The organism is Kitasatospora sp. SC0581 (genome assembly GCF_048159585.1).
Lineage (GTDB): Bacteria > Actinomycetota > Actinomycetes > Streptomycetales > Streptomycetaceae > Kitasatospora.
The window spans coordinates 1-57,522 of the sequence record NZ_JBLRWA010000040.1; the positions used below are offsets into that span (position 1 = coordinate 1).

Consider the following 57,522-nt stretch of genomic DNA (forward strand, 5'->3'; position numbering starts at 1 on the left):
GAGAGTAGGACGCCGCCGAACAATTCTTCAGAAGAACCCCCATCCGGGTCCCGGATGGGGGTTCTTCGCATTTCCGGGCCGATGTCGGACACCACCGCACCCCGACCCCTCCGGAGCCCTCCCGAACGACCCCCGCCAAGTGGCTGGTCCACCGTCAATATGCCGCTAAAACCGCCTGATCAGCGCACTGATCAGCGGAAAATCGCGTCGCACGCCGTAGTCTCGAAGGCAGGGGGAACAGGTGTCCGGGGGTGTTCTCCGGGCCGGGTCGGATCAAGAATGGTGCTCATGGGACGAGGCAGGCTGCGCATCTACCTCGGGGCGGCCCCCGGGGTCGGCAAGACGTACGCCATGCTCGCCGAGGCGCACCGGCGGCAGGAGCGGGGCACGGACGTGGTGGTCGCGTTCGTGGAGGACCACGGCCGCCGGCGGACCGCGGACATGGTCGCGGGGCTGGAGGTCGTGCTGCGGCAGCAGGTGGTGCACCGCGGTGCCCGGTTCTCCGAGATGGACCTGGACGCCGTCCTGGCGCGCCGCCCGCAGGTGGCCCTGGTGGACGAGCTGGCCCACACCAACGTCCCCGGCTGCCGCAACGAGAAGCGCTGGCAGGACGTCGAGGAGCTGCTGGCGGCCGGGATCGACGTGATCTCCACCGTCAACGTGCAGCACCTGGAGTCGCTGGGCGACGCCGTCGAGGGCATCACCGGGGTGCGCCAGCGCGAGGCCGTCCCGGACGAGGTGGTCCGGCGGGCGGACCAGATCGAGCTGGTGGACATGTCCCCGCAGGCGCTGCGGCGCCGGCTGGCGCACGGCAACGTGTACGCGCCGGAGAAGATCGACGCCGCCCTCGCCAACTACTTCCGCCCGGGCAACCTGACCGCGCTGCGCGAGCTGGCGCTGCTGTGGACCGCGGACCGGGTGGACGAGTACCTCCAGAAGTACCGGGCCGAGCAGGGCATCGAGGGCACCTGGCAGGCCCGGGAGCGGATCGTGGTGGGCCTGACCGGCGGGCCCGAGGGGGCGACGCTGATCCGCCGGGCGGCCCGGATCGCCGCCAGGGTCTCCGGCGGCGAGCTGCTCGCCGTGCACATCTCCCGCTCGGACGGGCTGGTGGGCTCCGGCTCGCCGCAGACGCTGATCGAGCAGCGCGCGCTGGTGGAGAGCCTCGGCGGCTCCTTCCACGCCGTCCTCGGCGACGACCCGGCCGGCGGGCTGCTGGACTTCGCCCGGGGCGTGAACGCCACCCAGATCGTGCTGGGCACCAGCCGGCGGCCCGGCTGGCAGTACCTGTACGGGCCGGGCGTCGGCACCATCGTGACCCGGGAGGCCGGGGACATCGACGTCCACATGGTCACCCACGAGCACGCCGGGCACGGGCGGCGCGGCAAGATACCGGTCCGCCGGATCACCGACCTGGGCCGTACCCGGACGGTCGGCGGCTGGCTGATCGGACTGGTCGGGCCGCCGCTGCTGGCGATCGTGCTGACCGCGATCGGCGGGCTGGGGCTCTCCACCGACATGCTGCTGTTCCTGTCGCTGACGGTGTGCGCGGCGCTGGTGGGCGGGCTGCTGCCGGCGATCGGCTCGGCGCTGGTCGCCTCCTCCGTCCTGAACTACTACTTCACCCCGCCGCTGCACACCTTCACCATCAACGAGCCGCAGAACATCATGGCGGTGGCGATATTCACCATCGTCGGCATATCGGTGGCGTCGGTGGTGGACCTCGCGGCCCGGCGCACCCAGCAGGCCGCCCGCAGCCAGACCGAGGCGCAGACGCTCAGTGCGCTGGCCGGCACAGTGCTGCGCGGCGCGCCCAACGGCGACGGGGTGCTGACCGCGCTGATGGAGCAGGTCCGGGAGACCTTCGGGCAGGAGAGCGCCGCGCTGCTGGAACGGCCGGACCCGCTCTCCGCCTGGGCGCCGGTGGCCACCGCCGGCCCGCGCCCGCCGGAGCGGCCGGAGGAGGCCGACGTGGACGTCCCGGTCGGCGACAGCCTGGCGCTGGTGCTGCGCGGCCGGGTGCTGCCCGGGGCGGACCGGCGCCTGCTCGGCGCGTTCGCCGCCCAGGCCGCCGTGGTGCTGGAACGCCGCCGGCTGGCCCGGGAGGCCGCCGAGGCCCGCCGGGAGGCCGAGGGCAACCGGATCCGGACGGCTCTGCTGGCCGCCGTCTCGCACGACCTGCGCACCCCGTTGGCGGGCATCAAGGCCTCGGTGAGCTCGCTGCGCTCGGCCGACGTCGACTGGGCCCCGGAGGACGAGGCCGAGCTGCTGGCCGGCATCGAGGCCGGGGCCGACCGGCTGGACCACCTGATCAACAACCTGCTCGACATGAGCCGCCTGCAGACCGGGACCGTCACCCCGCTGATCCAGGAGACCGACCTGGACGAGGTGGTGCCGTTCGCGCTCGGCGGGGTGCCGCTGGAGTCCGTCCGGCTGGAGGTCCCGGAGACGCTGCCGATGGTCCGGGCCGACGGCGGGCTGCTGGAGCGCTCGCTGGCCAACCTGGTGGAGAACGCCGTCAAGTACAGCCCGGACGGGGTCAGGGTGCTGGTCAAGGCCGACGAGCTGCGGCAGCCGGGGCGGCCGGCCCGGGTCGAGCTGCGGATCGTGGACCGCGGCCCGGGGGTGCCCGAGGACGCCAAGGAGCGGATCTTCGCTCCGTTCCAGCGCTACGGGGACGCGCCGCGCGGCGCCGGGGTGGGCCTCGGACTCGCGGTGGCGCGCGGCTTCGTCGAGGCGATGGACGGTACCGTCACCGCCGAGGACACCCCGGGCGGCGGACTCACCATGGTCGTCAGCCTGCCCGTGGTCGAACGGCCGCCCGAACCGGGGGAGCGGGGCGGCGAGGGTGGCGGCCCGCTCCCGGACCTGATCACCTGAGAACCGGCGGCGCACCGGCCGGGCCGTCGCTCCTCCGGGGGCCGGCGCGCCTCCCGGGCCGTACGCCGCACAGCACGTCGCACGTCGCACCGAACGTCGTAGAGCAGTCCCCAGTCCGTAAGTCAGACAGCCCTGAAAGGCGGAGCCCGTAAATGACCCGGGTCCTCGTCGTGGACGACGAACCGCAGATCGTCCGCGCGCTGGTGATCAACCTCAAGGCCCGCAAGTACGAGGTGGACGCGGCCCATGACGGCGCGAGCGCCCTGGAGCTGGCCGCGGCCCGCCATCCGGACGTGGTCGTCCTCGACCTGGGCCTGCCCGACATGGACGGGGTCGAGGTGATCCGCGGCCTGCGCGGCTGGACCCGGGTGCCGATCATCGTGCTGTCGGCCCGGCACGCCTCGGACGAGAAGGTCGAGGCGCTGGACGCGGGCGCCGACGACTACGTCACCAAGCCGTTCGGCATGGACGAGCTGCTCGCCCGGATGCGGGCCGCCGTGCGGCGGGCCGAGCCGGTGGCCGGGGAGGCCGACTCGCTGGTCGTCACCGAGTCCTTCACCGTCGACCTCGCGGCCAAGAAGGTCAACCGGGACGGCGCCGACGTACGCCTCACGCCGACCGAGTGGCACCTGCTGGAGGTACTGGTCCGCAACGCCGGGCGGCTGGTCAGCCAGACCCAGCTGCTCCAGGAGGTCTGGGGCCCGGCCTACCGCACCGAGACCAACTACCTGCGGGTCTACCTCGCCCAGCTCCGCCGCAAGCTGGAGCGCGACCCCTCGCACCCGCGCCACTTCATCACCGAACCGGGCATGGGGTACCGCTTCGAGAGCTGACCGCGACCGCCCCCGGCGGTCGCGCGGCCTGCCGCCGGGGGGCCGGAACCCGGTACCCTTCCGACATGAGTGGTGACAACAGCAGCGGCCCGCCGCAGGGGCGGTTCCGCCGCATGCTCAGCCGGCTGACCTCCTCGGCCGAGGAACTGGACGCCGAGGAGCTGCGTCAGGAGATCGCCGCGGAGTCCGGCTGCACGCCGATCGCCGGCTGCGGGGACCGCGAGCTGGTCACCGTCGCGGGCACGCTGCGCACGGTGACGCTCCGCCCGAGGGCGGGGGTGCCCGCCCTGGAGGCCGAACTCTTCGACGGTACCGAGGCGCTGGACGTGGTCTGGCTCGGCCGCCGCTCGATCGCCGGGATAGAGCCCGGCCGCCGGCTGGTCGCCAGCGGCCGGATCAGTCACGCACGCGGGCGCCGCGTGCTGTTCAACCCCCGCTATGAGCTGCGTCCGGTCGGACACGGGAGCGAATGAGCGTGAGCAACCAGCCCGGCGGCGAGGCCGCCGCCCAGCTCGACCTGGCGGTCGACCCCGCGGACGCGGAGGCCGCCCGCAGGGCCGCCTCCAAGGAGGCGGCCGACACCGTGCTCCAGGCCTTCGGCGGCGTGCGCGGCATGATCGACATGACGCTGCCCGGCCTGGTCTTCATCGTCACCTACAACCTGACCCACCAGGTCAGCACCTCGGCCTGGGCCGCGCTGGGCCTGAGCGCCCTGTTCGTGGTGGCCCGGCTGGCGAAGCGGCAGACCATCCAGCACGCCTTCAGCGGGGTGTTCGGGGTCGCGCTCGGCGCCTGGATCTCGATGAAGAGCGGCAAGGCCGAGGACTTCTACCTGCCCGGCCTGCTCTGGAACGTCGGCTACTGCGTCGCCCTGGCGACCTCCGCCCTGGCGCGCTGGCCGATGATCGGGGTGATGCTCGGCCCGATCACCGGCGAGATGTTCACCTGGCGCAAGGAGAACCCGGGCCGGCTGGCCGCCTACACCAAGGCGACCTGGGCCTGGGTGCTGATCATGGGCGCCAAGCCGGTGATCCTCTTCCCGCTGTACTTCACCCACAACGTCAACCTGCTGGGCTGGCTGAAGGTCGCCCTCGGCATCCCGCCGCTGCTGCTGGCGATGTACGTGACCTGGCAGATCCTGCTGAAGGCGCCGCCGCCGATCAAGGCGCAGCTGGACGAGGAGGAGGAGCCGGCGAAGTAGCCGCCTCCCGCCCGTCCCGAACGACGGAGAAGGGCCCGTACCCCGAGGGGTGCGGGCCCTTCTCCGTGTCGCGCGCTCCGGGGCTACTGGGCGCCCGAGATGGCCGAGAGGAGCTCTTCCAGCTCCTCCTCGCGCTCCTGCGCGGCGACGAAGAGCAGTTCGTCGCCGCCCTCCAGGGTGTCGTCCTTGCCCGGCACCAGCACCCGGCCCTCGCGGATGATGGTCACCAGCGCGGTGTCCTGCGGCCAGGCCACGTCGCCGACCCGGGTGCCGACCAGCTCGGTGTCGGAGGCCAGGGTCAGCTCGACCAGGTTGGCGTTGCCCTGGCTGAAGCGCATCAGGCGGACCAGGTCGCCGACGCTGACCGCCTCCTCGACCAGCGCGGACATCAGCCGCGGGGTGGAGACGGCGACGTCCACGCCCCAGGACTCGTTGAAGAGCCACTCGTTCTTGGGGTTGTTCACCCGGGCGACCACCCGCGGCACCGCGTACTCGGTCTTGGCGAGCAGCGAGACGACCAGGTTGACCTTGTCGTCACCGGTCGCGGCGATCACCACGTGGCAGCGCTGGAGCGCGGCCTCGTCCAGCGAGGTGATCTCGCAGGCGTCGGCCAGCAGCCACTCCGCCATCGGGACCCGCTCCACCGAGATGGAGTTCGGGTTCTTGTCTATCAGCAGGACCTCGTGGCCGTTCTCCAGCAGCTCGCCCGCGATCGAGCGGCCCACGGCTCCGGCCCCGGCAATGGCGACCCGCATCAGTGACCCTCCTCCTTCGGCCCCTGCGCGAACGCGGCCTCGACGGCCGTCAGGTCGGCCCGGCGCAGCATCACGTGCACCAGGTCGCCCTCCTGCACCACCATCTGCGGCGAGGGGAGCACCCCCTCGCCGAGCCGGGTGACGAACGCCACCCGGGTGCCGGAGGCCTCCTCCAGCTCGCCGATCCGGTGGCCGATCCAGCGCGGGTCGTACGCGACCTCGGCGAGCTGGACGCCACCGCTCGGGTCCTGCCACAGCGGCTCGGCGCCGCTCGGCAGCAGCCGGCGCAGCATCTGGTCGGCGGTCCAGCGGACCGTCGCCACGGTGGGGATGCCCAGGCGCTGGTACACCTCGGCGCGGCGGGGGTCGTAGATCCGGGCGGCGACGTTCTCGACGCCGAAGTTCTCCCGGGCTACGCGCGCGGCGATGATGTTGGAGTTGTCACCGCTGGAGACCGCGGCGAAGGCGCCGGCCTCCTCGATGCCCGCCTCGCGCAGGGTGTCCTGGTCGAAGCCGACGCCGGTCACCCGGCGCCCGTTGAAGCCGGCGCCCAGCCGACGGAACGCGGTCGGGTCCTGGTCGACCACGGCCACCGAGTGGCCCTGTTTCTCCAGGGCTCTGGCGAGGGCGGAGCCCACGCGGCCGCAGCCCATGATGACGATGTGCACCGGCGCTTACCTCACCCGTCCCGAAGGGGTCTTGACCTGCGCAAACACCGTTCAGCTCCGTTTCCCGCCCGGTCGTCCGGGACGAGGTTCCTCGTGGGGGCGCCGACCCGGCAACGCTCGACAACCAGAGTGTTGCCCGCCGACTCGTATCCGACACGCTAGCCGGTCCACCGAACGCAGTCGCGACGAAGGGGGGGACAAACGGCGGAGCCTTGACCGGGGAGCCCCTACGATTCCTTAACGTGCCTATGCCGACTGACCTTCCGAAACGCATCCTGATCGGGCGCGCCCTACGCAGCGACAAGCTGGGCGAGACGCTTCTGCCCAAGCGGCTCGCGCTGCCCGTGTTCGCCTCGGACGCGCTCTCCTCGGTCGCGTACGCCCCCGAGGAGATCCTGCTCACCCTCTCCATCGCGGGCGCCTCGGCGATCCACTTCTCCTGGCAGATCGGCGTCGTCGTGGCGATCGTGATGCTCGCCGTGGTCGCCTCGTACCGGCAGAACGTCCACGCCTACCCCAGCGGCGGCGGCGACTACGAGGTCGCGACCGTCAACCACGGGCCGGCCGCCGGTCTGGTGGTCGCCAGCGCGCTGATGGTCGACTACGTGCTCACCGTGGCCGTGTCGACCACCTCGGGCGTCGCCAACGTCGTCTCCGCGGTGCCCTCGCTGCGCGGTCACGAGGCGGTCCTGTCGGTGGTGGTGGTCGTCCTGCTGATGGGCATGAACCTGCGCGGTGTGCGCGAGTCCGGAAGCGCCTTCGCCGTTCCCACCTACGCCTTCATGGTCGGCGTGATCGGGATGGTCGGCTACGGCGTCTTCCGGCACTTCGCGCTCGGCCAGGACATGCCCGCGGAGAGCTCCGGGTTCCACCTCGCCGCCACCCCCGGCAACGACTCGCTGACCGGCTTCGCGATGGTGTTCCTGCTGCTGAAGTCCTTCTCCTCCGGCTGTGCCGCGCTGACCGGTGTGGAGGCGATCTCCAACGGCGTGCCGGCCTTCCGCAAGCCGAAGAGCAAGAACGCCGCCACCACGCTGCTGATGATGGCGAGCATCGCCGTCGTGATGTTCATGGGCATCATCTGGCTGGCCCGGCTGACCGGTGTCCAGATGGCCGAGAACCCGGCCGAGCAGCTCGTCGGCTCCTCGCCCGGCTACCACCAGAAGACCGCGCTGGCGCAGATCAGCGAGGCCGTGTTCAACAACTTCACGCCCGGCTTCTACTTCGTCGCCGGCGTCACCGGCCTGATCCTGGTGCTCGCCGCCAACACCGCCTTCAACGGCTTCCCGGTGCTCGGCTCGATCCTCGCCCAGGACCGCTACCTGCCGCGCCAGCTGCACACCCGCGGCGACCGGCTGGCCTTCTCCAACGGCATCATCCTGCTGGCGATCGCCGCGATCCTGCTGATCCTCGCCTTCGACGCCGACCCGACCCGGCTGATCCAGCTCTACATTGTCGGCGTCTTCGTCGCCTTCAACATGAGCCAGTCCGGCATGATCCGGCACTGGACCCGGCTGCTGCGCACCGAGACCGACCCGGCCAAGCGCCGCCACATGCAGCGCAGCCGGGCGATCAACGCCTTCGGCCTGGTGATGACCATGGCCGTGCTGATCGTCGTACTGGTCACCAAGATCGGCCACGCCTGGATCGCGATCGCCGCGATGGCCGTGCTGTTCGTGATGATGAAGGGCATCCGGCGCCACTACGACCGGGTCTCCGACGAGCTCATCGCCGCCGAGGAGCCGGACGACGTGGTGCTGCCCACCCGGGTGCACGCCATCGTGCTGGTCTCCAAGCTGCACAAGCCGGCGCTGCGCGCCCTGGCGTACGCCCGGCTGGCCCGGGCCCACACGCTGGAGGCGGTCACGGTCAACGTCGACCCGGCGGACACGGCGGCGCTGCGGCGGGAGTGGGACGAGCGCGGCATCGAGGTGCCGCTCAAGGTGCTGGACTCGCCGTACCGCGAGATCACCGGGCCGGTCCTGGACTACGTGAAGAACCTGCGGCGCAGCAGCCCGCGGGACGTGGTCTCGGTCTACATCCCGGAGTACGTGGTCGGCCACTGGTACGAGCACCTGCTGCACAACCAGAGCGCGCTGCGGCTCAAGGGGCGGCTGCTGTTCAAGCCCGGTGTGATGGTCACCTCGGTACCGTGGCAGCTGGAGTCCTCCGAGCGGCGCAAGCCGCAGAAGGCCTGGTCGGCGCCGGGCGCCGTCCGGCGTGGCGAGCCTCGGGCGCCGAAGGCCGTAAAGTCGAAGGATTCCGTCTCCACCGGTACGAACGCCGGTGACAGCCCCGACCGCAGCAAGGACTCCTCCCAGTGACCCGCAACACTCCGCCCCGTTCCTCGGGCTCCTCCGGCGCCTCCGGCAAGGGCGCCCGCCGGGGCGGCTCCAAGCCCGGTCAGGTCTCCCGGCCGCGTTGGGGCCGGCCGTCCCGTCCGGAGGCCACCGACCGCGACGGCCTCACCGCGAGCACCGCGCCGTTCGTCCCGGGCGAGCGGGAGGACCGGGGGCCCGCCGAGCCGGTGGCCGGGAAGGGCTCCGCGGCGAAGGGTGCCGCAGGCAAGGGCGCTGCGGCCAAGGGCTCCACGGCCAAGGGCTCCGCCAAGGGATCCGGCAAGGACGCGCCCAAGGGTGCGGGCAAGGACGCCGGTCAGGGCGCCGGTCAGGGTGCGCCGAAGGGCGCCGCCGGGGCCGAGCGGAAGGCGCCGCGCAAGCAGGCGGTGCGGCCGCCCAAGGCGCTGCGCACCGCCGCCGCGCGGCCCTCGCGGCCCGAGGCGCCGTCCGGGGAGCCGCTGGTCGGGCAGCGCTACGAGGTCGAGGTCGGCCCGGTCGCGCACGGCGGCGGGCACTGCGTGGCCCGGCACGAGGGCCGGGTGCTGTTCGTGCGGCACGCGCTGCCCGGTGAGAGGGTCGTCGCGCTGGTGACCGACGGGACCACCACCTCGCGGTTCCTGCGGGCCGACGCGGTGGAGGTGCTGGAGCCCTCCAAGGACCGGATCGAGGCGCCGTGCCCGTTCGCCGGTCCGGGCAAGTGCGGCGGCTGCGACTGGCAGCACGTCACCCCCGGCGGGCAGCGCAAGCTCAAGGCGGCGGTGCTGACCGAGCAGCTGGCCAAGCTGGCCGGGCTCACCCCGGCCGAGGCCGGCTGGGACGGCAGCGTCGAGCCGGTCGGCGGCAAGCTGCCGGCCGGGCAGGTGCCGGCCTGGCGCACCCGGGTGCAGTACACGGTGGACGCCGAGACCGGGAAGGTCGGTCTGCGCAAGTACCGCTCGCACGAGGTGCAGCCGGTGGACCGCTGCCTGATCGCCGCCGAGGGCGTCACCGAGCTGGGCGTCGAGACCCGGGACTGGCCGGGCGTGGCGAGCGTCGAGGTGATCGCCGCGACCGGCTCCTCCGACCGCCAGGTGGTGCTCACCCCGCGCGACGGTGCCCAGCTGCCGCTGGTCGAGCTGGACAAGCCGGTGTCGATCGCCCGGGTGGACGAGCAGGGCGACGTGCACAAGGTGCACGGGCGCGGCTTCGTCCGCGAGCGGGCCGCCGGGCGGACCTGGCGGATCAGCGACGGCGGCTTCTGGCAGATCCACCCGGAGGCGCCGGACACCCTGGTCGACGCGGTGCTGGACGGGCTGGACCCGCAGTGGGGCGAGAGCGCGCTCGACCTGTACTGCGGAGTCGGCCTGTTCGCGGGCGCGCTGGCCGACCGGGTCGGCGAGGACGGCGCGGTGCTCGGCATCGAGTCCGCCAAGCAGGCCGTGGTCGACGCCCGGCACAACCTGGCCGCGCTGGACAACGTTCAGATCGAGTGCGACCGGGTCGAGACGCTGCTGCCGCGCACCGGCATCACCGCCACCGACCTGATCGTGCTGGACCCGCCGCGCTCGGGCGCCAGCCGCGAGACCGTCGCCCACCTGGTCGGCCTGGAGGCGCGCCGGATCGCGTACGTGGCCTGCGACCCGGCGGCGCTCGCCCGGGACCTGAAGTTCTTCCGCGAGGGCGGCTACCGGCCGGTGTCGCTGCGGGCCTTCGACCTGTTCCCGATGACGCACCACTTCGAGTGCGTGGCGATCCTGGAGCCGGCCGGGGAGTGATCCCGGGCGCCGGGAAGGCACGGCAGGAGGCGGTCACCCGTTCGGGGTGGCCGCCTCCGCCGCGTCCAGGGGCCGGCTACTCGTTGTGCTCCTCCTCGTCGACGCTGTGCGGGAGGTCGATGCCGTGCTGGGCGGCGAGCCGCAGGAGCGAGGCGACCCGGCCCTCGTACGCCTGGACGCCGTCGGCGTCCCCTTCGGCCCGGGCCGCCGCGAGGTCCCGGCGGGCCTGGGCGAGCTGCTCGCGCAGCTCCTGATCGAACATGGCTGTCATCGGTCGGCCTCCGCACCGGTCGGTGCCCGCTCGGGGGAACGCAGGGGGGTTTTCAGCGTCCCGGACGGTGGGTCGGTCTTCAAGTCCCGCTCCGCCTGGTGGCGGCACGGCGGTGGTGGGCGGGGGCCGGAGCGGGGCGGAGGGCAGGTGTGGGCGGGTTCCGGAGCGGGGTGGAGGGCAGGTGTGGACGCGACCGGAGCAGGGCGGAAGGTCAGGCGTCGGCAATGCACGGGTAAAAGATGGTGCGCGGAGTGCCGTCGGGTCCCGGGAGGGGACTTGACGAGGCAAATCGCCGGGGCGAAGGTGAGCAGCTGACATGTGATGTGTGCTGTTGCACCGCCCTTGGCGGCAGCCGCCCCGCGCCGTCGGCCGGGGCCGGCCGATGCGTGAGGGGGAGCGTCATGGAGTTGGAGCTGCGGCACCTGCGCGTGGTGTGCGCCATCGCCGACACCGGGAGCGTCGGCCGGGCCGCCGCCCTGCTCGGCGCCTCGCAGCCGGCGACCAGCACCCAGCTGCGCCGGATCGAACGCCACCTGGGCGCCCCGCTGTTCGAACGCACCGCCGCCGGTGTCGCGCCGACCGGCTTCGGGGTGGAGGTGCTGGCCGCCGCCCGGGAACTGCTCACCCGCGCCGACTGCCTGGGCCGCCGCGCGGAGGCTTCGGCGGGGCCCGCCCCGCGCGAGCTGCGGCTGGCGGCCACCAATGCCCCGATCCTGCCCGGGCTGGTCACCAGGGCCCGGCACCAGCGGCCCGGGCAGCGCTTCACCGTGACGTCGGTCTACCGCTCCTCGGACATCGTCGAGCTGCTGGAGCGGGGCGAGGCGGACGTCGCGGTGGCCGTGGACTACCCGGGCCGGGAGCTGTGCCACTCGCCGTCCGTCGCGCACCGCGGCATCGTCACCGAGCCGGTCTTCGTCGCGCTGCCGGCCGGCCACCGGCTGCGGCACCGCACCGAGGTGGCCCTGGCGGACCTCGCGGAGGAGGAGTGGTTCCTGACCCCCGACGACGGGGCCGGTTGGCACGGCGTCTTCCACGGGGCCTGCGCCGCGGCGGGGTTCGCCCCGGCGACCGTCCACGAGTTCCTCGGCGGCCGGCTGGAGCTCCAGGAGATGATCGCCGCCGGGCTCGGCATCTCCGTCGTCCAGGCCACCACCCGGCCGCTCGCGGACGTGGTGGTCAAGCCGCTGGCGGGGACGCCGATCTGGGTCCGGCAGCTGCTGGTCTGGCGGCCGGCCGGGGTGGGCGGGGAGGTGGTGGAGACGTTGTTCGGGGCGGCCGCCGCGGCGTACCGGGACCTGATCGCGGCCGCGCCGAGCTTCCAGGCGTGGGCCGCGCGGACGTACCGGTCGTAGCGGCAGTGGGCGGGGGGTCCGTGTTATGGCCGGGCCGGGAAATGTCATATGACCTGTGACATTGTTCTGACCTTCCGTCGCTGGCAGGATCATGACGCGTTCCCCCAACGTCTCGGCAGTCCTCCCAGCGCCTCCCCCACAGGAGAAGGACCCCACCAGTGCGCCCACGGATACCCCTCCCCACCCTGCTGGCCGGCCTCGTGGCCGGCTGCTGCGCCGCCGCCACGCTGCTGCCGGCCACGGCGTCAGCCGCCTCCGCCGCCTCGGCCGCCTCCGGTGCTTCCGCCGCTCCCGCCCGGCCCGCGGCCGGTGCTCCGACGGCCGACCCGGGCTCCGTCCAGCCGAAGCCGCTCGGCGCCTTCCTCACCGTCGACCCGGCCGCCCAGGCCCGTGCCGCCGAGGACCTCGCCCCCGTCGCCAAGCCGCTGCCCCCGGCGCTGCTCGGCCAGGCCGTGATGGGCCAGCCGGCCGACACCGTCGTGCAGACCGCGCCGCGCCCGGCCGAGCCGAAGGCGCCCCCGGCCAAGCCGGCCCTCGCCGCCCGCGGCGCCGCCGGAGCGGCCGCCGCGCAGAGCTGCACCCCGGCCGACTTCGGCAGCCGCAGCGGCGCCGACCTGGTCTCCTTCATCGAGGGCTCGACCACGGACTGCGTCAACACGCTGTTCAACGTCACCGGCACCGACGCGGGCAGCATCTTCAAGGAATCGAAGATGCTCACCGTCGCCGACGCCTTCCGGACCATGGCGGCCGGCTACACCGGCGACAACTCGACCGCCATCCTGCAGCTCGTGCTCTTCCAGCGGGCCGGCTGGTTCGTGCAGTCGAACAACGCGGACGCGGTGGGCCCCTACGGCGCGGCCCTGACCAGCGGCTCCAAGGCCGCCCTCGACGCGTTCTTCGCCGCCCCGCACCGCACCGACGTCAGCGACGCCAACGGCGCCGTGCTCAACGAGGTGCTGGTGCTCACCGACAGCGCCAACCTCCAGGGCAGCTACCTGGGCGTCTACAAGCAGGTGCTGACGGCGTACGACAACTCGTACAACGCCTTCCCGAAGATGCTCAAGGCGGTCAACGCGGTGCTCTCCGCGCCGCTGTGGCGGGGCAACTGGAACCCCGACTTCGTCAGCGCGGTCGGCGCCGACCCGAGCATCGGTGCCACCCTCGGCGACTTCGCGCTGAACCACAAGGACCTGCTCGGCACGGCCAACGCCTACCTGGACGTCAACGCGGGCAACGACCTCGGCCGGATGGCCGGCGACGGCCCGGTGGTCGAGGCCGCGGTCAAGGGCAAGGTCAAGGCGGTCCTCGACGGTGCGCAGATCACCGGCGCCACCGGCCCGCTGTACGTCCACACCGCCTACCAGGCCAACAGCTTCGACCCCGGCCAGTGCTCGTACTACGGCATCTGCGACCTGCCGGCGAAGCTGACCGCCGCGGTGCTGCCGAACCAGCTGGTGTGCGACAACCGCACCATCCAGACCGAGGTCCTGTCGCCCGCCGACCTGGCCGCGGTCTGCGCCAGCCTGCGCGGCGAGGACACCTTCTTCCACAAGCTGGTGAAGGACAACGGCCCGATCCCCGGTCAGTACGACAAGGAGCTCACCCTCGCGGTCTTCGCCAACCAGGCGGACTACCTGACCTACTCCTGGGCGATCTTCAACAACTCCACCGACAACGGCGGACAGACCGTCATGGACCCGACCGACCCGAACAACCGGGCCGTGTGCGTGATGTACCAGAAGTCCTGGAACGACGGCTTCACCGCCAACGTGTGGAACCTCAACCACGAGTACACCCACTACCTGGACAACATCTACGACCTCAAGGGCAACTTCTCCACCGAGATCTCCGTCCCGGACATCTGGTGGATCGAGGGCGTCGCCGAGTACGAGTCCTACGCCTACCGCGGCACCACCGACACCCAGGCGATGGCCGAGGCCGCCAAGCACACCTACAAGCTGAGCACCCTCTTCCAGAACACGTACGGCAACTCGGACACCGTGCGCACCTACCCGTGGGGCTACCTGGCCGTCCGGTACATGTTCGAGAAGCACCCGGCGGACATCGACGCCATGCTCGCCCACTTCCGCACCGGCGACTACCAGGGCGGCTACGCGGTCTACAACGGCATCGGCACCCGCTACGACGCCGACTTCGACGCCTGGCTCGACACCTGCGCCGGCGGTGCCTGCCTGGCGGCCGGCCCGACCGCGCTGTTCGGCCAGTCGGTCTCCGGCGCGACCGTCACGCTGACCGACAAGTCCGTCCAGACCGGCGCCGGCCGGCTCACCGCCTGGCACTGGACCTTCGGCGACGGCAGCTCCTCCGACCAGCAGAACCCGACCCACACCTACGCGGCCGCCGGCACCTACACCGTCGCGCTGACCGTCACCGACGACACCGGCAGGACCGCCAGCACCCCGGCCTCCGTCGCCGTGACCACGGGCGGCGGCGGTGGCCCGACCACCCCGCCGGCCTGCACCGACCCGCGCGCCGACGCGCTCGGCAAGAACTGCTCGCGCGCCAACCTGTCGGCCACCGCTGGCAACCTGGACTACCTGTACGTCTACCTGCCGGCCGGCACCAGCACCCTGAAGATCACCACCTCCGGGGGCACCGGCACCGCGTACCTGTACTACAGCGACAGCACCTGGGCCTCGCCGAGCGCCTACACCGCCGCCTCCACCAACGCGGGCACCACCCAGAGCATCACGGTGACCAACCCGACGGCGGGCTACCGCTACGTGAGCCTCTACGCGAAGAGCGACTTCAGCGGGGTGACCGTCAGCACCCAGTTCTGATCCGTCCCCTTCCGGCGCGGGCCGGGTCCGTGGCAGCCAGCCGCGGGCCCGGCCCGTCCGGCGTTCCGGCGCCTCGGCGGCGGCCCGTCCGGCGTTCCGGTGGCTGCCGTCCGGCGCCACGGTGACGGCCGGGTTGCGCGGGGGCGTGCGGCAGGTGTGCGGGCGGTGTGCGCACGCCCTTGTTGTGCTAGCACTTGAGCGCTAGCTTGAACGGCATGGGTAAGAAGCAGCTGAACGTGCGGGTCGACGCCACGACCGCCGAGATGGCCCGGGAACGGGCGGAGCAGCAGGGGATCTCCATGAACCAGTACATCGAGCGCCTGGTCCAACAGGACATGGGCGAGTCAGGGCGGGCCTTCGTGGACGCGGCCGCGCAGTTCATGAAGGAGTACGAGTCGGCCTTCCTCGCCGAGTTCGGGGAGCCCGGCGACCTCCAGGACGTGCGCCGTTGAAGCTGGAGGTCGACCTCTCGTGGCTGCTCATGACCGCCGAGCAGTACACGCCCGGTGATCCGCAGGTCACCGACTACGGCTCGCTGCTCGCGGCGGTCACCCGCCACCAGGCCGAGATATTCGACATCTCGGTCTACCCCGAACCACAGGACCGCGCCGCCGCGCTGATGCACCAGCTGATCCGGGTGCCGGCACTGGAGAAGACCAACGAACTCTTCGCGACCGCCGTCGCCTACGCCTACCTCGTCGCCAGCGGCTGCACCGTCGCCACCACCGCCCGCGAGGTGCGCAGCCTCTCCCGGGCCATCCGCGAGGGGCGGCTCGGGGTGTCGGGCGTCGCCGAGCGGCTCGCGGCCTGGGTGGTGGACGAGGCGGAGGGGGAGGAGGTCAGCGGGGCGGACGAGGAGGACGAGGACGACGACTGACCGGCGCCGTCCCCGTTCCTTTTCCTGTCGGGGCCTTCCGGGCCGGGGCCGGTGGGCGGCCCGTTACGCGGGGGGCTCCTGCCGGGCGGAGGGTTCCTGCCGCGTGGCAGGCGCCTGCCGGGCGGGGGGCTCCTGCTGGGCGGCGGGCTCCTGCTGGGCGGCGGGCTCCGCGATCAGGGCCGTCGCGAAGGTGCGGAAGCCGGCCCGGCGGTAGATCCGGGCGACGTCCTCGTCGGCGGCGGACAGGAACACCGTCCGCACCCCGTTCGCCCGGGCGTGCTCGACCAGGGCCGCGGTGACCGCCAGGCCCAGCCCGCGACGGCGCGCGGACGGGAGCGTGCCCACCCCGGCCACCTCGGTGACCGGGCCCACCGGGTTGTGCTGGCCCGCGCACAGGACCGTGCCGTCCTCGACGGCCGCGGCCAGCACGGTGGTGCCGGTGGCGATCCGCCGGGCGATCCGCTCCGCCGTGCCGTCGGCCGCCAATGTCGCCGCGCGCTCGGCGAGTTCGGCCGCGCCGGCCGGGCCGACGGCGGTGCCCGGCTCGGCGAAGGCCAGGTGCGGGACGGCGACGGCGGCCGCCAGCTCCGGGGCGTCCGGTGCCAGCGCCCGGACCTCCACCCGTTCCGGCAGCTCGGGCGCCGGGGCCGCTTCGTCCTGCGGGCCCAGCACCAGCAGCGGGTGCTCGTGCACCGTCAGGCCCGCCGCCTCGACCGCCGCGCGCAGCTCCGGGTTCTGCTCGGCCACCCACTCGAAGGCCTCCGGCGCGCCCGCCTCCCGCTGCCGCTCCAGCACCCGGCGGACGTCCTCGGCGGTGGCGGCGGGGCCGGTGTGGCCGAGGGTCGGGCGGGCGTAGTAGGGCCAGCCGGCCCCGTCGCGGAGGAACAGGGTCAGCGGCCCGAAGTCCTCGGTGCGGGCGGCGCTGCGGGGCACGGCGTCGTAGTAGCGCTCGATCTCGTCGAGCAGGAGGCGGTCGTGGGCATGATCATCAGGGGTCACGGCGTGCATCCAAGCAGGGGCGGGGGAGGGGCGCCACCGGTTTGTCGGGGCGGGCCGCGGCTCCTCCGGGCTCGGCGCCGCCCGCGCGTCGCCGTTCCGGGGGCCGATTGTTGCCGAACGCTTACCCGCCCGCAGCGATCTTGTGCGGCCACGGCGTGCATGCTGAAGGCTTTACAGCTCTGCCGAGGGGGACGGCGGACGTCTGCACGAGGCGAGGCAAGGGGGAAGACAGGCCGATGAGGCTCTGCTTTCTGGTGGAGGAACACTACCGGCACGACGGCATGCCGCTCGACGTGGCACGCCAACTCACCGCGTGGGGGCACCGGGTGGACGTGCTGCGCCCCGGGGACTCGCTGCTGGCGATCTCCGAGGAGGTCCGGGCCGGCAGCCACGACGCCTGGGTGCTCAAGACCGTGTCCGGCGGCCCCGGGCTGACCCTGCTGGAGTCGGCCGCCGCCGTCGGCCTCACCACGGTGAACGACGTGCGCTCGATCCGGGGGGTCCGGGACAAGGCGCTGGCCGCGGTCATCGGCCGCACCCGCGGCCTGCCCGTCCCGGTGACGTACGCGGCCGCGCGCTGGGAGCGGCTGGCGGAGATCCCGGCCGCCGAGTACCCGCTGGTGGTCAAGCCCGCCGACGGCAGCTCCGGGCGCGCCGTGCGGCTGGTGCGCAGCCCCGAGCAGCTGCTGGAGGTGGGTCCGGAGCTGGCGGGGGAGGGGCTGCTGATCGCGCAGCCGTACGTGCCCAACTCCGGGACCGACCTCAAGGTGTACTGCGTCGACGGCGAGCTCTTCGCGACGGAACGTTCCTCCCCGCTGCACCCCGGGCAGGGCGTGCGCGAGCGGCAGGTGCCGCTGCCGGGGAGCGTCGCGCGGATCGTGGCGCAGGTCGGCGAGGTGTTCGGGCTGGACCTGTACGGGGTGGACGTGCTGCTGGGGCCGGACGGACCGGTGGTGGTGGACGTCAACGACTTCCCGAGCTTCCGGCAGGTGCCGGACGCGGTGGCCCGGGTCGCCCGCGCGGTGCTGCGGCTCGCGCGCAGCGGCACGGCCGTGTCGCTGCCCGCCGGGCCCGCCGAACTGGTGCCCGCGGGCGGCGACCCGTACGGCCAACGGGGCTTCGGTGAGGGGGAGTTGCTGTGAAGGTCGGGCTGATCACCGGCGACCCGGGGCACCCGGTGCTGGCGGTGGCCGCCGAACTGCTGGTGCGCCGGGGGCACGAGGTCGCGGCCGTCCCGCCCGCGGGGCCCGTGACCGGGCTCGCGGACGTCTACCTGCTCAAGGCCCGTACGCCGCAGGCGCTGGCGCTGGCGGGGGAGTTGGAGCGGCGGGGCGCGCCGGTGGTCAACTCGGCGGCGGCCACCGGGCTGTGCCAGGACCGGGTGCGGATGGCCGAGCTCGCCCGCGCCGCCGGGCTGCCCTTCGCGGCCACCGACGCGGTCGGCCTGCTGGGTGAACTCGCCGACCCGGCCTACCCGTTCGTGGTCAAGAGCCGGCACAGCAGGCGGCACGACCTGGTCGCCCGGGTGGACGGGCCGGCCCGGCTGCGCGAACTCGCCGAGCGCTGGCCCGAGGAGCCGGTCGTCACCCAGCCGTTCGTCCCGGGGACCGGCTGGGACCAGAAGCTGTGGGTCGTCGACGGACAGGTGTTCGCGGCCCGGCGGCAGTCCGAACTCGCCACCGGCACGGGGAAGTCGGGGCGGGCGGAGGACTGGGAGCCGTCCGCCGGGCGGGCGGCGCTCGCGCTGCGCGTGGGCGAGGTGTTCGGGCTCGACGTGTACGGGGTCGACCTGCTCGACGGGCCCGCCGAGCCGGTCATCGTGGACGTCAACGCCTTCCCGGGGGTCCGGGGCCGGGCCGGCGCGCCGGAGGCGCTCGTGGCGCTGGCGCTGCGGGTCGGGGCGGAGCGGGGGCGGGCGCTCGCGGGGCTCGGGCCGGGGTCCGGGAGGGGTGCGGAGTAGGGCCGGCCTGGGGCGTCCGGCCCGCCGGGGTCGTTAGGCTGGCTGGCGCCCCGACCGGCCGGGGCGTACGGCGAGAGAAGACGGAACCTTGCTCCAGGACATCGAGCGCTACCTGGCCTGCCCGCACTGCGCGCAGGCCCTCACCCGGCACGACCGCAGCCTGCGCTGCCCGGCCGGGCACAGCTTCGACCTCGCCAAGCAGGGCTACGTCAGCCTCCTCGCCGGCGACGCCCACACCGGCACCGGGGACACCGCCGAGATGGTCGCGGCCCGCGCGGACTTCCTCGCCGCCGGGCACTACCGGCCGATCGCCGAGGCGCTGGCGGAGGCCGCCGCCGTCTCCGGTGCGTCCGACGGCCTGGTCGCCGACCTCGGCGCCGGCACCGGCCACTACCTGGCGCACGTCCTGGACGCCCTGCCCGGTACGGTCGGCGCGGCCCTGGACATCTCCAAGTTCGCGCTGCGCCGGGCCGCCAAGGCGCACCCCCGGATCGGCGCCGTGGTGTGCGACGCCTGGCGCCCGCTGCCGCTGCGGGACGCCTCGGCCGAGCTGATGCTCAACGTCTTCGCGCCGCGCAACGGGCCGGAGATCCGCCGGGTGCTGCGCCCCGGCGGCACCCTGCTGCTGGTCTCGCCGACCGCCCGCCACCTGCGTGAACTCGTCGGCGCGCTGGGGCTGTTGTCGGTGGACGAGGAGAAGCAGCGGCGGATCGACGAGAAGCTCGGGCCGTACCTGGAGCCCGCCGGGCGGCGCGAGGTCGAGTTCACCCTGCGGCTCGGCCCGCAGGACGTGCGCACCGTCGTCGGCATGGGGCCGAGCGCCTGGCACACCGACCCGGAACGGCTCGCCGCCGCGCTCGCGGAACTGCCGGAGCCGGTCGAGGTGACGGCCTCGGTGGCGGTGGCCGCGTACCGGCGCTGAGCCCCACGTTGGGATGAATCTGCCGCGCAGGCACGTTTCTGCCGGTCGGCCTGCGGCTAACGTCCGACAGGTGAACCGCGACGCCACCGTGCCCGCAGGGCCGTCCCACCTCCGACCGGGCGCCTCGGGGCCCGACCGGCCGCCCGTGCCGCGACCCACCGTCGAGGAGCTCCGACTCACCTCGTTCAAGTCCTACCGGCGCGCGGTGCTGCCGCTCGCGCCCCTCACCGTGCTGCACGGGCCCGCCGGCGTCGGCAAGTCCAACGCCCTCGACGCGCTGGCCGTGCTGTCCCGGCTCGCCCTCGGCGAGGAGATCGCCGACTCGCTGGACGGACTGCCCGAGCGCACCGGCCCGCTCGCCGCACCCGTCCGCGGCGGCCTCGACGGGTGCGTCCCGCACGGGCGGCACGCGATCAACCTCGGCTGTACCGTCCGCTCGCCGCACGGCCTGATCCGGCTCGACGTGGTGGTCCGCACCGACGGCCCGGTCCGGATCGCCCGGGAATCGCTCACCCTCGACGGCCGGACCCTGATGGACACCGGCGAGCAGGACGTCCGCAACCGGCGGGTCAACGTCTGCTGGCACAACGACACCCGCCAGGGCGACATCCGGGCACCGTTCCCCAGCGGCACGATGATCACCGCACAGCTGCCGCTGCGGGTCGCGGGCTCCTCGGCCGGGGAGTGCCTCGTCCTCGCCGCCACCGAGGACCTCCTCACCGCGCTGCGCGAGGTCTTCCCGCTGCACCCCGTCCCCGCGCTGATGCGAGGCTGGGCCCGGGCCGACCCACAGGCCCGGCTGCGCAGCAACGCCGCCAACATCTCCGCCGTCGTCGCCCGGCTGAGCAACGAGTGCCCGCGCCGGTACGGGCAGCTGCTGCGCGCCGTGCAGGCCGCCGCGCCGCACCCGCTGCTCGGGCTCACCCTGGCCGAGCGCGAGAGCGCGGGCGTGAAGCGGGTCCTCGCCGTCTTCGACGAGGGCGTCCTCGGACGCACCGGGGCCGACCAGGCCTCCGACGGCATGCTGCGCCACCTAGCCTTCGCCGCGGTGCTGCTGACCGGGGCCGGGGTGCTCGACCTCGACGTGGCCGCCGAGGTGCCCTGGGCGCACCGGCAGCTCACCGTGCTGGCCGAGGACCTGGGGGCGGGACTCTCCGTCGAGCAGACCGGCACGCTGCTGCGGCTGGCGCGGGAGATGGCGGAGCGCAGCCAGCTGCGGGTGGTCGCGGCCCTGCAGGAGCCGGCGGCGGCGCGGGAGGTGCTGGGTTGCGGGCCCGGGGGCGGGGTGGTGCTGGTCGAGTGCCGGCGGGACCCGGACTCGGGGTTCACGGTGCTGCGGCCGGAGACGGCGCGGGTGCCGGTCCAGGGCGGGCGCGGGGAGGCGGCCGCGGGCGCGGCTGGTGCGGTGGACGGGGAGGCGGCCGCGGAAGCGGCCGGGGAGGCGGTCGGCCTGGGGGCGGAAGCGGGCGGGGGCGGGTCGGAGGAGCCGGCGGGGGCGGCCGGATTCGCGGGGGGCGGCGGGGTGTCCTCGGTGGGCGGTGGGGCGGCGGGCCGGGATGCGGTAGACCTGGAGGGGTGAGCGAACGAGTGACGGGGCCGGCAGAGCCCACGGTGGATGTCCTGCGGCAGCGGTTGGTGGACTTCGCGTCGGCCCGGCGGTGGGAGCCCTTCCACACCCCGAAGAACCTGGCGGCGGCGCTGAGCGTGGAGGCGGGGGAGCTGCTGGAGATCTTCCAGTGGCTGACGCCCGAGCAGGCGGCCGCGGTGATGTCCGACCCGGAGCGCGCGCACCGGGTGCACGACGAGGTCGCGGACGTGCTGGCGTACCTGCTGCAGTTCTGCACGGCGGTCGGGGTGGATCCGCTGGAGGCCCTGGCGGCCAAGATCGAGCGGAACGAGCTCCGCTTCCCGGTGCCGACGGACGCGGGCGCCGCCGGCCAGGACGCGTCCGACGCCGACCAGGGGGCGGGCGGTGCCGACCCAGGGGCGGTCGAGGCCGCCGGGAGTGTGGCCCGCGCGCCCGAGAGGGCGACCTCCGTCAACCCGGACGTGGACGACCAACCCGTGTGAGGGACGAAAGTTATCCACAACCCCGGACTTGTCCACAGCTTCTGACAACGTGGATGCGCGCTCGCGCACTTCCTCGCACGCTTTCGCCGTGACCAGCCGTCACCACGCGGACCGCCCCTCCCGGCGGCCCGGGTCGACGGCGACAGCGAGCGGGAGGAGCGGTGGCCATGGAGGCGCTGCGACTGATCAAGACGGCCCGGTACGCCCTGGCCGAGGCCAGGCACGTACCGGACGTGCTGGCCGAGGCGCGGCAGGCCGCGCTGCTCACCGAGGCGGTGGGCGCCAGGCTGGCGGAGTCGGAGGACGAGGATCTCACCGGGCTGGGGCAGCAGCTGTCCGAGGCCGGGGCGCACGCGGCGGTCTGCCTGGACCGCTCCGTCGTCCGGGCCGCCCTGGTGAGCGGCGGCCGGGCCGCGCGGCTCACCGACCTGGGGGACTTGGCGCCGGCCCTGGGGGCGCTGGACGGGCTGCTCCAGGAGGTCGGCGAGACGCTGGTGGTGCTGGCCTGCGGGGCGGACACCGAGAGCCTCTACTGGACGTGCATCGACGGCGTGGACGCGGTCTCGGAGTGCAAGGACCTGACGGTACGGCTGCGTGCGGCGGCGCTCCGGGCCGGGGCGGCGGAGCCCGCCGCGCTCGGCGGTGCGGAGCGGGAACGCGAGCGGGCGGGTGGCGGGGCGCCATTACTGGTGGTCCGGCTCGGCCCTCCGGGCGAGACCGGTCCGCCGGGCGGTGACGGTGGCGGTGCGGCGAGCGGCGGTCCGCCCTCCGGCGGCGGCCCGCCCGGTGCGGGCGGGCCGGCCGAGGAGGACCGGGTGGTCGGCTACCGGGCGCCCGGTGCGTCCGAGGCCTCGGACGCACCGGAGGTGTCCGTGCCGGTCGGATAGGCGGTGGAGTCGGCGCCCCCGGGGACGGAGCCCTGGAGTTCGGCGAGGTCCGCGCTGACGGAGGCGAGCAGTTCCTGCATCTGCTCCAGCAGGCTCTTGGGGGTGGCGGGTCCGGCCGAGGTGCCGTCGGCCGAGCCCGTCGGGCTGCTCGGGAACTGCGGCGTGGCAGATGGTTCGGACATTGCGGGACCTCTTCGGATCGGTGGTGCGGTGTAGGGCGGCCGACGGTGGCTCGGACCGCACGGCGGGAGGCGGCAGTGCCCGCTACCGGGGCACCCACCCCCGCCGTAGCACCCAACGAACCGGTCCGGATGCCGTCACCCGGACACCACCCGATGCGGTCCAACTCCGCTGTGCGGTAAGCCTCCCGGGTGAGCCGGGGTTGCCGTCGCGGCGCCGCCTCGGCTAGGCGCGGCGCGGCCCGGGAAGCCTGAGCGGCGCGGACGGTGCGGGTGGACCGGGCGGCGCGGAGCGGGGGCGTGAGCGGCGGTGCGGAGCGCGGCGCGGTCGAGCGCGCCCGGAAAGGAGCCGGGGATGATTCGGAGACGAGCAGGAGACGAACCGGAGACTGGCCGGGGGAGAACCCACCCCTTGCCACTCTCAACGTATAGCGCATGGGGGGTCTTGCGGCAAGGCCCCCGTGGTGGCGCACAATCGCAGGCCTCAGATCGGAGCTGATGCCATGAACAGCCGCACCACCAGCGCGTTCGACCTTCCCGCCCGCCTCGTCGCCAAGGCCGACCCGGCGCTGATCGGTGAGGACGAGCGGCACTTCGCGGCCGTCGCGGAGAGCCTGGAGCAGTCGATCGCGGAGCTGTCCGACCGCCTCGACGCGCTGCGCCGCGCGCCGGGCGGCCTCGGCCGGGAGGCGATGGACCGGGACATCGAGGTGCACAAGCTGACCGGTCAGCTGCGCGCCCTGCGCCGCTTCGGCCTGGACCTGTGCCTCGGGCGGGTCGTCCACGCGGACGACTCGGAGCCGGTGTACATCGGGCGGCTCGGCCTCACCGACAGTGAGGGGCGCCGACTGCTGGTCGACTGGCGCTCGCCCGCTGCCGAGCCGTTCTTCGGGGCCACCCACGCCGACCCGATGGGCCTGGTGAGCCGGCGCCGGTACCGCTGGACCGGCGGCCGGATCGGCGACTACTGGGACGAGGTGTTCAGCGCCGAGGCCCTGGAGGGGCACGCCGCGCTGGACGACCAGTCCGCGTTCATCGCGAGCCTGGGCGGCAACCGGTCGGCCCGGATGCGGGACGTGCTGGCCACCATCCAGGCCGACCAGGACGCGATCATCCGGGCGGGGTCCCGGGGCGCCCTGGTGGTGGACGGTGGCCCGGGCACCGGGAAGACGGTCGTCGCGCTGCACCGCTCCGCGTACCTGCTCTACTCCGACCCCCGGCTCGGCCACCGGCGCGGCGGCGTGCTGTTCGTCGGCCCGCACCAGCCCTACCTGGCCTACGTCGCCGACGTCCTGCCCAGCCTCGGTGAGGAGGGGGTGCGCACCTGCACCGTGCGGGACCTCGTCGCCGAGGGGGCGAAGGCCGGGGCCGAGAGCGACCCCGAGACGGCCCGCCTGAAGTCCTCGGCCGACATGGTGGGGGCGATCGAGAAGGCCGTCCGGTTCTACGAGGAGCCGCCCGCCGAGGGGATGGAGGTCACCACCCACTGGGCCGACCTCTGGCTGAGCGCCGAGGACTGGTCCGACGCGTTCGACGCGCCGGACCCGGGCACCCCGCACAACGAGGCCCGCGAGCAGATCTGGGAGGAGCTGGCCACGATCCTGATGGACAAGCTGGACGAGGACGCGGGGGTCTCGCCCGAGCTGTTCCGCCGGTCGCTGCGGCAGGACCGGGAGCTGGCCGAGACGCTCAACCGGGCCTGGCCGCTGATCGACGCGGCCGACCTGGTCGGCGACCTCTGGTCGGTGCCCGCCTACCTGCGGATGTGCGCGCCCTGGCTCGCCCCCGAGGAGGTCCGCAGGCTCCAGCGCAAGGACGCGCCCCAGGCCTGGACGGTGTCCGACCTGCCGCTGCTGGACGCGGCCCGGCAGCGGCTCGGCGATCCGGAGGCGGACCGGCGCCAGCGCCGTCGGGAGGCCGCGGCCGCCGCCGAGCGCGCGCGGATGGCCGACGTCATCGGCGACCTGCTGCAGGCCGACGACGACGGCGAGGGCGCGGTGACGATGCTGCGCGGGCGCGACCTCCAGGACACCCTGGTCGACGAGACGGCCCTGCCCGGTGCCGACCCGGAGCCGCTCGCCGGGCCGTTCGCACACATCGTGGTGGACGAGGCCCAGGAGCTGACCGACGCGGAGTGGCAGATGCTGCTGCTGCGCTGCCCGTCCCGGAGCTTCACCATCGTCGGGGACCGGGCGCAGGCCAGGCACGGGTTCACGGAGTCCTGGCAGGAGCGGCTGGAACGGATCGGGCTCGACCGGAGCACGGTGGCCTCGCTGAGCATCAACTACCGGACGCCGGAGGAGGTCATGGCCGAGGCCGAGCCCGCGATCCGGGCCGCGCTGCCGGACGCCAACGTGCCGACCTCCGTCCGCAGCAGCGGCATCCCCGTTGTGCACGGGTCGGTGGCGGAGCTGGACGCCGTCCTGGACGGCTGGCTCGCCGAGCACGCCGAGGGGGTCGCCTGCGTGATCGGTGCCCCCGGCTTCGAGGCGCGGCCGCGGGTCCGGTCGCTGACCCCGGAGCTGTCCAAGGGGCTGGAGTTCGACCTGGTCGTGCTGGTCGACCCGGAGGCGTTCGGCGGGGGCGTCGAGGGGGCGGTCGACCGCTACGTCGCGATGACCAGGGCCACCCAGCGGCTGGTGGTCCTCAGGAGCGTGTGAAGCGTCAAGCGTCAAGCGTCGGAAGAGACGGCGAAGAGACGGCGAAGGGAGCGGGGTGCGGACGGAGGGAGCGGAGGGGCTGGAACGCGCGTCGCCCGGTCGGGTGACGCAGGTGTCGGGTGACGGCGTCGGGAGGCCAGACTGGGGCGATGGACGAGGAGGAACCGCTGGCGTCGTGGGCGGCCAGGCGGGAGCAACGGCTGCGGCCGGTCGGGCAGTTGCGGGTCGTACGGCTCACGGTCGGGCGGCAGCGGGGCGCCCATGTGCTGCCGGGCGAACCGAGGCTGATCGTGCGCTGGGACGGCTACCAGTGGCTGCCGGAAACGGTGGCCGAGGACTACGCCACCGCCCAGCGGATCCTGTACGGGGCCGAGGGCGCGGGAGCGCCGCGGCCCGGGCGCCAGGCGCGGCGGCCGGGGAAGGCACCGGGGCGCCACCGCAAGCCCTGAAGCCCGCGCGGGCCCGGGCCTCGGCCCGGACCCCGGGCTGTAACCGGCCCCCGAGAAGTGACCGGCCCCCGAGAAGTGACCGGCCCCCGAGAAGTGACCGGCCCCCGAGAAGCGGGCGGGGTCCGGCGCCACCCGGGCGCCGGACCCCAACGACCTCCGACCGAAGGTCAGTTGTGGGCGTGCAGGTCGGCGTTCAGGCCGCCCCAGGAGCCGGAGCGGGCGATGACCTCGACCGCGCCGCTCTGCGAGTTGCGACGGAACAGCAGGTTGTCCTGGCCGGACAGCTCGACGGCCTTGGCCACCGTGCCGTCCGGGGTGGTGACCCGGGTGCCGGCGGTCACGTACAGGCCGGCCTCGACCACGCAGTCGCTGCCGAGCGAGATGCCGATGCCCGCGTTGGCGCCGAGCAGGCAGCGCTCGCCGACCGAGACGACCTGCTTGCCGCCGCCGGACAGGGTGCCCATGATCGAGGCGCCGCCGCCGATGTCGCTGTGGTCGCCGACGACGACGCCCGCGCTGATCCGGCCCTCGACCATGGAGGTGCCCAGCGTGCCGGCGTTGAAGTTGACGAAGCCCTCGTGCATCACGGTGGTGCCGACGGCCAGGTGGGCGCCGAGCCGGACGCGGTCGGCGTGGGCGATGCGCACACCGGTCGGGGCGACGTAGTCGGTCATCCGCGGGAACTTGTCGATCCCGTAGACGGCCAGCTGGCCGCCCTGGGCGCGCACGGCGAGCCGGGCCTGCTCGACCTTGTCCACCGGGACGGGGCCGATGCTGGTCCAGGCGACGTTGGCCAGCAGGCCGAAGACGCCGTCCAGGTTCTGGCCGTGCGGCTTGACCAGGCGGTGGCTGAGCAGGTGCAGGCGCAGGTACACGTCGTGGGTGTCGAGCGGCTTCTCGTCCAGCGAGGCGATGGTGGTGCGCACGGCGACCACCTCGACGCCGCGGCGGGCGTCGACGCGCAGCGCCTCGGCCGCGCCGGCGCCGAGCTCGGCCTCGGCCTGCTCGGCGGTCAGACGGACGGTGCCGGCCGGGCCGGGCTCGGCGGCCAGCACGGGGGCGGGGAACCAGGTGTCGAGGACGGTGCCGTCGGCGGCGATGGTGGCCAGACCGGTGGCCACGGCGCCGTTCGCCGGGGAGGTGGATTCGAGCGAGGTGGATTCAGCAGTCACACCGTGCACGTTAACCAATGCGGGGCCCCGGTGCCGAACACGCCCACCGGGCGGACGCGCCCGGCGAACGCGCCGGTCGGCGGCCCGCGGGGCGGGAAAACCCGGTGCCCGGCGTTCGGGCGCTGGGCAATACTTCAGCGGGTGTTCATGTCGATCTCCACCACCGGCAGCGCCGAGGACCCGGCCACGGACCTCGGGTTCCTGCTGCACAAGCACCCCGACAAGGTCCAGCGGTTCACCACGTCGCACGGTGAGGCCCACGTCTTCTACCCCGAGGCGGGGGACGAGGTCTGCACGGCGGCGCTGCTGCTGGACGTCGACCCGATCGCGCTGGTCCGCAAGGGCCGGGGCGACGGCAGGGGGCGCGGCGGCTCGCCCGACTTCGCGCTCGCCCAGTACGTCAACGACCGCCCGTACGCCGCCTCCTCGCTGCTCGCGGTGGCGCTGCGGACGGTGTTCCGGTCCGCGATGAAGGGCGACTGCCCGGCCCGGCCTGAACTGCCCGGGCGGGCCCGCCCGCTGCGGATCGAGCTGCCCGCCGTGCCCGCGAACGGTGCGGGCGGTGTGGGCGGGGGCGGCGGCCCGGCCCTGGTGGTCCGGCTGTTCGAGCCGCTGGGCTGGCGGGTCGAGGCGACGGCGGTCCCGCTGGACGAGTCGTTCCCCGAGTGGGGCGAGTCCCGCTACGTCCGGATCGCCCTCTCCTCCGGGACGGTCCGGCTCGCCGACGCGCTCCAGCAGCTGTACGTGCTGCTGCCGGTGCTGGACGGCGTCAAGCACTACTGGGTCGCCCCGGACGAGGTGGACAAGCTGCTCGCGGCCGGTCAGGGCTGGCTGGCGGCCCACCCCGAGCGCGCCCTGATCACCCGCCGCTACCTGGCCCGGCGCTGGTCGCTGACCCGCGCCGCGATGGAGCGCCTGGAGCTGGCCCGGCTGGCGGAGGCCGACGACCGCGAGGTCGAGGAGATCGACAACGCGGTCGACGACCGGTCCGAGGAGGAGGTGCGGGACGAGCCGGAGCCCCGGCAGCCCTCGCTCGCCGAGCAGCGCCGCACCGCGATCCTCGCCGCGCTGCGCGAGACCGGTGCCGCCCGCGTTGCCGATCTCGGCTGCGGCCAGGGCGAGTTGATCGGCGAACTGCTCAAGGACGCCCGGTTCACCGGAATCCTCGGCGTGGACGTCTCCGCCCGGGCGCTGCGGTCGGCGGGGCGCAGGCTGGGCCTGGAGCGGATGCCGGAGCGTCAGGCGGCCCGGGTGACGTTGGCGCAGGGAGCGCTCACCTACACCGACGCCCGGCTCAAGGGCTTCGACGCGGCGGTGCTGTGCGAGGTGATCGAGCACCTGGACCTGCCGCGGCTGCCCGCGCTGGAGTACGCGGTGTTCGGCGCCGCCCGGCCGAGGGCGGTCGTGGTCACCACGCCGAACGCGGAGTACAACGTCCGCTGGGAGAGCCTGCCGGCGGGCGCCGTCCGGCACGCCGACCACCGCTTCGAGTGGTCCCGGGCCGAGTTCCGGGCCTGGGCCGGGAAGGTCGCGGCCGCGTACGGCTACACCGTGGAGCTGCGCCCGGTCGGCCCGGAGGACGAGGAGGTCGGCGCCCCGACCCAGCTGGCCCTGTTCACCGCGACCACAGCACCCACCGCGACCGCGACGCCCACCACACCCACCACGACCCCCGCGCCGGACCCGACCGCGACGCCCGAAGGAGGCGAGCCCCGATGACCGATGACCCGACCGACACCCCCGGCGAGAGCCGGGACCAGGACCGCGCGGAGAGCACCGCCCCCCGCCGCCTCCCCGTCACCGACGTCTCCCTCGTCGTCCTGGTCGGCACCAGCGGCGCGGGCAAGTCCACCTTCGCCCGCCGCCACTTCCTGCCCACCCAGGTGGTCTCCTCCGACTTCTGCCGCGGCCTGGTCGCCGACGACGAGAACGACCAGTCCGCCTCCGCCGAGGCCTTCGACGTCCTGCACTACATCGTCGGCAAGCGCCTGGCGGCCGGCCGGCTGACCGTCGTGGACGCCACCAACGTCCAGCCCGAGGCCCGCCGCCAACTGGTCGAGATCGCCCGCGAGCACGACGTGCTGCCGATCGCGATCGTCCTGGACGTCCCGCCGGGGGTGTGCGCCGAGCGCAACCGCTCCCGCCCGGACCGGCAGCTGCCGGCCCATGTGGTCCCCCGCCAGCACCGGGAGCTGCGCCGCTCCCTCCGGGGGCTGGAGCGCGAGGGCTTCCGCAAGGTGCACGTCCTGCGCGGCGAGGCCGAGGTGGCGGCCGCCGGGATCGAGCTGGAGAAGCGCTACAACGACCTGCGCCACCTCACCGGCCCGTTCGACATCGTCGGCGACATCCACGGCTGCCGCTCCGAGCTGGAGACCCTGCTGACCCGGCTCGGCTACACCCTGACCCGGGACGCCGGGGGCCGCCCGGTGGACGCCGTGCACCCGGCGGGCCGCACCGCCGTCTTCGTCGGCGACCTGGTCGACCGCGGCCCCGACACCCCGGGCGTGCTGCGCCTGGTGATGGGCATGGTGGCGGCCGGCCACGCGCTCTGCGTGCCGGGCAACCACGAGAACAAGCTCGGCCGGGCGATGGACGGCAAGAAGGTCAACGTCGCCTACGGCCTCCAGGAGTCGCTGGACCAGCTGGCGGGGGAGAGCGAGGAGTTCCGGGCCGAGGTCCGCGCGTTCATGCGCGGCCTGGTCAGCCACTACCTGCTGGACGGCGGCGCCCTGGTGGTCTGCCACGCAGGCCTGCCGGAGCGGTACCACGGCCGCAACTCCGGCCGGGTCCGCTCGCACGCGCTGTACGGGGAGACCACCGGCGAGACCGACGAGTACGGCCTGCCGGTGTGCTACCCGTGGGCGGAGGAGTACCGGGGCCGGGCGCTGGTGGTCTACGGCCACACCCCGGTGCCGGCCGCGAGCTTCGTCAACAACACCGTCTGCCTGGACACCGGCTGCGTCTTCGGCGGCAGCCTGACCGCGCTGCGCTATCCGGAGCGCGAGCTGGTGGGCGTCGAGGCCGAGCGCGAGTGGTACGCCCCGGTGCGCCCGCTGATCACCGACGCGCCGGGCGCCCGCGAGGGCCGTCCGCTGGACCTCGGCGACGTGGCCGGGCGCCGGACCGTCGAGACCGGGCTGCACGGGCGGGTGGCCGTCCGGGAGGAGAACGCGGCCGCCGCGCTGGAGGTGATGAGCCGCTTCGCGCTGGACCCGCGGCTGCTCGCCTACCTGCCGCCGACCATGGCACCGAGCGCCACGTCCCGCCGGGACGGCTACCTGGAGCACCCGGAGGAGGCCTTCCTCGGCTACCGGGCGGACGGCGTGCGGCACCTGGTCTGCGAGGAGAAGCACATGGGCTCCCGCGCGGTGCTGCTGGTGGCCCGGGACGGGGCCGCGCTGGAGCGCCGCTTCGGCGTGGCCGGCCCCGGCGCGGTCTGGACCCGGACCGGCCGCGCCTTCCTCGCCGACGAGGAGCTGACCGGCGCCGTGCTCGACCGGGTCCGGGCGGCCGCCGAGCGCGCCGGGCTGTTCGAGGAGCTGGCCACCGACTGGCTGCTGCTGGACGCCGAGCTGATGCCCTGGTCGCTGAAGGCGGTGGAGCTGCTGCGCCGCCAGTACGCGGCGGTCGGCGCGGCGGCGGGCGCCGCCCTGCCGGAGGTGCTGTCCGCGCTGGAGCGGGCGGCCGGGCGCGGCCTGGACCTGGCCCGGCTGACCGACCGCCAGCGGCAGCGCGCGGCCGACGCGCGGGCGTTCACCGAGGCGTACCGGCGCTACTGCTGGCCGACCGAGGGCCTGTCGGGCATCCGGCTCGCGCCGTTCCAGCTGCTCGCGGCCGAGGGGGCGAACCTCGCGGTGCGCCCGCACGACGAACACCTGGCCTGGATCGACCGCCTGGCCGCCGCCGACGGGGCCGACGGGATCGACGGAATCGACGGGACCGACACCGCCGGCCCGGCCGGGGGGACCGGCAGGGAGGAGCCGGAGCGCCGTGAGGAGCCCCTGTTGCAGCGCACCCGCCGGATCCTGGTGGACACCGAGGACGAGGCCTCGATGGCCGCCGCCACCGCCTGGTGGGAGGAGCTGACCGAGGCGGGCGGCGAGGGCATGGTGGTCAAGCCGCTGGTCTCGCCGGTGCGCACGGCGCGCGGCAAGGGCCGGCCGGGCGGCCTGGTGCAGCCCGGGGTGAAGGTGCGCGGCCGGGAGTACCTGCGGATCGTCTACGGCCCGGACTACACCGAGCACCTCGACCGGCTGCGCCTGCGCGCGCTGGGCCACAAGCGCTCGCTGGCGCTGCGCGAGTACGCGCTGGGCCTGGAGGCGCTGGACCGGCTGGCGGCGGGGGAGCCGCTGTGGCGGGTGCACGAGCCGGTCTTCGCGGTGCTCGCGCTGGAGTCGGAGCCGGTCGACCCGCGGCTGTGACGGAGGCGGAGGCGGAGGCGGAGGAGGGGAGCCCACGGAGCCCACGAGGAGGGGCCCACGGAACCGACGGAGCCCCCGTGGGCTCCCCTCCTCCGCCCAGCCTCCGTATATAAATTCCGAGTATCGTATAGACTTGCCGCTTTCCGCAGTCCGTCAGTCCCGTCACCCCAGGAGCCCGGCATGGCCTTCAACCTCCGGAACAGGCACTTCCTCAAGGAGCTCGACTTCACGCCCCAGGAGTTCCGCTTCCTGGTGGACCTCGCCGCCACGCTCAAGGCGGCGAAGTACGCGGGCACCGAGCAGCCCCGGCTGCGCGGCAAGAACATCGCGCTGATCTTCGAGAAGACCTCCACCCGCACCCGCTGCGCCTTCGAGGTCGCCGCCCACGACCAGGGCGCCACCACCACCTACCTGGACCCGGCGGGCTCGCAGATCGGCCACAAGGAGTCCGTCAAGGACACCGCCCGGGTGCTCGGCCGGATGTTCGACGGCATCGAGTACCGCGGCCACGGCCAGGAGATCGTCGAGGAGCTGGCCGAGTTCGCCGGCGTCCCGGTCTGGAACGGCCTGACCGACGAGTGGCACCCCACCCAGATGCTGGCCGACGTGCTCACCGTCACCGAGCACACCGCCAAGCCGCTGCCGGAGGTCGCGCTCGCCTACCTCGGCGACGCCCGCTCCAACATGGGCAACTCGCTGCTGATCACCGGCGCCCTGCTCGGCATGGACATCCGGATCGTCGCCCCGCGCGCGCTCTGGCCGACCGAGGAGGTGCAGGAGTCGGCGAAGGCCCTGGCCGGGACGACCGGCGCCCGGATCACCCTGACCGAGGACGTGGCCGAGGGCGTGGCCGGCGCCGACTTCCTCTACACCGACGTCTGGGTCTCGATGGGCGAGCCCAAGGAGGTCTGGGCCGAGCGGATCGAGCTGCTCAAGCCGTACCAGGTCTCCATGGACACCGTCCGGGCCACCGGCAACCCGGACGTGAAGTTCCTGCACTGCCTGCCGGCCTTCCACGACCTCGGCACGGCGGTCGGGCGGCAGATGCACGAGGCGACCGGCATGACCGAGCTGGAGTGCACCGACGAGCTGTTCGAGTCGGCCCACTCCATCGTGTTCGACCAGGCCGAGAACCGGCTGCACACCATCAAGGCGGTGCTGGTCGCCACCCTCGGCTCCTGAGGCACCGGTTCCTGAGTGCCCGCTCCTGGGCGCCCGCCCCGGCGGCCGCGCGGCTCAGCCGTCCAGCCTGACGCAGGCCACCCGGTCGCCCGCCGCGTGCGGGCCGGCCGGGGTGCCCGCGTGCAGCACCAGCGAGCGCGCCTCGCCCGGTCGCGGCTGCCAGCCCACCACGGCGGTGGCGCTGCCCCGGCCCCGCCCGTCGGTGCGCAGCGCCAGCCGCAGCTCGTTGCGCTCGTTGGCGTACGCCGGGTCGGTGGACGGCTGCACCGGGTCGACCTCGTCCTGGTAGTGCGGCCCGGAGGAGGCCGGGTCGGCCCCGCAGCGGCCGGTGTGCAGGTGTGCGGGGAACTCGTGGTCGGGGGCGAGTCCGGAGGCCTTCAGGGTGAGCACCGTCCGCCCGGGTACCGAGCGGTCGGTGACGATCCGGACGTGGGCGCCGTACGGCACCAGGTCGCTCGCGTAGCTGATCGCCGCCGGGGGGACGAAGGCGGTGGCCGGGTCGAAGTCGGCCTCGACGACCGAGACCGGTGAGGCGGCGGGGGCGAGCAGGGCCAGCGGCAGCAGGGCGGCGGCGAGCGGAGCGGTCATCGGTCGGGCCTTCCGGGGGCGGGGCGACGGGTCCCCCTGCTAACGGCGCCCCGGCCCGGAGGACACCGCTCCGGGCTCCCGGGACCCCGGCACGTCAGGCGGACGGCCCGCGCCGGACCCCGCACCGGACCCCGCGCCGGACCCCGCACCGGACCCCGCGCCGGACCCCGCGCCGGACCCCGCACCAGACCCCGACCGGACCCCGCACCGGACCCCGCGCGGGCGAGCCGCCACACCCGCCCGGGCCCGGGCGCGGGGGTGAACCGGGTCCGGACGCGAACCGGGCGCGAACAGAGGGGAAAGAGTGCGGACGGCCCCGCCGGCCGACGCCGCCCCCTCGCCGACCGGCGGTTCCGGTGGTGAGCTAGTGGTGGTGCCGCTGACGGCGGCCGCCGTCGTGGCCGGTGCGGTCCGGCCGAAGGGGCTGGAGCGCGAGCGGTGCGGCCCGGACGATCGGTGTGCCGAGGCATGCACTATGGTTTATCTCGACATCGAGATAACTGCCGCCTAGGATATATCTCGACATCAAGATACTTGCCGAGAGGCGCTCGCCGGCGATGCGGGCAAGGCAAGCCTAAGTAAGGCTGACCTTACCACCGCGTGACGGCCGGATACCGCACGAAGCACCCAGAAGGAGTCAGTCGTGTCCGCGAACAGCTTCGACGCCCGCAGCTCGCTGCAGGTGGGCGACGAGTCGTACGAGATCTTCAAGCTCTCCGCCGTCGAGGGTTCCGCTCGGCTGCCGTACAGCCTCAAGGTGCTGCTGGAGAACCTGCTCCGCACGGAGGACGGCGCGAACATCACCGCCGACCACATCCGCGCCCTCGGCAACTGGGACGAGAACGCCCAGCCGAGCCAGGAGATCCAGTTCACCCCGGCCCGCGTGATCATGCAGGACTTCACCGGTGTGCCGTGCGTGGTCGACCTCGCCACCATGCGTGAGGCCGTCAAGGAGCTGGGCGGCGACCCGGCCAAGATCAACCCGCTGGCCCCGGCCGAGCTGGTCATCGACCACTCGGTCATCGCCGACAAGTTCGGCACCAAGGACGCGTTCACCCAGAACGTCGAGATCGAGTACGGCCGCAACAAGGAGCGCTACCAGTTCCTGCGCTGGGGCCAGACCGCCTTCGACGAGTTCAAGGTCGTCCCGCCGGGCACCGGCATCGTCCACCAGGTGAACATCGAGCACCTGGCCCGCACCGTCATGGTCCGCGGTGGCCAGGCCTACCCGGACACCTGCGTCGGCACCGACTCGCACACCACCATGGTCAACGGCCTGGGCGTGCTGGGCTGGGGCGTCGGCGGCATCGAGGCCGAGGCCGCGATGCTCGGCCAGCCGGTCTCCATGCTGATCCCGCGCGTCGTCGGCTTCAAGCTGACCGGCGAGCTGCCGGCCGGCACCACCGCCACCGACCTGGTGCTCACCATCACCGAGATGCTGCGCAAGCACGGTGTGGTCGGCAAGTTCGTCGAGTTCTACGGCGACGGCATCGGCTCCATCCCGCTGGCCAACCGCGCCACCATCGGCAACATGTCGCCGGAGTTCGGCTCGACCTGCGCGATCTTCCCGATCGACGCCGAGACCATCAACTACCTGAAGCTCACCGGCCGCGACGAGCAGCAGCTCGCCCTGGTCGAGGCGTACGCCAAGGAGCAGGGTCTCTGGCACAACCCGTCGCACGAGCCGGTCTACTCCGAGTACCTCGAGCTGGACGTCTCCACCGTCGTCCCGTCGATCTCCGGCCCGAAGCGCCCGCAGGACCGCGTGATCCTGGCCGAGGCCGCCGAGCGGTTCGCCGAGGCGCTGCCGACCTACTCCGCCGAGGCCTCGAAGCCGACCGCCGTCACCGCCCCCGACGGCTCGTCCTACGAGATCGACAACGGCGCGGTCGTGATCGCCTCGATCACCTCCTGCACCAACACCTCCAACCCCTCCGTCATGCTGGGCGCCGCCCTGCTGGCGAAGAAGGCCGTGGAGAAGGGCCTGCACGTCAAGCCCTGGGTCAAGACCACCCTGGCGCCGGGCTCCAAGGTCGTCATGGACTACTACGAGAAGGCCGGCCTGCTCCCGTACATGGAGAAGCTGGGCTTCAACCTGGTCGGCTACGGCTGCGTCACCTGCATCGGCAACTCGGGCCCGCTGCCCGAGGAGGTCTCGGCCGCCGTCAACGAGGCCGACCTCGCGGTCGTCTCGGTGCTCTCCGGCAACCGCAACTTCGAGGGCCGGATCAACCCGGACGTCAAGATGAACTACCTGGCCTCCCCGCCGCTGGTGGTCGCCTACGCCCTCGCCGGCAACATGAACATCGACATCACCCGGGACGCCCTGGGCCAGGACGCCGACGGCAACGACGTGTTCCTCGCCGACATCTGGCCGTCGGAGCAGGAGGTCGCCGACACCGTCGCCGGCTCCATCGACGAGGCCATGTTCGACAAGGGCTACCAGGACGTCTTCGCCGGTGACCACCGCTGGCAGTCGCTCCCGGTCCCGACCGGCAACACCTTCGAGTGGGACGCCGAGTCCACCTACGTCCGCAAGCCCCCGTACTTCGAGGGCATGGCCAAGACCCCGAGCCCGGTGACCGACATCGCCGGCGCCCGCGTCCTGGCCAAGCTGGGCGACTCGGTCACCACCGACCACATCTCCCCGGCCGGCAACATCAAGCCGGGCACCCCGGCGGCGCAGTACCTGACCGCCAACGGTGTCGAGAAGCGCGACTTCAACTCCTACGGTTCCCGTCGTGGCAACCACGAGGTGATGATCCGCGGCACCTTCGCCAACATCCGCCTGCGCAACCAGATCGCGCCGGGCACCGAGGGCGGCTACACCCGCGACTTCACCCAGGCCGACGCGCCGGTGTCGTTCATCTACGACGCCTCGCAGAACTACCAGGCCGCCGGCGTCCCGCTGGTCGTCCTGGCCGGCAAGGAGTACGGCTCCGGCTCGTCCCGCGACTGGGCCGCCAAGGGCACCGCGCTGCTGGGCGTCAAGGCCGTCATCGCCGAGTCGTACGAGCGCATCCACCGCTCGAACCTGATCGGCATGGGCGTCCTGCCGCTGCAGTTCCCGGAGGGCGAGAACGCCGAGTCCCTCGGCCTGACCGGCGAGGAGACCTTCTCCTTCACCGGTGTGACCGAGCTCAACGAGGGCCGCACCCCGAAGACCGTCAAGGTCAAGGCCGGTGACAAGGAGTTCGACGCGGTCGTCCGCATCGACACCCCCGGTGAGGCGGACTACTACCGCAACGGCGGCATCCTGCAGTACGTGCTGCGCTCGCTGATCGGCTGAGCATGAGCCTCTGAGGAGGCCGGACCGCATCCCGCGGTCCGGCCTCCTCTTTTTGCGACGGCTTCTCGCACCAGCTTTTTGCATACTGCGCCGGTTGCGGTCGCCCCCTTGTGCGGTGAACGGCGGATGGACTAAACCTCTGTGCCATCTGGTCCAGACCATTTGACGCCGCTTCAGAGAACAGGTCCGGTATGCCCACTCGCGCCTCAGCCCTGCTCGCCGCCGCCACCGTCGCCGCGCTGCTCGCCGCCCCCGCCACCGCCAACGCCGCCGACGGACGGCACGGCCCGAAGCTGAAGGGCCAACGGGTCGGCTACTTCACCCAGTGGGGCGCCGACAGCTCCGCGAAGAGGGTCCAGGAGTCCGGCCAGGCGGCCAGGCTCACCGTCATCAACTACGCCTTCGGCAACGTCTCCGCCGAGGGCACCTGCTTCGAGAGCAACGAGGCCGGCCAGGGCGACGCCCGCAACGACTACCAGCGCTCCTTCTCCGCCGCCGAGTCGGTGGACGGCGTGGCCGACGCCCCGGGCCAGAAGCTGAAGGGCCACCTCAACCAGCTGCGCAAGCTCAAGGCGAAGAACCCCCAGCTGCGCACGGTCATCTCGCTGGGCGGCTGGTCCTGGTCCAAGTACTTCTCCGACGCGGCCGCCACCGACGAGGCCCGCAAGAAGTTCGTCTCCTCCTGCATCGACCTCTACGTCAAGGGCGACCTGCCGGTCCTGGCGGACTCCCCGGAGGGCGGCAAGGGCGCCGCCGCAGGCGTCTTCGACGGCATCGACATCGACTGGGAGTACCCGGGCGGCGGCGGGGACGCGGGCAACGTGGTCCGCCCCGAGGACGGGCACAACTTCACGCTGCTGATGCAGGAGTTCCGCGACCAGCTGGACGCGCTGAGCGGCCGGAAGGGCAAGAAGTACCTGCTGACCGCCGCCGTGGCCGCCAACGAGACGGTCGCCGACCGGCTCGAACTGCCGCAGCTGAGCGAGTCGGTGGACTGGCTGAACCTGATGACCTACGACCTGCACGGCCCGTGGGAGGGCAAGGGGCCGGCCAACCACCAGGCCCCGCTGTACTCCGACCCGGCCGACCCGGACCCGCGCCGGCGCAGTGCCGACAAGGCCGCCGACCACTACCAGGAGCGCGGCCTGCCCGCCGAGCAGCTGGTCCTCGGCGCCCCGCTGTACGGCCACGGCTGGACCGGCGTCGCCCCCGGCAAGCGCGGCGGCCTCTTCCAGAGCGCCACCGCGTCCGCGCCCGACCACTCGTACCAGGAGATCAACGCGCTGCCGGGCAAGGTCTACCTGGACCGCGACCACGGCGCGTCCTGGAAGTACGACGGCACCACGTTCTACAGCTACGACACCGCCGAGGTGCTCACCCAGAAGGCGCGGTACACGCGCTGGAACGACCTGGCAGGGGTGATGGTCTGGTCGCTGGACGGCGACGACGCCCGGGGCAGCGCGATCGCCGCGCTGGACCGCGGCCTGAGCCGCGACTGACCGCTCCCCCCGCCCCGTACCCAGGGCCCGCCGCGGACGCCCCCGCGGCGGGCCCTGCTACGCCGTGGGGCCGGTCGGCCCGGCCGGCTGCTCGTGCGGGCCCCGGGGCTGCCGGGCGGGCGGCGGGGAGCCGTCCAGGATGCCGCTCTGCGCCGTCAGGTAGGCGAGCTGGGCCCGGCTGTTGCTGCCGAGGATCTCCGACACCCGCTTGAGGTGGCTCGCCACGGTCCGCGAGCTGATGCCGAGCCGGCTGGCGATCGCGGCGTCCGTGTAGCCGTCCACCATGAGCTGGAGCACCCGCAGCCGGGTCTCGTCGGTGAGCAGCGGCGGGCGCTGCTGGTCGCTCTCGTAGACGACCGGCGCGGCCCGCTCCCAGGCGTGCTCGAAGACCGAGGCCAGGAAGTGCACCACGCCGGGGTCGGTGACCTTGAGCGCGTGGTTGTGGTGTTCGAGCTCCTTGTCGGGGATGAACGCCACCGAGCGGTCGCAGATGATGAGCCGGTCGAAGACCTCGTCGACGGTCCGCACCTCGATGCCGGCCTCGGTGACGGCCTTGATGTAGTCCAGCGTCGGGTAGTGCGCCCGGACGGAGTGCTGGTAGAGCGTGCGCTGGCGGACGCCCCGCTTCTGCGCGTCCAGGGCGAGGACCAGCGATCTGGCGAGGACGTCGGTCGGCCGGCTGCCGCCCGGGTGCGCGGTGAGCAGCTCCCGCTCGGTCGCCTGGGTCGTCTCGGCCACCGCGGCGGCGATGACCGCCGCGCCGCTGAGCCGCTGGACGTTGTCCCGGCCCTCCCGGCGCAGCGTCCGGTAGACGCTCTCGACCTGGGACATGGCGGTCCGGATCGCGGCCACCTGCTGCTGCTGTTCGAGGATCTGCTGCTCCATCGGGTGCAGCAGCGCCGTGGTCGCGACCTCGGGCGGGACCGGCACCAGGACCGAGGGGTCGCCCAGCGCCGCCGTCAGCAGCCCCAGCTCGGTCAGGCAGGCGGGCGGCTCCGCCGTCGGGGCCCTCCCCAACAGGACGGCCTTGCGGTAGAACGTGATCCCCTCGTCACAGGGCCCGGGGTGGGCCTCCGGGCCACTGACGTCCGATATGTCGCACATGTGCCACCCCCTTCGGAATCTTGCAGTGCACGATCCTGAGCCATCGGATCTCTTCTGGCAAGGACCCATTCCCAGGCATTCTCTCTGTGTGCGGGGAAACCCCCCAGCACGAACGGATAGGTCTATCTAGGGGTGGAAATGAAGATCATGCGGTTCCCGGGTCGAATCCTCGCGTCCTTCGTTATGGCCGCCGTCGCGGTGATCGTCGTTTCCGCCGCGCCGGACGCCCCCAGCAGCGCCCCCACCGCTGCCGCCAGCGACGTGGCGCTCCTGCCGGGCGACCCCGGCTGGGCCTGATCGGCCGGGCGGGAATCCGCCACCCCTGGACAGTAGCGCCGATCCGCCGACCTGCGGGAGTGCTGCGAATCACGTTTCGCGGATATCGGCGCGCCGACATTCAGAAGGAGAGAGAAATGACCGCTGCGATTGCCGTACCGAAATGCCTGGTGTGCGACACCGACTTCGAGGTCGACGAGGCCTGGGAGCGGGGCGAGGTGACCGAGTGCGCGGCCTGCGGCCAGGAGCACGAGGTCGTCGAGAAGTCCGAGGCCGGCGTCCGCCTCGACCTGGCCCCCGAGGTGGAAGAGGACTGGGGCGAGTGACCTCCTCCGGCCGCGTCCTGCTGTCGGCCACCATGCTGCGCCCCGAGGAGAAACTCCTCCTCGGGGCGTTGCGCGGGGAGGGTCTGACAGCGACTCCACTGCTCATGGAGGATCTGGCCGACGTGGTGGCGGGTCGTACCGACCCGCCGGCCCTGGCCCTGATCCGCAACCTCTCGCACCGGGACGCGATCAGCGTCTCGTGCCGCCTGGAACACGCCGGGATCACCACGCTCAACCGGGCGTCGACCATCGAGACCTGCAACGACAAGGGCCTGCAGGCCCTGCTCTTCGCCCGGCACGGCATCCCCCACCCGCACACCCGGCACGCCTTCAGCTACGACCAGGTGCGCGCGATCGTCGCCGAGCTGGGCATGCCGGCGGTGGTCAAGCCGGTCAGCGGCTCCTGGGGGCGCGGTGTCACCAAGCTCGCGGACGCCGCGTGCCTGGAGGCCTGGGCCGCCGGGCGCGAGTCCGTCGACGCCGCGGGGAAGCTCTTCCCCGTCATCGTGCAGGAGTACATCGACAAGCCCGGCCACGACCTGCGCGTGGTCGTCGTCGGGACCACCCCGGTCGTGGCGATCCAACGGGTCTCGGACGACTGGCGCACCAACACCCACCTCGGCGCCGAGGTGCGGCGCGTCGACATCACCCCGGAGATGGAGAAGCTCTGCGTCCAGATCGTCGACGTCCTCGGCCCCGGCTTCTACGGGGTCGACCTGGTGGAGGACCGGACCACCGGTGACCTGCTCGTCCTGGAAGTGAACGCCAACCCCGAATTCGCCCGCTCCTCCGCCCTGCACGGAGTGAACGTCGCCGGCCACCTCGCCTCCTACGTGGCGGGGCAGCTGACGGCCGCGGCCGTGTGACCCGGAGAGGAACCATGGAACTGTTCGACACCGCGACGGTGCTCGCCCGCGTGCTCACCTCGGGCGTGGTCATGAGCATCGAGAAGAGCGACCGTGAACTGCCCGCCCTGGAGCGGCTGCTGACCAAGCGGACCGGCCGCGCCAAGGCCGTCCTGCTGAACAGCCGGACCGGGGCCCTGCACGCGGCCCTGGCCGGCCAGGGCATCGGCCACGGCGACACCGTCGCCCTGGCCGAGCCGGACGAGGCCACCACGGCCTTCCTGGCCTGGCTCGGCGTCACCGTCGAGGGGCAGGCCCCGGCCGCCTTCGACCTGGTCTCGCTGACCCCCGAGAACGCCGGCCGGCTGGACGAGCTGACCGCCGAAGCCACCGCCCCCGCGCTGGTGGTGGACCTGAGCGGGCTCGGCTTCGGCCCGGCCGCCGCCGTGCTCACCGACGACGAGCGGCTCTGGGCCCGGGCCGAGCGGCTGAAGATCTTCGGCGCCTACGACCTGCGCACCATGTGGACCCAGCAGGAGGCCGACGAGGACCTGGTGCCGGGGGTGCAGTTCAACTACCGGCTGAGCCCCCTGGTGGCCGGTTGCGTACGGATGGCCCTGACCCACGCGGCTCGCCCCGCCGCCGCAAGCTCCGGAGCACGCTGATGATCACCGACTTCCCGAACTCGCCCCTGCCCCTGCCCACCGAAGCCGACCTCGCCGACGAGCTCGCCGCCCTCGGCGGCGGCGCGATGATCCCCAAGGCCCAGCGCCGCACGCTCTTCCCGATCATCACCAAGGAAGACGTCTTCAACCTGATGCTCGCCCAGCGGCAGTCGCCCGACAAGGTCGTGGCCGACTTCGCCGAGGCGTACCGCGCCTACGTCGGCGCCGAGTACGCCCTGCCCACCGCCAGCGGCACCTCCAGCCTGCACATGGCCCTGGTCGGCGCTGGCGTGCAGCCCGGTGACGAGGTGATCGTCCCGGCGTTCACCTTCATCGCCACCGCGCAGGCCGTGGTCGCCGCCCACGCGATCCCGGTGTTCGTCGACATCGACCCGGACACCTACTGCATGGACCCGCGGGCCGCGGCCGCCGCGATCACCCCCCGGACCAGGGCGCTCATGCCGGTGCACGTCCACGGCCTGCCCGCCGACGTGCCGGCCCTGCGCGCCCTGGCCGACCAGCACGGCATCGCCCTCGTCGAGGACGCCTCGCACGCCCACTCCGCGAAGATCGGCGACCGGGTGGCCGGCTCCTTCGGCGACGCCGCCGGCCAGAGCCTGATGGCCGACAAGAACTTCCCGCTCGGCGGCGAGGGCGGCATCGCCTTCTACGCCACCGAGGAGGCGTACGGCCGGGCGGTCGCCTACCTGGAGCGCCACGCCATCGACTACGGGATGTCCTGGGTGGCCGCCGCCTTCGGCACCAGCCAGCTGGCCCGGCTGCCGTACTACGACGAGATCCGGGCCCGCAACGCCGCCCTGCTCGGCGAGGCCCTGGCGGGGACCGGCCTGTTCACGCCGCCGCACGTCCCGGACGGGCACGTGCACGCCTACAACATGTACCGGACCACCCTGCACCCGGAGGCCGTCGGCCTGGAGGACCTGCCGGTGCACGCCGTCAAGGAGGCGGTGCACGAGCTGCTGGTCGCCGAGGGCGTGCCGGCCCGCGAGTGGCAGAACACCCCGATCCCGTGCCACCTGCCGTTCCGGCACCGCGACGGCTTCGGCAACGGCTACCCGTTCTCGCTCAACCCGGACGCCGTGCGCGACCACCGGCCGGAGGACTTCCCGGTCACCCTGGGCATGCTCGACAGCACCCTGGTGCTCTGCCGCGAGCTGCGCTCCCCGGTCGAGTACGAGCGGATCCTGCGCTACGCGGACGCCTTCCGGAAGGTCGCCCGGCGCCCGGACGCCATCCGCAAGCTCGTCGAGAGCGGCGACCACCGCCGTCCGTGGGAGAAGGCGGCCCGCCTTGGCTGACCAGAAGATCCGCGTCGCCGTCATCGGCGCGAGCGGCTACACCGGTGGCGAGGTCATCCGGCTGCTGCTCGAACACCCCGGGGTGGAGCTCGTGTTCCTCTCCGCGGAGCGCAACGCCGGTGCCACGGTGGGCAGCGTCCACCCGTGGCTGCGCAACCACCCCAGGGCCGGCTCGCTGACGCTCCGGCCGCTGGCGCAGCTCGCCGAGGCCGGCCCCGTCGACGTCGCCTTCGGCTGCCTGCCGACCGGCACCCTGCCGGAGCAGCTGCCGCTGATCGCCGACAACGCCAAGCGGGTGCTCAACCTGGGCGGCGACTTCCGGCTCCGCGACGGCGACGACGTCCGGACCCACTACCCGAGGACGGCCGCGAACCCGCCGAGCGAGGATTTCGCCTACTACATACCGGAGTTGAGCCCCGAGGTCCCACAGGAGCGGTTCATCAGCCTGCCCGGCTGCATGGCCGTCACCACCATCTACGCGCTCTACCCGATGTTCGCCGCCTCGCTCGCGACCGACCGGGTCGTGGTCGACGCCAAGACCGGCTCCACCGGGAGCGGTCGCGGCGGCGGCGAGCCGCACGCCGAGCGCAGCGGCAACATCCGGGTGCACAAGCTGCACGGGCACCGGCACGCCCCGGAGGTCCAGCAGGCGATCGCCGACCTGACCGGCGCCGCCGTGGACCTGCGGTTCTCCACCCACAGCCTGGACGTGTCGCGCGGCATCATGGTCACCGCGTACACCGAACTGCGGGACGGCGTCACGGCGTTGGACGTCAAGCGGGCCTACGCCAAGGCGTACCTCGGCAAGCCCTTCGTCCGGGTCCGGCCGGCCCCCAAGGCGGCGCAGGACTTCCCGATGCTCAAGGCGGTCGTCGGTTCGAACGTCGCCGAGGTGGCGGTCGCGGTGCGCGGCGACCAGTGCGTCGCGGTGGCGGCCCTGGACAACCTGATCAAGGGCGCGGCCGGCCAGGCGATCCAGGCGATGAACCTGATCTCCGGCCTGGACGAGACGACCGGACTGCCCACCACGGCGGTGTCGCCGTGAGCCGTCCGCTGTACGTGATCAAGGTCGGCAGCGCCACGCTCGACCACGGCACGATCCACAAGGAGCTGGCCGACCTGGTGGCCCGGGGCGCCCGGGTGCTCCTGGTCGCCGGCGGTGCCACCGGCATCGAGGCCCACTACCGCGCGATCGCCCGCCCGATGCCGCAGCTGCGGCTCGCCAACGGCGACGAGGTGCGCTACTGCCCGCCCGAGGAGATGACCCACCTGGTCGACGCCTACGAGCGGGTCACCCTGCCCGCCGTGGAGCGGGAGGCCCGGGCCCTCGGGCTCGGCGTCTTCACCGCCGTCGCGGCGCGCGGCGCCCTGGTGACCGGCCGGGCCAACCGGCCGCTCAAGGCGCTGTCCGCCGAGGGCCGGCCGATCGTGGTCCGCGACCACCGGGCCGGCGTGCCCGCCCAGGTGGACACCGCCCGGCTGAACGCCCTGCTCGACACGTACGACCTGGTCTGCCTGTCCGCGCCGGTCGCCGACCCGGACGGCGGCGCCCCGCTCAACGTGGACGCCGACGTGCTCGCGGCGGTCCTCGCCAACGCGCTGGACGCCGACCACCTGCGGCTGGTCACCGGCACCGCCGGACTGCTGACGGACAAGGACGACCCGCGCTCCACGCTGGCCGACGCCTACCCGGGCGACGGAGCGCGGTACGCCGCGGGGCGCATGCGGCAGAAGGTCCGCGCGGCCGAGATCGCCCTGGAGGGCAGCGCCGACGTGGCCATCACCGGGCCGCACACCATGTCCGAGCCGGCCAACTGGACCAGGTTCTGGCGGGTGCGCGAGCCCTCCGCCGACCTGAGCCTGCTGACCCGGGTGGTCTCGGTGCCCTCGGTCTCCGGTGACGAGGCCGAACTCGCCACCCTGCTGGCCGAGTGGTGCCGCGAGCGCGGCATGGACGCCGCCGTCGACGAGGCGGGCAACCTCGTCGCCAGCCGCGGCATCGGGCCCCGCCGGCTGCTCCTCCTCGGCCACCTCGACACCGTGCCGCACCGCTGGCCGGCCGAGTGGCGCGAGGGCGAACTGTGGGGCCGCGGCAGCGTGGACGCCAAGGGCTGCCTCGCCAACTTCCTGGAGGTGCTCGCGCACGCGGACATCCCGGAGGACGGCCAGCTGTGCGTGGTCGGCGCGGTCGAGGAGGAGATCTCCTCCTCCAAGGGCGCGTTCCACGTCCGCGACCACTACCCGGCCGACGCGGTCGTCATCGGCGAGCCCAGCGGCTCGGAGAAGCTGACGCTCGGCTACTTCGGGCTCTTCAAGCTCAAGGTGACCGCCTCGGTGTCCAGCGGCCACTCGGCCGGACAGGACGCGGTCTCCGCCCCCGACCTGCTGATCGAGGCGCTCGGCGGCATCCGGACGGCCGTGCTGGCCCACGCGACCGACGCGCTGAGCGCGGTCATCGAGATCAGCAGCCGGACCGGGCGCGAGCACCACCACGCCACCGGGATCCTCAACTTCCGGGTGCCGCCCACGGCCGACCTCGACGCGCTGCGCTCGGCCGCGCTCGACCAGGTCCGCCCCGGGGTGGAGATCGAGGTGCTGCGGGCCACCCCCGGGTACGTCGGAGGCCGCTCCAGCTCCCTGGTCAAGGTCTTCAGCCGGGCCTTCGCGGACACCGGCGTCCGGCCCCGCTTCGTCGTGAAGAAGGGCACCTCGGACATGAACACCCTGGCCACCACCTGGCGGGACGTGCCGATGGTCGCGTACGGCCCCGGCGACTCCTCGCTGGACCACACCGACGAGGAGCGGATCGGCGCCATGGAGTACCGCACCGCCCGCTCGCTGCTCGCGGACGCCGTCAACCGGTGGTTCGCCCTGCCCGAGGGGAGTCGTCGATGAGCACCCTGCTCGCCCCGCCGCAGACCGGGGACGACCTGCTGGCCACCCTGGCCGACCGGGCCGTACGGGCCCGCCGGCTGGTGGTCGACATGGCCGCCGGGCCGCGCGGCTGCCACCTCGGCGGCAGCCTGTCCGTCCTGGACATCCTGATCGCCGCGCTGCACCGGGCCTCGGCCGGGGACGGCACGGAGGTCGTGCTCAGCAAGGGCCACGCCGCCGCCGGGCTCTACGCGGCCCTGCACGTCAGCGGCGTCCTCCCGGAGGACCCGACACCGCGCTACGGCCTGGCGGGCGAGCCGTTCACCGGCCACCCGGGCCCCAAGGTCCCGGGCGTGCGCTTCCCCACCGGGAGCCTCGGCCACGGCGTCCCGTACGCCGCCGGCTGGGCGATGGCCCGCCGGATCGGCGGCCGGAGCGGACTCGGCATCGCCGTCGCCGGCGACGGCGAGCTCCAGGAGGGCCTGGTCTGGGAGACCTGCCAGGTCGCCGTGGCCCAGGAGCTGGGCAACTTCGTGCTGGTGGTCGACCGCAACGGCGGCCAGAACGACGGCATGGTGGCCGACATCTCGCCGCTGCCCCGGCTCGCCGAGCGGTTCGCCGCCTTCGGGTTCGAGGTCGCCGAGACCGACGGGCACGACCTGGCGGCGCTCACCGGGCTGCTCGCCGGGGACCGGGCCGGGGCCCGCAGGCCGCTGGCCGTCATCGCGAACACCGTCAAGGGGAAGGGCGTGCCCGCCGTGGAGGGCAAGGCCGGCTCCCACTACGTGACCATCGACGCCACGCGCGCCGCCAAGTGGAAGCGAGCGATCCGATGACCCTCTCGGGCCGTGACGCCTACCGCGACGAGCTGACCGGGCTCGCCGCCGAGGACGACACCATCCTCTGCCTGGAGGCGGACCTCGGCGGCAAGGGCCACCCGTTCCAGGCCGCCCACCCCGACCGCTTCTTCAACCTCGGCATCGCCGAGGGCGCCATGGTCGACATGGCGGCGGGCCTCGCCGCGGGCGGGTACAAGCCCTTCGTCAGCACCTTCGCGCCCTTCGCGGCGCTGCGCGCGGCGGAGAGCCTCAAGCTGACGCTGGGCTACCTGAACGCCGGGGTCACCGTGGTGGCGCCGTACGCGGGCGTCTCCGGCGCCTGGTTCGGCACCACCCACCACTGCCTGGAGGACCTCGCCGTCCTGCGCAGCATCCCGGGCGTGGTCATCGCCGCCCCCTACGGGGAGGCGGAGATGCGCGCGGTGGTCCGCGAGGCCGTGCGCTCCGGGCGGCCGCACTACATCCGCACCGGGCGCAACGCCCAGTACCGCTCGCTGGACTGGGAGGGCGAGCGGGCGCCGCTGGTCACCTGGGAGTCCCGGGCCGAGCCGGGCGAGGTCTGCCTGGTGTCGGTCGGCGAGGAGGGCACCCGCCTGGCGCTGGCCGCGCGGGAGGCCCGCCCCGGCACCGGCCACGCCCACCTGGTCTACCTGGACCACCCGAACCTGGCCCGCGCCGCGGCCGAACTCTCCCGCCACCACCGGCGGTTCGTCGTGGTCGAGGAGCACCGCGCCCAGGGCGGGGCGGCCGAGGCCCTCGCGCTGCTGATGCCCGGGTGCGAGGTCACCGCGGCGAGCGCGGACCTGACCTGGCCGTCCACCGGCGGCGACCACGAGGAGGTCATGGCCGCGGTCGGGCTCACGCTGCCCGCCGTGCTCGCCGCGGTGGCCCGGGCCGGCGGCGCCGGCCGGCTGCCGGCCGCCGCCGGAGCCTGCGTCCGCTGAGCCGCGGGGGCCCGCGTCCGCCGAGCCCCCGCCCCCGTCATCCCCTGATCCGCCACAGTCCGAAAAGGAGCACAGCCATGCACATCCTCATGATCGAGTGCAACCCGAACGGGATCGCCGGTATCGCGAACGCCCTGGAACTGGGCCACGACGTCACCCTGGTCTCGGTCGACCCCGACTTCTACCTCAGCGTCTCGCCGCTGACCGAGGCCGCCTACGCCCACCCGAACTGCCAGGTCGTCAAGAGCGAGCAGGCCTTCTCCCTCGACGAGCTGACCGACCTGGCGCGGCGGCTGCACGAGGCCAAGCCGATCCACGGCGTCACCACGTACAGCGAGTACCACACCGTGCACACCGCCGCCGTCGCCGAGGCGCTCGGCCTGCCCGGCATGAGCGTCGACGGCGCCCGCAACGCCCGGCACAAGCACCTGACCCGCACCACCCTGGCCGGCACCGGCATCCGCCAGCCGCGCTTCGCGGTGGCCACCGACCCGGCCGAGGTGGAGGCCGCCGTCCGCGAGGTCGGCTTCCCCTGCGTGGCCAAGCCCTCCGACGGCACCGCCAGCCTCCACGTCCTGCACCTCAAGGACGAGGCGGACCTGCGCGAGTACCTCGCCGAGCTGGCCCAGGTCGCCGACTACGGGCGCGGCGTCGTGCGCATCCCGGAGATCGTCATCGAGGAGTTCGTCACCGGCGAGCTGATCTCCGTCGAGTCCTGCGTGCTCGCCGGGGGAGAGGTGGTCAACCTCGGCCTGACCGACCGCTCGCTCAGCGGGTTCCCGTACTTCATCGAGATGGGCCTGACCTACTTCAGCGGCCACCCGCTCCAGGAGGAGCTGTTCGCCGCCACCACCGCCGTGCTGAACGGGCTCGGCGTGGACTTCGGCTTCATCCACACCGAGTGGCTGCTCGGCCCGGACGGCCCGGTGCTGTGCGAGGTCAACGGCCGCCTGGCCGGCGGGATCGTGCCGACCCTGATGGAGATCACCTCCGGCGTGGACCCGTACCTGGAGGTCATCCGCCAGGCCCTCGGCGAGCGGCCCGAGCTGGCCTTCCCCCGTGAGACCACGGCCAGCGGCCACTGGTTCGGCTCCCCGGTCGCCGGGACGGTCGAGGCGATCGGCTTCGACGCCCTCACCGACCTGCCCGGCTTCCACAGCGCCCTCGGCTACAAGAAGCCCGGCACGGCCGTGAACCGGCTGTCCCGCAGCAACTTCGACTGGATCGGCCACATCATCTTCACCGGCGGCGACCGGGACGAGGCCGCCAAGCGCTGCCAGGACGGCCTGGACCGCATCGACCTGCGCCTGTCGGTCGAGGTGGCCCGGTGAGCGCGGCCACCCCCGAGCAGCGGCGGCCCGCCGTACTGTCGGGCGTGGCCGTCCCCGCCCTGGACGCCGAGGCGCTGTTCGACGTGACCGTCGAGGACGGGGTCTTCACCCGGATCGAGCCCTCGGGCACCCGCCGCGGCGACGAGCCGGAGCTGTGGCCCGGCTACACCGAGACCCACGCCCACATCGCCCTGCCCGCCAACTTCGACGACACCGCCGAGGACCCGCGGATCATCGCCCTCCAGTACCTCTACCACGGCGTCACCCACGTGGTGGACATGTTCGGCTACCCGATGGTGGCCGACGCCTGGGGGGCCGGCCGGGCCGCTTCGGACCTGCCGTACCCCGAACTGGTCCACTGCGGCTACGCGGTGACGGCGATGACCAACGCGGCGGGCCTCTCCGGCCACGGCGTGGAGTTCCCGACCCCGGTGTACATGCTCGCGGTCGAGGCCGACCTCGACCAGGCGCTGCGCAACAACGCCGAGCGCGGCGCGACCTTCCTCAAGGTCATGTTCACCGACGGCACCGAGCAGCCGGGCTCCAAGGTGCGCTTCTCCCGGCTGTCGGAGCGGGTGCTGCGGTTCACCGCGCGGATCGCCGCCGAGCGCGGCATCACCGCGGTGATCGACTGCAACACGCTGGAGGAGACCCGCTGGGCCTACGACTGCGGCTTCCGGCTCTTCGCCCACACCGTCCGCGACCGCACCCTCGGCGCCGCCGAGTGGAAGGACCTGGCCGGCGCCCGGTTCGTCTCCACCCTCTCCGGGCTCCGCCCGATGGTCATGACGGCCGACGACTTCCTCGCCGCGTACGGCCGCGAGGGCTTCGCCGAGACCCAGGACGTCCGCAACCTGGACGCCGTCCGCGGCCTGGAGCAGCCGTACGGGATCACCTACGGCCTCCAGGAGACCCGCACCGGCGCGCTGGGCGACATGCGCCGCAACGCGCTGGCCGCGCTGCGCGAGGGCAACCTGCTGGTCGGCACCGACTCGGGCAACACCGGTGCCTACCACGGCTACTCCCTGCTCGGCGAGCTCGACCTGCTGCGCGGGGACGACCCCTCGCTCGCCGACGCGCTGCGCCACCAGGCCACCGTCGGCGGCCGGCGCTACTTCGACGAGCTGCGCGGCGAGTCCGGCGCCGCCCACCCGATCAGCGTCGGGGCGCCGGCCACCTACAACCTGCACGCCCCGGGCCGGCCGCTCTCCGCGCTGCCCACCGCCACCGTCGTGCGGGGGACACCGATCGACCGCCAGGCGGTCGCCCGGGCCATCGCCGGGCTCCGCGCCGCCGCGGCGGCCGGCACGACGACGCACGACACGAAGGAGGGGGCGGCCCTGTGACCGTCGACCGCAAGCGGGCGCTGATCGGCGTCAACGCCGGCATCCTGCTCGCCAACACCGGCAGCTACATCTGGTTCCCCGTGCTGGTGGCCTCGCTCGGCGGGGTGGACAGCGGCTTCTGGGCCGGCGTCGTGATGGCCATGACGTACGTCGGGCGGCTGCTCGCCACCTTCTTCTACGAGGGCGTGGCGCTGCGCATCGGCATCCGCGGTGCGGTCTTCCTCGGTACCGCCCTGGAGGCGGTGGCGCTGGGCCTGATGGGCTTCGGCACCGGGGTGCTGGTCTACGCCGTGCTCGCCTTCTTCATCGGCTTCGGCTCCGGCACCTCCTTCCCCGGCCTGAAGAACGTCCTCGCCTCCTACCCCGACGACGAGCGCCCCAAGGCCTTCTCGACCTTCCAGATGGCCGGTCAGGTGGGCGTGTTCGGCGGCGCCATGCTGGGCGCCGTGCTCGCCGACGTCGAACTGCGCACCCTGTTCTCGGTGGTGTTCGCGATCTTCCTCGCGTTCTGCCTGGCGGCCTCGTCCTTCATCCCCCGGGACGGCTTCCAGCCCCCGGCGCCGGTGGAGCCCGGGGCCGGGGCGGCGGCCCGCAAGCCGCTGTTCTCCACCGCGGTGTTCAAGGGCATCGACATCCGGGGCGCCACCCGCTACTTCCTGCTGTCGGCGGTGTTCTGGTTCCTGTCGATCGGCTTCATCGTCGGCATCCCGCTGCACATGGAGCGGTACGTGCCGCAGTGGGCGCCGTCCTCGCCGTTCTGGATCACCGGGCTGAGCATCCTGGTGCTCCAGTACCCGGTGTTCAAGTTCCTGATCGGCCGGTTCAGCCCGGCCGTGGTGATGGCGATCGGCCTCACCGGCATGACGGTGGCGTTCACCGCCCTCGGCGCGGGGCGCGGCGCGGCCTGGGTGGTGGTCGGGGCGCTGACGGTGGTGCTGGGCGAGATCCTCTTCGTGCCGTCCTTCGACATGTGGATCGCCCGCAAGGTCCCCGAGCGCCAACTCGCCAAGGCGATGGGGGCGATGCACTTCTTCCGCAGCGCCGGGAACATGGCCGGCTCGGTGCTCGCCGGTGTGCTGTTCGACCTGTCGCGCTCCGCCGGGGTGCCGGGCGCGAACTGGTACGTCGACGCGGTGGTGGCCGCCGGCTGCGCGGTGGTCTGCCTGGTGGGCCGGGCGGAGGGCACCGAGGCCGCGGCGGCCCAGGAGGCGGAGGCGGGCAGCTCGGACGCCGTGGGCGCCGCGTCCGCCTGACAGAACCCGAGCGGTCGCGCGTCGCGGGGCCGCGGACGGAACGAGAGAGAAAGAGACAGGAAAGAGCAGATGGCAGACATTTGCGTCATCGGCGGGACCCGCTACTTCGGCAAGCTGCTGGTGCGCCGGCTGCTGGCGGCCGGCCACCGCGTCACCCTCGTCACCCGCGGCCGGACCCCGGACCCGTTCGGGGACTCCGTCCGACGGCTGCGCGCGGACGTCAACCGTCCCGGCGAGCTGGCCGAGGCGGTCGCCGGGGAGCGGTTCGACGCCGTGGTGCACCAGATGTGCTACACCCCCAACGCCGCCGTGGAGGCCTGCGAGGCCTTCGGGGACCGGGCCGGGAAGCTGGTGCTGACCAGCACCATCGAGGTCTACAACCGGGACACCTTCCGCGGGCCGGTCGCCGCACCGGAGTTCGGCGCGCTCGCCCGCGAGGAGGAGCTCGACCCGGCCGGCTACCCGTACGACCTCGCCCTGCCCTGGCAGGACGACGACTACCTGGAGGCCAACTACGGCGAGGGCAAGCGCCAGGCCGAGGCCGCGGTGACCGACCGCGCCCGGGTGCCGGTGCTGCTGGCCCGGGTGGCCCACGTGCTGGCCGAGGAGGGCGACTTCACCGGCCGCTACCGCTTCCACGTCGACCGGATCCGGGACGGGCGGCCGATCGTGGCCCATGCCGGGCCGGGCCGGACCTCGCTGGTGCGGGCCGAGGACGCGGCCGGCTTCCTCGCCTGGGCGGCAGTGAACGAGGTGACCGGCGCGGTCAACGTGGCCTCCCCGGACACCGCCGACGTCTACGATGTCGTTGCCTCGGTGGAGGGGGCGACCGGGCTGACGGCCCAGGTCATCGAGAAGGAGGACCCGGCGGGCGACCCCGACCTGTCCCCGTTCTCCTGCCCGGCCGACTTCGCGATGTCGGCCGACCGGGCCGCCTCGCTCGGCTACCGGTTCACCCCCATCGCCGAGTGGCTGCCCGCGCTCGGCCGGGCCGCCGCCGCCGACACCGATCCCACCACCGCCAAGGAGCAGTGATGTTCGACCTCATCGTCATCGTCAGGGTCACCGAGCCGGACGGCGTCCCGGCGGTCGCCGACGCCCTGGCCCGGATGCGGCCGCTGTGCCTCGCCGAGGACGGCTGCGTCAGCTGGGAGGCGTACCACTCGCAGGACGACCCGGGCCGCTTCGTCCTGGTGGAGCGCTGGGCGACCCGGGAGGCCTGGGAGGCGCACGACGGCGGCGACGCGATCCAGAAGGTCTACATCCCGGACATCCTGCCGCGGGTCGAGCGCGAGGTGCACCCCAGCGTTCCGGTCTCCGTGAGCGCCGGCTGAGCACCGGCTGAGCGCGCCGGCTGAGTGCACCGGCCGCGCCGGAGAACGGCCGTGGGCCCCGGCCCGCCCCTGGTTTCCAGGAGCGGGCCGGGGCCCACGGCCTCTACCGCGTACGGCTGTCGCGGCGCGGTCGGTGCGGCGTACGGCGGCCCGTCAGATCCGGTCGCAGGCCTGCGCCCGCAGCGCGCGGGCCAGGTCGTCCCGGCGCTCCAGTACCAGGCGGCGCAGCGCCGGCGCGGCCTGCGGGTGCCCGGCCAGCCAGCCGTCGGCCTCGGCCAGGGTCTGCTCGGAGGCCTGGGCGAGCGGGAAGAAGCCGCCGACGATCCGGATCGCGATCTCGATGGTCCGGTCGGCCCAGACCCGCTCCAGCAGCTTGAAGTACGGCGCCGCGTAGAGGGCCGTCAGGTCGCGCTGGGAGGGGATCGAGAAGCCCCCGGTGTTGGCCTCGACCAGGGCGCTCGGCAGCTCGTCCGAGTCGATGACGGCCGACCAGGCGGCGGCCTTGGCCTCCGCGGTGGGCCGGGCGGCCAGGCACTGGGTGTGGTGCCGCTTGCCGCTCGCGGTGTTGTCGGCGGCCAGCTCGGCGTCGAGCTCCTCGTCGGCGGCCTGGCCGGCCGCGGCCAGCGCCAGCCACAGCGACCAGCGCAGGTCCTGGTCGACCTCCAGGCCGTCGATCCGGGCGCTGCCGGACAGCAGGCCGCGGACCAGGCCGAGGTGCTCGGCGCCGCCCGCGGTCTGGGCGAGGAAGCGGGCCCAGGCCAGCTGGTGGTCGCTGCCGGGGACGGCCTCGCGCAGCTCGCGCAGGGCGCCGTCGGCGAGCAGCCGGCCGCCCTCGCCGCGCCAGGCCGGGTCGGCGTACAGGTCGACGGCGGTCTTGGCCTGGGCGTGCAGCGACTGGAGCACGCCGATGTTGCCCTCCTGGCCGGCGAAGCGCAGCACCAGGGCGACGTAGTCGCGGGCCGGCATCAGGCCGTCCCGGGTGAGGTTCCAGACCGCGGACCAGGTCAGCGCCCGGGCCAGCTCGTCGCGGATCTCGCCGAGGCCGGCCCGCAGGTTCTCCAGCGACTCCTCGTCGAAGCGGATCTTGCAGTAGGTCAGGTCGTCGTCGTTGAGCAGCACCAGCGCCGGGCGGGGCAGGCCGGCGGCCTCGGTGACGACGGTCCGGGCGCCGGTGACGTCCAGCTCGATCCGCCCGGTGCGCACCAGGGCGCCGTCCGCGTCCCGGTCGTACAGGCCGACCGCGATCCGGTGCGGGCGCAGCACGTCGCCGTCCTGGAGCACGGCCAGCTCGGTGATCCGGCCCTCGGCGTCGGTGGTGACCTGCGGGGTGAGCGCGTTGACCCCGGAGGTCTGCAGCCAGGCGGCGGCCCAGGCCTTGAGGTCGCGGCCGCTGGTCTCCTCCAGCACCTCCAGCAGGTCGCCCAGCTCGGTGTTGCCGAAGGCGTGGCGCTTGAAGTAGCGGCGGGCGCCCTCGAAGAACGCCTCCGAACCGACGTACGCCACCAGCTGCTTGAGGACGGAGGCGCCCTTGGCGTAGGTGATGCCGTCGAAGTTGAGCTTGGCGTCCTCCAGGTCCCGGATGTCCGCGGTGATCGGGTGGGTGGTGGGGAACTGGTCCTGCCGGTAGGCCCAGGCCTTGCGCTGGTTGGCGAAGGTGACCCAGGCCGAGGAGTAGCGGGTGCGGGCGCCGATCAGGCCGTAGGAGCCCATGAAGTCGGCGAAGGACTCCTTCAGCCACAGGTCGTCCCACCAGCGCATGGTGACCAGGTCGCCGAACCACATGTGCGCCATCTCGTGCAGGATGACGTTCGCCCGGGCCTCGTACGCGGCGTCGGTGACCTTCGAGCGGAAGACGTACTCCTCGCGGAAGGTGACGCAGCCGGGGTTCTCCATCGCGCCGATGTTGTACTCGGGGACGAAGGCCTGGTCGTACTTGCCGAAGGGGTACGGGTAGTCGAACTGCTCGTGGAAGAAGTCGAGTCCGAGCTTGGTGACGCCGAGGATCTCGTCCGCGTCGAAGTACGGGGCCAGCGACTTGCGGCACATCGCGGAGAGCGGGATCTCCAGCGCGGTGCCGTCGGCCAGTTCGCGGCGGTAGTGGTCGCGGGCGACGTGGTACGGGCCGGCGACGACGGCGGTGAGGTAGGTGGAGATCGGCCTGGTCGGCGCGAACTCCCAGGTGCGGGCGCCGTCCTGCTCGGTGACGTCCTCGTGCGGGGCGTTGGAGCGCACGTCCCAGGCGGCCGGGGCGGTCACGGTGAAGGTGAACGGGGCCTTCAGGTCGGGCTGCTCGAAGTTCGCGAACACCCGGCGGGCGTCGGCCGGCTCGTAGTGGGTGTAGAGGTAGGTCTCGCCGTCCACCGGGTCGACGAAGCGGTGCAGGCCCTCGCCGGTGCGGCTGTAGGCGCAGTCCGCCTCGACGGTCAGCACGTTCTCGGCGGCGAGGCCGTCGACGTGCACCCGGGCGCCGTCGTAGGCGGTGGCCGGGTCGAGGGCGCGGCCGTTGAGGGTGACCGAGCGGACGGCGGGGGCGAGCAGGTCGAGGAAGGTGTCCGCACCGGGCTGGGAGCAGCGGAAGGTGACGGTGGTGGTGGAGCGGAAGGTGCCGGCCTCCCGGTCCGGGGCCGAGGTCACGTCCAGCCGGACCTGGTAGCCGTCCACGGCCAGGATGCTGGCCCGCTGCTGCGCCTCGTCGCGGCTGAGGTTCTTGCCCGGCACGGCGGTACTCCTTTGTCCGGCTCGCACGGTGGTGCGCCTGTGGGTGGTGCGGTCTCGGCGCGGGGTGTGCCCCGCGCACGCGGGGTCATCCTTTCACGCCCCGCGGCGTCAGTACCATTGCACAGGCCGCCGCGTTCGCACCGGAATCAGCGGTGCGGGGCGGGTGTTGGCGTTCCCGGGGCGGAACTCCTCCGTGTCCCGGACCACCTCACGAAGGGCACCCGCAGTGACGACTGCCGCTGAGCGCAAGACCGCCGACTTCTGGTTCGACCCGGCCTGTCCGTGGGCGTGGATGACCTCCCGCTGGCTGATCGAGGTCCAGCAGGTGCGTCCGGTCGACGTGCGCTGGCACGTGATGAGCCTGTCGGTGCTCAACGAGCACCGGGACCTCCCGGAGAACTACCGGGAGCTGCTGGACAACGCCTGGGGCGCGGTGCGGGTCTGCGTCGCCGCCGCCGAGCAGCACGGGCCGGAGGTGCTCGGCCGGCTCTACACCGAGCTGGGCGTGCGCTTCCACAACCAGGGCCTGCCGCAGAACCGGGAGACCGTCGAGGCCGCCCTGGTGGCCGCGGGCCTGCCCGCCGAGCTGGCCGCCGCGGCCGACACGGACGCGTACGACGAGGCCCTGCGCGCCTCGCACCAGGAGGGCATCACCCTGGTCGGCGAGGACGTCGGCACCCCGGTGATCGCGGTCGAGGGCGCGGACGGCGAGCGGGTGGCCTTCTTCGGCCCGGTGGTCACCCCCGCCCCGAAGGGCGAGGCCGCGGCCCGGCTGTGGGACGGCACCCTGCTGGTGGCCTCCACCCCGGGCTTCTACGAGATCAAGCGCACCCGTACGGCCGGCCCGTCCTTCGAGTAACGGCGCCGGACACGCGGCAGGGCCCGGTACCGAGCGGTACCGGGCCCTGCCGCGTGCGCGGGGAGGTCAGCGGAGCGCGGCGGCGTCCCGGCGCTGCTTGAGCAGCCCGGCGACGGTGAGCGCCGCGACCAGCACGCCGGCCGCGTACAGCTGCTGGCGGTTGCCCTCGGTGGTGGTCATCAGGGCGAGGATGCCGGCCACGGCGGCCATCGCGATCCAGGTCAGGTACGGGTAGCCCCACATCTTCACGGTGAGCAGCTCGGGGGCCTCGCGCTCCAGCCGGCGGCGCATCCGCAGCTGGACCACGCAGATGAACAGCCAGACCACCAGGATCGCCACGCCGGTGGTGTTCATCAGCCAGGTGAACACGGTGTCCGGCCAGAACTTGGCGGCCAGCACGGCGCCGAAGCCGAACAGACAGGAGGCCAGGACGGCTCTGCGCGGCACCCCGCCGCCGACCTTGGCCAGCGCCTTGGGGCCCTGGCCGCGGCCGACCAGCGAGTACGCCATCCGGGAGGCGCCGTAGATGTTGGCGTTCATCGCGGACAGCAGCGCGACCAGCACCACCACCTGCATGATCAGTCCGGCGGCGGGCACCCCGAGGTGGCTCAGCACGGTGACGTACGGGCCGTCCGCGACGACCTTCGGGTCCTTCCAGGAGACCAGGGTGACCACCAGGGCCATCGAGCCGATGTAGAAGATCGCGATCCGCCACACCGCGGTGCGCACGGCGTTGGCGACGTTCTTCTTGGGGTCGTCGGACTCGGCGGCGGCGATGGTCACGGTCTCCAGACCGCCGTACGCGAAGACCGAGGCGAGCAGGCCGACGATCAGCCCGCTGACGCCGTTGGGCAGGAAGCCGCCCTCGCCGGTGAGGTTGTGCGCGCCGGGGGCGCCGGGGCCGATCACCCCGGCGATGCCGAGCCCGCCGAGGACCAGGAAGGCGATGATCGCGGTGATCTTGATGGCGGCGAACCAGAACTCGAACTCGCCGAAGTTCTTCACCGCGGTGAGGTTGCTGGCGCAGAAGAAGGCCATGAACAGGGCGACCCAGACCCAGGCGGAGACGCCGGGTATCCAGCCGTTGACGATCTTCCCGGCGGCGGTGGCCTCGGCGGCGACGCCGCAGCAGAGCATCACCCAGTACATCCAGCCGGCCGTGATCCCGGCCCAGGGGCCGATCTCCTTCTCGGCGTGCACCGAGAACGAGCCGGAGGCGGGGCGGGCGGCGGACATCTCACCGAGCATCCGCATGATCAGCATGACCAGGAGGCCGGAGAGCACGAACGCCAGGATGATCGCCGGGCCGGCGGCCGCGATGCCGGCGCCGGAGCCGACGAAGAGGCCGGCGCCGATCACGCCGCCGAGGGCGATCATGGACAGGTGGCGCTGCTTCAGGCCGTGGGTGAGCTGCTGGCCACCCGGCGCCGGGGCCGCGGCCGGTCGGGTGCCGTCGGGGGTCCCGGGCGCCGTAGGGGCGG

Annotated in this window: 47 protein-coding genes and 1 pseudogene (1 of these 48 only partly in view); 38 read left to right on the forward strand and 10 right to left on the reverse strand. The window is 73.4% G+C overall.

The features are described 5' to 3' along the window. The first annotated feature begins 288 nt into the window (after window positions 1–288). The 4 genes from ACLWS4_RS34435 to ACLWS4_RS34450 all read left to right on the forward strand — a co-directional run bounded on the left by ACLWS4_RS34435 (window position 289) and on the right by ACLWS4_RS34450 (window position 4,914). Window positions 289–2,880 (forward strand): sensor histidine kinase, encoded by a 2,592-nt coding sequence (locus ACLWS4_RS34435; RefSeq protein ID WP_117491707.1) that lies wholly within the window; start codon window positions 289–291, stop codon window positions 2,878–2,880. A 152-nt stretch (window positions 2,881–3,032) separates the two neighbouring features. After that, window positions 3,033–3,713: a response regulator gene (locus ACLWS4_RS34440; protein ID WP_049657530.1), complete on the forward strand. Its 681-nt coding sequence runs from the start codon at window positions 3,033–3,035 to the stop codon at window positions 3,711–3,713. A 65-nt stretch (window positions 3,714–3,778) separates the two neighbouring features. Continuing rightward, complete coding sequence (locus tag ACLWS4_RS34445; RefSeq protein ID WP_049657528.1) at window positions 3,779–4,186, forward strand: OB-fold nucleic acid binding domain-containing protein; 408 nt, start codon at window positions 3,779–3,781, stop codon at window positions 4,184–4,186. A 2-nt stretch (window positions 4,187–4,188) separates the two neighbouring features. Continuing rightward, the gene (locus ACLWS4_RS34450) at window positions 4,189–4,914 is read left to right on the forward strand and encodes a DUF3159 domain-containing protein (protein ID WP_234348601.1); all 726 of its coding nucleotides are present in this window, start codon (window positions 4,189–4,191) and stop codon (window positions 4,912–4,914) included. An 83-nt stretch (window positions 4,915–4,997) separates the two neighbouring features. On the opposite strand, the gene ACLWS4_RS34455 is transcribed toward ACLWS4_RS34450, so the two are convergent. Both ACLWS4_RS34455 and ACLWS4_RS34460 read right to left on the reverse strand, forming a co-directional pair. After that, on the reverse strand, window positions 4,998–5,669 hold the full coding sequence (locus ACLWS4_RS34455; protein ID WP_049657526.1) for a potassium channel family protein: 672 nt from the start codon (window positions 5,667–5,669) through the stop codon (window positions 4,998–5,000). After that, entirely contained in the window at window positions 5,669–6,337 is a 669-nt protein-coding gene (locus ACLWS4_RS34460; protein ID WP_049657525.1) for a potassium channel family protein, read from the reverse strand. Before ACLWS4_RS34460 ends, ACLWS4_RS34455 begins: the two co-directional genes overlap by 1 nt. A gap of 248 nt (window positions 6,338–6,585) precedes the next feature. On the opposite strand from ACLWS4_RS34460, the gene ACLWS4_RS34465 reads away from it, so the two are divergent. Both ACLWS4_RS34465 and ACLWS4_RS34470 read left to right on the forward strand, forming a co-directional pair. Beyond that, window positions 6,586–8,661 carry an APC family permease gene (locus ACLWS4_RS34465; protein ID WP_049657522.1) on the forward strand — a complete coding sequence of 692 codons (2,076 nt, stop codon included), beginning with the start codon at window positions 6,586–6,588 and terminating at the stop codon, window positions 8,659–8,661. Between the two features lie 419 nt (window positions 8,662–9,080). Then, window positions 9,081–10,430 (forward strand): class I SAM-dependent RNA methyltransferase, encoded by a 1,350-nt coding sequence (locus ACLWS4_RS34470; protein ID WP_416876212.1) that lies wholly within the window; start codon window positions 9,081–9,083, stop codon window positions 10,428–10,430. A 76-nt stretch (window positions 10,431–10,506) separates the two neighbouring features. On the opposite strand, the gene ACLWS4_RS34475 is transcribed toward ACLWS4_RS34470, so the two are convergent. Further along, window positions 10,507–10,701: a hypothetical protein gene (locus ACLWS4_RS34475; protein WP_143204452.1), complete on the reverse strand. Its 195-nt coding sequence runs from the start codon at window positions 10,699–10,701 to the stop codon at window positions 10,507–10,509. Window positions 10,702–11,102: 401 nt separating this feature from the next. Here ACLWS4_RS34475 and ACLWS4_RS34480 point away from each other — a divergent pair, with 401 nt between their 5' ends. The 4 genes from ACLWS4_RS34480 to ACLWS4_RS34495 all read left to right on the forward strand — a co-directional run bounded on the left by ACLWS4_RS34480 (window position 11,103) and on the right by ACLWS4_RS34495 (window position 15,731). Beyond that, a complete protein-coding gene (locus ACLWS4_RS34480) occupies window positions 11,103–12,053 on the forward strand; it encodes a LysR family transcriptional regulator (RefSeq protein ID WP_074000661.1) in 951 nt (316 codons plus the stop codon). A 158-nt stretch (window positions 12,054–12,211) separates the two neighbouring features. Further along, the gene (locus tag ACLWS4_RS34485) at window positions 12,212–14,854 is read left to right on the forward strand and encodes a collagenase (protein ID WP_416876197.1); all 2,643 of its coding nucleotides are present in this window, start codon (window positions 12,212–12,214) and stop codon (window positions 14,852–14,854) included. 215 nt (window positions 14,855–15,069) lie between these two features. Further along, window positions 15,070–15,306: a toxin-antitoxin system HicB family antitoxin gene (locus ACLWS4_RS34490; protein ID WP_049659744.1), complete on the forward strand. Its 237-nt coding sequence runs from the start codon at window positions 15,070–15,072 to the stop codon at window positions 15,304–15,306. Continuing rightward, window positions 15,303–15,731 (forward strand): hypothetical protein, encoded by a 429-nt coding sequence (locus ACLWS4_RS34495; protein ID WP_049659745.1) that lies wholly within the window; start codon window positions 15,303–15,305, stop codon window positions 15,729–15,731. The genes ACLWS4_RS34490 and ACLWS4_RS34495 overlap by 4 nt, the downstream gene beginning before the upstream one ends. Window positions 15,732–15,794: 63 nt before the next feature. Here ACLWS4_RS34495 and ACLWS4_RS34500 read toward each other — a convergent pair whose 3' ends face one another. After that, entirely contained in the window at window positions 15,795–16,739 is a 945-nt protein-coding gene (locus ACLWS4_RS34500) for a GNAT family N-acetyltransferase (RefSeq protein WP_416876198.1), read from the reverse strand. A 227-nt stretch (window positions 16,740–16,966) separates the two neighbouring features. Between ACLWS4_RS34500 and ACLWS4_RS34505 the strand changes: the two genes are divergently transcribed. From ACLWS4_RS34505 to ACLWS4_RS34530, 6 genes and pseudogenes are all read left to right on the forward strand, one after another. Beyond that, window positions 16,967–17,872 carry an ATP-grasp domain-containing protein gene (locus tag ACLWS4_RS34505; protein ID WP_049659122.1) on the forward strand — a complete coding sequence of 302 codons (906 nt, stop codon included), beginning with the start codon at window positions 16,967–16,969 and terminating at the stop codon, window positions 17,870–17,872. Beyond that, window positions 17,869–18,690, forward strand: a complete 822-nt coding sequence (locus ACLWS4_RS34510; protein WP_416876199.1) for an ATP-grasp domain-containing protein — start codon at window positions 17,869–17,871, stop codon at window positions 18,688–18,690. The genes ACLWS4_RS34505 and ACLWS4_RS34510 overlap by 4 nt, the downstream gene beginning before the upstream one ends. Window positions 18,691–18,778: 88 nt before the next feature. After that, window positions 18,779–19,612 carry a putative RNA methyltransferase gene (locus tag ACLWS4_RS34515; protein ID WP_416876200.1) on the forward strand — a complete coding sequence of 278 codons (834 nt, stop codon included), beginning with the start codon at window positions 18,779–18,781 and terminating at the stop codon, window positions 19,610–19,612. A gap of 145 nt (window positions 19,613–19,757) precedes the next feature. Then, window positions 19,758–21,191 (forward strand): AAA family ATPase, encoded by a 1,434-nt coding sequence (locus tag ACLWS4_RS34520; protein WP_416876201.1) that lies wholly within the window; start codon window positions 19,758–19,760, stop codon window positions 21,189–21,191. Between the two features lie 32 nt (window positions 21,192–21,223). Further along, window positions 21,224–21,529, forward strand: a pseudogene (locus ACLWS4_RS34525) (nucleotide pyrophosphohydrolase); the annotation flags it as partial. A 320-nt stretch (window positions 21,530–21,849) separates the two neighbouring features. Then, window positions 21,850–22,569, forward strand: coding sequence for a DUF6099 family protein (locus ACLWS4_RS34530; RefSeq protein WP_388044133.1), 720 nt, complete (start codon window positions 21,850–21,852; stop codon window positions 22,567–22,569). On the opposite strand, the gene ACLWS4_RS34535 is transcribed toward ACLWS4_RS34530, so the two are convergent. Beyond that, window positions 22,506–22,751 (reverse strand): hypothetical protein, encoded by a 246-nt coding sequence (locus ACLWS4_RS34535; protein WP_049648983.1) that lies wholly within the window; start codon window positions 22,749–22,751, stop codon window positions 22,506–22,508. The genes ACLWS4_RS34530 and ACLWS4_RS34535 overlap by 64 nt on opposite strands. Window positions 22,752–23,251: 500 nt before the next feature. Between ACLWS4_RS34535 and helR the strand changes: the two genes are divergently transcribed. After that, window positions 23,252–25,408 carry an RNA polymerase recycling motor ATPase HelR gene (gene helR, locus ACLWS4_RS34540; protein WP_416876202.1) on the forward strand — a complete coding sequence of 719 codons (2,157 nt, stop codon included), beginning with the start codon at window positions 23,252–23,254 and terminating at the stop codon, window positions 25,406–25,408. 149 nt (window positions 25,409–25,557) lie between these two features. Next, entirely contained in the window at window positions 25,558–25,857 is a 300-nt protein-coding gene (locus ACLWS4_RS34545) for a DUF6087 family protein (RefSeq protein ID WP_063780004.1), read from the forward strand. A gap of 167 nt (window positions 25,858–26,024) precedes the next feature. Here ACLWS4_RS34545 and dapD read toward each other — a convergent pair whose 3' ends face one another. Further along, on the reverse strand, window positions 26,025–27,029 hold the full coding sequence (gene dapD, locus ACLWS4_RS34550) for a 2,3,4,5-tetrahydropyridine-2,6-dicarboxylate N-succinyltransferase (protein WP_049648981.1): 1,005 nt from the start codon (window positions 27,027–27,029) through the stop codon (window positions 26,025–26,027). 141 nt (window positions 27,030–27,170) lie between these two features. On the opposite strand from dapD, the gene ACLWS4_RS34555 reads away from it, so the two are divergent. The 3 genes from ACLWS4_RS34555 (at window position 27,171) to argF (ending at window position 32,632) form a co-directional block, all read left to right on the forward strand. Beyond that, on the forward strand, window positions 27,171–28,748 hold the full coding sequence (locus ACLWS4_RS34555) for a 3' terminal RNA ribose 2'-O-methyltransferase Hen1 (RefSeq protein WP_416876203.1): 1,578 nt from the start codon (window positions 27,171–27,173) through the stop codon (window positions 28,746–28,748). Continuing rightward, complete coding sequence (locus ACLWS4_RS34560; protein ID WP_416876204.1) at window positions 28,745–31,450, forward strand: polynucleotide kinase-phosphatase; 2,706 nt, start codon at window positions 28,745–28,747, stop codon at window positions 31,448–31,450. Before ACLWS4_RS34555 ends, ACLWS4_RS34560 begins: the two co-directional genes overlap by 4 nt. A gap of 180 nt (window positions 31,451–31,630) precedes the next feature. Further along, window positions 31,631–32,632: an ornithine carbamoyltransferase gene (argF, locus tag ACLWS4_RS34565; RefSeq protein ID WP_049648979.1), complete on the forward strand. Its 1,002-nt coding sequence runs from the start codon at window positions 31,631–31,633 to the stop codon at window positions 32,630–32,632. Between the two features lie 54 nt (window positions 32,633–32,686). Here argF and ACLWS4_RS34570 read toward each other — a convergent pair whose 3' ends face one another. Next, window positions 32,687–33,220, reverse strand: coding sequence for a superoxide dismutase family protein (locus ACLWS4_RS34570; RefSeq protein ID WP_416876205.1), 534 nt, complete (start codon window positions 33,218–33,220; stop codon window positions 32,687–32,689). 643 nt (window positions 33,221–33,863) lie between these two features. Between ACLWS4_RS34570 and acnA the strand changes: the two genes are divergently transcribed. After that, window positions 33,864–36,509, forward strand: a complete 2,646-nt coding sequence (gene acnA, locus ACLWS4_RS34575; RefSeq protein ID WP_049648977.1) for an aconitate hydratase AcnA — start codon at window positions 33,864–33,866, stop codon at window positions 36,507–36,509. Between the two features lie 191 nt (window positions 36,510–36,700). Next, window positions 36,701–38,008, forward strand: coding sequence for a glycoside hydrolase family 18 protein (locus ACLWS4_RS34580; protein WP_416876206.1), 1,308 nt, complete (start codon window positions 36,701–36,703; stop codon window positions 38,006–38,008). Between the two features lie 57 nt (window positions 38,009–38,065). Here ACLWS4_RS34580 and ACLWS4_RS34585 read toward each other — a convergent pair whose 3' ends face one another. After that, the gene (locus ACLWS4_RS34585) at window positions 38,066–39,112 is read right to left on the reverse strand and encodes a LuxR C-terminal-related transcriptional regulator (protein WP_074000674.1); all 1,047 of its coding nucleotides are present in this window, start codon (window positions 39,110–39,112) and stop codon (window positions 38,066–38,068) included. Window positions 39,113–39,250: 138 nt separating this feature from the next. Here ACLWS4_RS34585 and ACLWS4_RS34590 point away from each other — a divergent pair, with 138 nt between their 5' ends. The 14 genes from ACLWS4_RS34590 (at window position 39,251) to ACLWS4_RS34655 (ending at window position 52,464) form a co-directional block, all read left to right on the forward strand. Then, the gene (locus ACLWS4_RS34590) at window positions 39,251–39,409 is read left to right on the forward strand and encodes a hypothetical protein (protein ID WP_158077651.1); all 159 of its coding nucleotides are present in this window, start codon (window positions 39,251–39,253) and stop codon (window positions 39,407–39,409) included. A gap of 116 nt (window positions 39,410–39,525) precedes the next feature. Further along, window positions 39,526–39,714, forward strand: a complete 189-nt coding sequence (locus tag ACLWS4_RS34595) for a lysine biosynthesis protein LysW (protein ID WP_049648974.1) — start codon at window positions 39,526–39,528, stop codon at window positions 39,712–39,714. Then, on the forward strand, window positions 39,711–40,580 hold the full coding sequence (locus tag ACLWS4_RS34600) for a RimK family alpha-L-glutamate ligase (protein WP_049648973.1): 870 nt from the start codon (window positions 39,711–39,713) through the stop codon (window positions 40,578–40,580). The genes ACLWS4_RS34595 and ACLWS4_RS34600 overlap by 4 nt, the downstream gene beginning before the upstream one ends. A gap of 14 nt (window positions 40,581–40,594) precedes the next feature. Continuing rightward, window positions 40,595–41,224 (forward strand): degT/DnrJ/EryC1/StrS aminotransferase, encoded by a 630-nt coding sequence (locus ACLWS4_RS34605; RefSeq protein ID WP_416876207.1) that lies wholly within the window; start codon window positions 40,595–40,597, stop codon window positions 41,222–41,224. Beyond that, on the forward strand, window positions 41,224–42,543 hold the full coding sequence (locus tag ACLWS4_RS34610; protein WP_074000675.1) for a DegT/DnrJ/EryC1/StrS family aminotransferase: 1,320 nt from the start codon (window positions 41,224–41,226) through the stop codon (window positions 42,541–42,543). Before ACLWS4_RS34605 ends, ACLWS4_RS34610 begins: the two co-directional genes overlap by 1 nt. Next, window positions 42,536–43,588: an N-acetyl-gamma-glutamyl-phosphate reductase gene (gene argC / locus ACLWS4_RS34615; protein WP_416876208.1), complete on the forward strand. Its 1,053-nt coding sequence runs from the start codon at window positions 42,536–42,538 to the stop codon at window positions 43,586–43,588. Before ACLWS4_RS34610 ends, argC begins: the two co-directional genes overlap by 8 nt. Further along, window positions 43,585–45,438 (forward strand): M20/M25/M40 family metallo-hydrolase, encoded by a 1,854-nt coding sequence (locus ACLWS4_RS34620; protein WP_074000677.1) that lies wholly within the window; start codon window positions 43,585–43,587, stop codon window positions 45,436–45,438. Before argC ends, ACLWS4_RS34620 begins: the two co-directional genes overlap by 4 nt. Next, window positions 45,435–46,253, forward strand: a complete 819-nt coding sequence (locus ACLWS4_RS34625; protein WP_049648968.1) for a transketolase — start codon at window positions 45,435–45,437, stop codon at window positions 46,251–46,253. The genes ACLWS4_RS34620 and ACLWS4_RS34625 overlap by 4 nt, the downstream gene beginning before the upstream one ends. Further along, window positions 46,250–47,200, forward strand: coding sequence for a transketolase family protein (locus ACLWS4_RS34630; protein WP_416876209.1), 951 nt, complete (start codon window positions 46,250–46,252; stop codon window positions 47,198–47,200). The genes ACLWS4_RS34625 and ACLWS4_RS34630 overlap by 4 nt, the downstream gene beginning before the upstream one ends. Window positions 47,201–47,277: 77 nt before the next feature. Then, window positions 47,278–48,531 (forward strand): ATP-grasp domain-containing protein, encoded by a 1,254-nt coding sequence (locus ACLWS4_RS34635; protein ID WP_049648966.1) that lies wholly within the window; start codon window positions 47,278–47,280, stop codon window positions 48,529–48,531. Continuing rightward, window positions 48,528–49,877 (forward strand): hydrolase, encoded by a 1,350-nt coding sequence (locus ACLWS4_RS34640; RefSeq protein WP_416876210.1) that lies wholly within the window; start codon window positions 48,528–48,530, stop codon window positions 49,875–49,877. Before ACLWS4_RS34635 ends, ACLWS4_RS34640 begins: the two co-directional genes overlap by 4 nt. Continuing rightward, window positions 49,874–51,130 (forward strand): MFS transporter, encoded by a 1,257-nt coding sequence (locus tag ACLWS4_RS34645; protein ID WP_380782125.1) that lies wholly within the window; start codon window positions 49,874–49,876, stop codon window positions 51,128–51,130. The genes ACLWS4_RS34640 and ACLWS4_RS34645 overlap by 4 nt, the downstream gene beginning before the upstream one ends. Before the next feature lie 69 nt (window positions 51,131–51,199). Next, window positions 51,200–52,165, forward strand: a complete 966-nt coding sequence (locus tag ACLWS4_RS34650) for an NAD-dependent epimerase/dehydratase family protein (protein ID WP_416876211.1) — start codon at window positions 51,200–51,202, stop codon at window positions 52,163–52,165. Continuing rightward, window positions 52,165–52,464, forward strand: coding sequence for a putative quinol monooxygenase (locus tag ACLWS4_RS34655; protein ID WP_049648963.1), 300 nt, complete (start codon window positions 52,165–52,167; stop codon window positions 52,462–52,464). The genes ACLWS4_RS34650 and ACLWS4_RS34655 overlap by 1 nt, the downstream gene beginning before the upstream one ends. 153 nt (window positions 52,465–52,617) lie before the next feature. On the opposite strand, the gene pepN is transcribed toward ACLWS4_RS34655, so the two are convergent. Beyond that, window positions 52,618–55,182: an aminopeptidase N gene (gene pepN / locus ACLWS4_RS34660; RefSeq protein WP_049648962.1), complete on the reverse strand. Its 2,565-nt coding sequence runs from the start codon at window positions 55,180–55,182 to the stop codon at window positions 52,618–52,620. A 226-nt stretch (window positions 55,183–55,408) separates the two neighbouring features. On the opposite strand from pepN, the gene ACLWS4_RS34665 reads away from it, so the two are divergent. Further along, entirely contained in the window at window positions 55,409–56,041 is a 633-nt protein-coding gene (locus ACLWS4_RS34665) for a DsbA family protein (RefSeq protein ID WP_074000681.1), read from the forward strand. Window positions 56,042–56,107: 66 nt separating this feature from the next. Here the strand turns inward: ACLWS4_RS34665 and ACLWS4_RS34670 are convergent, their stop codons facing one another. Next, window positions 56,108–57,522, reverse strand: the 3' portion of a protein-coding gene (locus ACLWS4_RS34670; protein WP_387827178.1) for an amino acid permease. It continues 13 nt past the right edge of the window; 1,415 of the gene's 1,428 nt are visible here — the last part of the coding sequence; the start codon falls outside the window, past its right edge; its stop codon occupies window positions 56,108–56,110.

Coding starts and splice junctions, on each gene's coding strand:
- ACLWS4_RS34465 (WP_049657522.1), top strand. CDS start 6,586: ATGCCGACTGACCTTCCGAAACGCATCCTGATCGGGCGCGCCCTACGC.
- ACLWS4_RS34580 (WP_416876206.1), top strand. CDS start 36,701: ATGCCCACTCGCGCCTCAGCCCTGCTCGCCGCCGCCACCGTCGCCGCG.
- ACLWS4_RS34610 (WP_074000675.1), top strand. CDS start 41,224: ATGATCACCGACTTCCCGAACTCGCCCCTGCCCCTGCCCACCGAAGCC.
- ACLWS4_RS34500 (WP_416876198.1), bottom strand. CDS start 16,739: ATGCACGCCGTGACCCCTGATGATCATGCCCACGACCGCCTCCTGCTC.
- helR (WP_416876202.1), top strand. CDS start 23,252: ATGAACAGCCGCACCACCAGCGCGTTCGACCTTCCCGCCCGCCTCGTC.
- ACLWS4_RS34605 (WP_416876207.1), top strand. CDS start 40,595: ATGGAACTGTTCGACACCGCGACGGTGCTCGCCCGCGTGCTCACCTCG.
- ACLWS4_RS34440 (WP_049657530.1), top strand. CDS start 3,033: ATGACCCGGGTCCTCGTCGTGGACGACGAACCGCAGATCGTCCGCGCG.
- ACLWS4_RS34530 (WP_388044133.1), top strand. CDS start 21,850: ATGGAGGCGCTGCGACTGATCAAGACGGCCCGGTACGCCCTGGCCGAG.
- ACLWS4_RS34655 (WP_049648963.1), top strand. CDS start 52,165: ATGTTCGACCTCATCGTCATCGTCAGGGTCACCGAGCCGGACGGCGTC.
- ACLWS4_RS34455 (WP_049657526.1), bottom strand. CDS start 5,669: ATGCGGGTCGCCATTGCCGGGGCCGGAGCCGTGGGCCGCTCGATCGCG.
- ACLWS4_RS34650 (WP_416876211.1), top strand. CDS start 51,200: ATGGCAGACATTTGCGTCATCGGCGGGACCCGCTACTTCGGCAAGCTG.
- ACLWS4_RS34435 (WP_117491707.1), top strand. CDS start 289: ATGGGACGAGGCAGGCTGCGCATCTACCTCGGGGCGGCCCCCGGGGTC.
- ACLWS4_RS34490 (WP_049659744.1), top strand. CDS start 15,070: ATGGGTAAGAAGCAGCTGAACGTGCGGGTCGACGCCACGACCGCCGAG.
- ACLWS4_RS34595 (WP_049648974.1), top strand. CDS start 39,526: ATGACCGCTGCGATTGCCGTACCGAAATGCCTGGTGTGCGACACCGAC.
- ACLWS4_RS34545 (WP_063780004.1), top strand. CDS start 25,558: ATGGACGAGGAGGAACCGCTGGCGTCGTGGGCGGCCAGGCGGGAGCAA.
- ACLWS4_RS34475 (WP_143204452.1), bottom strand. CDS start 10,701: ATGACAGCCATGTTCGATCAGGAGCTGCGCGAGCAGCTCGCCCAGGCC.
- ACLWS4_RS34445 (WP_049657528.1), top strand. CDS start 3,779: ATGAGTGGTGACAACAGCAGCGGCCCGCCGCAGGGGCGGTTCCGCCGC.
- ACLWS4_RS34505 (WP_049659122.1), top strand. CDS start 16,967: ATGAGGCTCTGCTTTCTGGTGGAGGAACACTACCGGCACGACGGCATG.
- ACLWS4_RS34585 (WP_074000674.1), bottom strand. CDS start 39,112: ATGTGCGACATATCGGACGTCAGTGGCCCGGAGGCCCACCCCGGGCCC.
- ACLWS4_RS34560 (WP_416876204.1), top strand. CDS start 28,745: ATGACCGATGACCCGACCGACACCCCCGGCGAGAGCCGGGACCAGGAC.
- ACLWS4_RS34480 (WP_074000661.1), top strand. CDS start 11,103: ATGGAGTTGGAGCTGCGGCACCTGCGCGTGGTGTGCGCCATCGCCGAC.
- ACLWS4_RS34570 (WP_416876205.1), bottom strand. CDS start 33,220: ATGACCGCTCCGCTCGCCGCCGCCCTGCTGCCGCTGGCCCTGCTCGCC.
- argF (WP_049648979.1), top strand. CDS start 31,631: ATGGCCTTCAACCTCCGGAACAGGCACTTCCTCAAGGAGCTCGACTTC.
- ACLWS4_RS34635 (WP_049648966.1), top strand. CDS start 47,278: ATGCACATCCTCATGATCGAGTGCAACCCGAACGGGATCGCCGGTATC.
- ACLWS4_RS34535 (WP_049648983.1), bottom strand. CDS start 22,751: ATGTCCGAACCATCTGCCACGCCGCAGTTCCCGAGCAGCCCGACGGGC.
- ACLWS4_RS34590 (WP_158077651.1), top strand. CDS start 39,251: ATGAAGATCATGCGGTTCCCGGGTCGAATCCTCGCGTCCTTCGTTATG.
- ACLWS4_RS34625 (WP_049648968.1), top strand. CDS start 45,435: ATGAGCACCCTGCTCGCCCCGCCGCAGACCGGGGACGACCTGCTGGCC.
- ACLWS4_RS34630 (WP_416876209.1), top strand. CDS start 46,250: ATGACCCTCTCGGGCCGTGACGCCTACCGCGACGAGCTGACCGGGCTC.